Below are 56,817 nucleotides of genomic sequence, written 5' to 3'. Positions count from 1 at the left end.
CCTAGGGAGGTGAGGTGTGAACGAGGGTTTACTAGGAATGTACTGAGCGGTACTGCCCACGTCACCCGGCAGCCGGTGTGATCGCGCGCACGTTGCGTAACCACCCCTGAGAGCGCTGCACTGGACCCATGCTGACGCGAATCGACCACATCGGGATCGCCTGTTTCGACCTCGACAGGACCGTCGAGTTCTACCGTGCCACCTACGGATTCGAGGTGTTCCACACCGAGGTCAACGAGGAACAGGGGGTGCGCGAGGCCATGCTCAAGATCAACGAGACGTCGGACGGCGGGGCCTCCTACCTCCAGCTCCTGGAGCCGACCCGCGAGGACTCGGCGGTCGGCAAGTGGCTGGCCAAGAACGGCGAGGGCGTCCACCACATCGCCTTCGGCACCGAGGACGTCACCGCCGACTCCGAGGCCATCCGCGGCAAGGGCGTACGGGTCCTCTACGACCAGCCGCGCACCGGTTCGATGGGCTCGTCGATCACCTTCCTGCACCCCAAGGACTGCCACGGCGTGCTCACCGAACTCGTCACTTCCGCACCGGAGGGCACCACCGCCCACTGAGCCCACACAGTGGAGGCCGGACCTCCGGATACTCGGCCCGGTACAGTGGGCGGTTCCGGGCCGGGGTCGGGTCGGGGCCTGGGACCCACGCCCCTGTTTTGATCTGACACCATTCACCGGGGGCCCGTCCGCTGTTACTCGCGGTCGGACGGCGCTCGTACGGGCAGTGTTCGCGACCAGGGGACGGATGGGACCGCGCAGTGCGGGGCTACGAACGCCAGGAGAGCCAGAGCCACCGGCCTGACGACCACCTCTCGCGGTTCGAGGCCGAGATGGAGCGGCTGAAGACCGAGCGGGAGAAGGCCGTTCAGCACGCCGAGGATCTCGGCTACCAGGTCGAAGTGCTGCGCGCCAAGCTCCACGAGGCGCGCCGCAATCTCGCGACCCGTCCCGCCTACGACGCGGCGAACGTCGGCTACCAGGCCGAACAGCTGCTCCGCAACGCCCAGCTGCAGGCCGAGCAGTTGCGTACGGACGCCGAGCGCGAGCTGCGCGACGCCCGCGCCCAGACCCAGCGCATCCTCCAGGAGCACGCCGAGCACCAGGCGCGCCTCCAGGCCGAGCTGCACGCCGAGGCCGTCAACCGCCGCCAGCGCCTGGACCAGGAGCTGGCCGAGCGCCGGGCCACCGTCGAGTCGCACGTCAACGAGAACGTGGCGTGGGCAGAACAACTGCGCGCCCGCACCGAGTCGCAGGCCCGCCGGCTCATGGAGGAGTCCCGCGCCGAGGCCGAGCAGGCGCTCGCGGCGGCCCGCGCGGAGGCCACCCGTATCGCGGAGGAGGCCCGTCAACGGCTCGGCGCCGAGGCCGAGTCGGCCCGCGCCGAGGCCGAGGCCACGCTGCTGCGCGCCCGCAAGGACGCCGAGCGGCTCCTGAACGCGGCCTCCACGCAGGCCCAGGAGGCCACCTCCCACGCCGAGCAGCTGCGCACGACCACCACCGCCGAGTCCGACCAGGCGCGCCAGCAGGCGGCCGAGCTGAGCCGCGCCGCCGAGCAGCGGATGCAGGAGGCGGAGGCCGCGCTGCGCGAGGCGCGCGCCGAGGCCGAACGGACCGTCACCGAGGCCAAGGAGGCCGCGGCCAAGCAGCTTTCGAGCGCCGAGTCCGCCAACGAGCAGCGCACCAGGACCGCGAAGACCGAGATCGCGCGTCTCGTGGCGGAGGCCACCAAGGAGTCCGAGGCCCTCAAGGCCGAGGCCGAGCAGGCTCTTGAGGACGCGAAGGCGGAGGCCGAGCGGCTGCGCACGGAGGCCGCCGAGTCGGCGCGCACCAGCGCCGCCGAGGACACCGCGGCCCAGCTCGCAAAAGCCGCGCGCACCGCGGAGGAGGTCCTCACCAAGGCGTCCGAGAACGCCCAGGAGACCACCCGCAAGGCGTCCGAGGAGGCCGAGCGCATCCGGCGCGAGGCGGAGGCCGAGGCGGAGCGGCTGCGCGGCGAGGCGGCCGAGCAGGCCGACGAGCTCAAGGGCGCGGCCAAGGACGACACCAAGGAGTACCGGGCCAAGACGGTCGAGCTCCAGGAGGAGGCTCGCCGGCTGCGCGGCGAGGCCGAGCAGCTGCGCGCCGAGGCGGTCGCCGAGGGCGAGCGGATCCGGGGCGAGGCGCGCCGCGAGGCCGTCCAGCAGATCGAGGAGGCGGCCAAGACCGCCGAGGAGCTCCTCGCCAAGGCGAAGGCGGACGCGGACGAGCTGCGCACGACCGCGGGCAACGAGTCCGAGCGCGTACGCAACGAAGCCGTCGAGCGGGCCAATACGCTGCGCAAGCAGGCCGAGGAGACCCTGGAGCGCACCCGCGCCGAGGCCGAGCGGATGCGCGCGGAGGCCGAGGAGCAGGCCGAGCAGACCACGACGGACGCCGAGCGGGCGGCAGTTGAGCTGCGCGAGGAGACCGAGCGGGCGATAGCGGCCCGTCAGGCCGAGGCCGCCGAGGAACTGGCCCGGCTGCACACCGAGGCCGAGCAGCGCCACGCCGCCGCCGAGCAGGCCCTCACCGACGCCCGCGCCGAGGGCGAGCGGATCCGGCGCGAGGCCGCCGAGGAGACCGAGCGGATCCGCACCGAGGCCGCCGAGCGCATCCGTACGCTCCAGGCGCAGGCCGAGCAGGAGGCCGAGCGGCTGCGCACCGAGGCCGCTTCCGATGCGTCGACCGCCCGTTCCGAGGCGGAGAACGCGGCGGCCCGGCTGCGCGCCGAGGCGTCCGCGGAGGCCGAGCGGCTCAAGTCCGAGGCGCAGGAGAGTGCCGACCGGATGCGCGCGGAGGCCGCGGCCGCCGCCGAGCGGGTCGGCGCCGAGGCCGCCGAGGCGCTCGCCGCGGCCCAGGAAGAGGCCACCCGGCGCCGCCGCGAGGCAGAGGAAACGCTCAACTCGGCCCGTTCCGAAGCCGATTCGGAGCGCGCCCAGGCCCGTGAGCAGAGCGAGGAGCTCCTCGCCTCGGCCCGCAAGCGGGTCGAGGAGGCGCAGGCCGAGGCGCAGCGGCTCGGCGAGGAGGCCGACCGGCGCGCCACCGAGCTGGTGTCGGCGGCCGAGCAGACCGCCAAGGACGTACGGGATTCGGTGTCCGGGCTCCGCGAGGAGGCCGAGCAGGAGATCGCGGGTCTGCGCAGCGCGGCCGAGCACGCGGCGCAGCGCACGACGACCGAGGCGCAGGAGGAGGCGGACCGGGTCCGCGCCGACGCGCACGCCGAGCGGGAGCGGGCGAGCGAGGACGCGGGCCGGGTCCGCGCCCGTGCCCAGGAGGAGTCCGAGGCCGCCAAGGCGCTGGCCGAGCGGACCGTCGCGGACGCCATGGCCGAGGCGGAGAAGGCCCGTTCGGACGCCTCCGAGTACGCGCAGCGCATGCGCACCGAGGCCTCCGACGCGCTCGCCTCGTCCGAGCAGGACGCGGCCCGCACCCGGGCCGAGGCCCGCGAGGACGCCAACCGGATCCGCTCCGACGCCGCGAGCCAGGCCGACCGCCTGGTCACCGAGGCGACGGCGGAGGCCGAGCGGCTCGCCGCCGAGTCGACCGCCGAGGCGGAGCGGCTCACCACCGAGGCCCAGCAGGTACGGGTCGAGGGCCAGGCCGAGGCCGACGCGCTGCGCGCCGAGGCCCGCGAGGAGGCCGACCGGGTCACCTCCGCGGCCCTGGCCGAGGCCGAGCAGGTCACCACGGCCGCGCGCGAGCAGGCCGAGCGGGTCACCAGCAAGGCCGAGGCGGATGCCGAGCGCACCACCAACGAGGCCAACGCGTATGCCGAGTTGGTCACCACCGAGGCGCGCGCGGATGCGGGTTCCACGCTGGGCGCGGCCAACGCCGAGGCCGAGCAGACCGTGAACGAGGCCCGTGCCGAGGCCGACCGGATCCTCGACGAGGCACGCCGGGCCGCCGACAAGCGGCGTACGGACGCGGCCGCCCAGGCCGACCAGCTCATCGCGGAAGCGAGCAGCGAGGCCGAGCGGCTGCGTGCCGAGGCCGCCGACACGGTGGGCTCCGCCCAGCAGGCCGCCGAGCGGATCCGGGCCGAGGCCGAGAAGAACAAGGCCCGCGCCGAACAGGCCGCGGAGAAGACGCGTACCGAGGCCCGCGAGGAGGCGGACCGGCTGCTCGACGAGGCCCGCACCGCGGCCGCCAAGCGGCGCGCGGACGCGGCCGAGCAGGCCGACCAGCTCATCAACAAGGCCCAGGAGGAGGCGCTGCGCGCCGCCACCGAGGCCGAGGAGCAGGCCGACACGATGGTCGGCGCGGCCCGCAAGGAGGCCGAGCGGATCGTCGCGGAGTCGACGGTCGAGGGCAACTCCCTGGTGGAGAAGGCCCGTACGGACGCCGACGAGCTGCTCGCCGGTGCGCGCGCGGACGCCACCGCCATAAGGGAACGCACCGAGGAGGTGCGCTCGCGTACCGAGGCGGAGATCGAGGAGCTGCACGAGCGGGCCCGCCGCGAGAGCGCCGAGCAGATGAAGTCGGCGGGCGAGCGCGTCGACAAGCTGGTGAAGGCCGCCACCGAGCAGGCCGCCGAGGCCGAGGCCAAGTCCAAGGCGCTGGTCTCGGACGCCAACTCCGAGGCGGGCAAGGTCCGTATCGCCGCCGTGAAGAAGGCGGAGGCGCTGCTCAAGGAGGCCGAGACCAAGAAGGCCGAGCTGATCCGCGAGGCCACCGCGCTGCGCGACGAGGCGGCCGCCGAGGCGCGCCGCACGGTCGAGGAGGGCAAGCGCGAACTCGACGTCCTGGTGCGGCGGCGTCAGGACATCAACGCCGAGATCTCCCGCGTCCAGGACGTACTTGAGGCATTGGAGTCATTCGAGGCGCCGACCGCCGGCGGCAAGTCGGCCTCCGGCGGCGGTTCCTCCGCAGGTGTCAAGGCGGGTGCCGCGGCTGGGTCAACTCGTTCGAGTGGCAAGTCTTCCGACGGCTAGCCACTCAAAAGACTGGACATTCTCCAGATCAAACGGGCATCCGCTCGATGACACGCCGCTTGGGCCCCTAGGATTCCCCCTATCACCTCACCGGTCTCATTCGACAGGAACCCCATGAGCGACACTTCCTCCCCCTTCGGCTTCGAGCTCGTGCGGCGTGGTTACGACCGCGGTCAGGTGGATGACCGCATTACCAAGCTCGTCGCCGACCGTGACAGTGCTCTGGCACGGATCACTTCTCTGGAAAAGCGCATCGAGGAGCTCCACCTCGAAACGCAGAACGCCCAGGCTCAGGTGAACGACGCGGAGCCGTCGTACGCGGGTCTGGGTGCGCGTGTCGAAAAGATCCTGCGGCTCGCCGAGGAAGAGGCGAAGGATCTGCGCGAGGAGGCCCGCCGGGCCGCCGAACAGCACCGGGAACTCGCCGAGTCGGCCGCTCAGCAGGTGCGCAACGACGCCGAATCGTTCGCCTCCGAGCGCAAGGCGAAGGCCGAGGACGAGGGCGTACGGATCGTCGAGAAGGCGAAGGGTGACGCCTCTCAGCTCCGTTCCGAGGCGCAGAAGGACGCGCAGTCCAAGCGCGAGGAGGCGGACGCGCTCTTCGAGGAGACCCGCGCCAAGGCCGCCCAGGCCGCCGCGGACTTCGAGACGAACCTCGCCAAGCGCCGCGAGCAGTCCGAGCGTGACCTGGCGTCGCGTCAGGCCAAGGCCGAGAAGCGCCTCGCGGAGATCGAGCACCGCGCGGAGCAGCTCCGCCTGGAGGCCGAGAAGCTGCGTACGGACGCGGAGCGCCGGGCGCGCCAGACGGTGGAGACCGCCCAGCGCCAGGCCGAGGACATCGTGGCCGACGCCAACGCCAAGGCGGACCGCATCCGTTCGGAATCCGAGCGGGAGCTGGCGGCGCTCACCAACCGCCGCGACTCGATCAACGCGCAGCTGACCAACGTCCGCGAGATGCTGGCGACGCTGACCGGTGCGGCCGTGGCCGCCGCCGGTTCCCCGGTCGACGACGAGCCCGTCTCGCGCGGCGTCCCGGCGCAGCAGGGCCGCTAGTCCCCCCAGCCCGTCCCCCGTGGGCTGCGGTCGAAGGTCCTGAAGCCCCCTGTCACTCCAGTGGCAGGGGGCTTTGTCCGCATTTAGCGTGGTCGCATGATCGAGCTAGAGGGCCTCACCAAGCGCTACGGCAGCAAGGTCGCCGTCGATCACCTGTCCTTCCAGGTCAGACCCGGTGTGGTGACCGGCTTCCTGGGACCCAACGGGGCCGGCAAGTCGACGACCATGCGCATGCTGCTCGATCTGGACAACCCGACCAGTGGGACCGTACGCATCGACGGCAAGCACTACCGCGAGCTGGCCGAGCCGCTGAAGTACATCGGGGCGCTGCTCGACGCCAAGGCGATGCACGGCGGCCGCACCGCGTACAACAACCTGCTGTGTCTGGCCGAGTCCAACCGGATTCCGGCCGCGCGGGTCTCGGAGGTGCTCGACACGGTCGGGCTCTCCGCGGTGGCGAAGAAGAAGACGAAGGGCTTCTCGCTGGGCATGGGGCAGCGCCTTGGAATCGCTTCCGCGCTGCTCGGCGACCCCGAGATCCTGATGTTCGACGAACCCGTCAATGGTCTGGACCCCGAGGGAATTCACTGGATCCGCAATCTCATGAAGCAGCTCGCGGGCGAAGGGCGAACGATCTTCGTTTCGTCTCACCTGATGAGCGAAATGGCGCTCACCGCGGATCACTTGATCGTTATCGGGCAGGGCCGACTGCTCGCCGATACATCGATGGCCGATTTCATCCGGGAGAACTCCCGGAGTTTCGTCAGGCTGCGTTCCCCGCAGTGGGAACGCCTCCTCGACGCCCTTCAGCGGGCCCACATCCCCTACCTTGAGACCCGCGACGGCGCCATCGAAGTCGACAACGGCAAGATCGAGGCGCTCGGCGAACTGGCCGCCCAGCACCGAATAGTGCTGCACGAACTGTCGGGCCAGCAGGCCTCCCTCGAAGAGGCGTTCATGCAGATGACAGCGGGTTCGGTGGAATACCACGCACACGGCGCCACCACCCCCGGCGGGCCTCCCCCGCCGCCCGGCCGGGGCTCCTGGCAGCAGGCGCCGAACTGGGGCGCACACGGCCAGGGCCGGGGGGTGTGAGCCATGGCGTCGGTACCCGCGGTCCTCAAGTCCGAGTGGACCAAGATCCGTACGGTCTCCTCCACGACCTGGACGCTGGCCTGCGCCCTGATCGTCACGGTCGCGATCAGCGCGGCCCTGTGCGCCCTGATGAAGTCGCAGTTCGACGACCTCAAGCCGGCCGAGAAGCTGACCTTCGACCCGACGTTCATCAGCTTCTCCGGGATGATCCTCGGTCAGCTGGCGATGGTCGTCTTCGGCGTCCTGGTCGTCGGCACGGAGTACAGCTCGGGCATGATCCGCTCCTCGCTGGCGGCGGTGCCGCGGCGGGGCATGTTCCTGTTCGCCAAGCTGACCGTGGCGACGCTGCTCGCCCTCGTCGTGGGCATGGCGACCAGCTTTCTGTCGTTCTTCCTCGGCCAGGCGCTGCTCGGCCCGCACAGGACCACGATCGGCGAGCCCAACGTGCTGCGGGCGGTCGTCGGCGCCGGGCTCTACATGGCGCTGATCGCGCTGTTCTCGATGGGCGTCGCCACGATGCTGCGCAGCTCGATGCTGTCGCTGGGCATCCTGATGCCGTTCTTCTTCCTGATCTCGCAGATCCTGTCGGCCGTGCCGGGCGCCAAGAACGTGGCCCGCTACTTCCCCGACCGGGCCGGCTCGCAGATCATGCAGGTGGTCCCGGACGCCATGAACAGCGATCCGGCGCCGTACGGGCCCTGGGGCGGCCTGGGCATCATGGTCCTGTGGGTGATCGCGGCGCTGGCGGGCGGCTGTCTCGTCCTGCGGACACGGGACGCCTGAACCGCGCGGTACGGACATGACGACTTAGCCGGAACCGTCAAGGCCTGGATAAGCTCCTCACTCATACGGGGGCATGCCGGCCGTACGCCGGACACCGCCCCGACGACCCAAACCGTCGATGGGGCTGGAGAATGATCGAGGCAGTCGGCCTGACGAAGCGCTACGGCGCCAAGACGGCCGTGCACAACCTTTCCTTTCAGGTGCGACCTGGCGCGGTCACCGGGTTCCTGGGGCCCAACGGCTCCGGCAAGTCCACGACCATGCGCATGATCCTCGGCCTCGACCAGCCGACCGCCGGCCATGTGACCATCGGCGGCCACCCCTTCCGCAGCCTGCCCAACGCCCCGCGCCAGGTCGGCGCGCTGCTCGACGCCAAGGCCGTGCACGGGGGCCGCAGCGCCCGCAACCACCTGCTCTCGCTCGCCCAGCTGTCCGGCATCCCGGCCCGCCGGGTCGACGAGGTGCTCGGCGTGGTCGGCCTCCAGGAGGTGGCCAAGCGGCGCTCCAAGGGGTTCTCGCTCGGCATGGGCCAGCGGCTGGGCATCGCCGCGGCGCTGCTCGGCGACCCGCAGGTGCTGCTCTTCGACGAGCCGGTCAACGGGCTCGACCCCGAGGGCATCCTGTGGGTGCGCAACCTGATGAAGCAGCTCGCCGCCGAGGGCCGCACCGTGTTCGTGTCCTCGCACCTGATGAGCGAGATGGCGCTGACCGCCGACCACCTCATAGTGATCGGCCGCGGCCAGCTGCTCGCGGACATGCGGATCACCGACTTCATCTCGCACAACTCCGCGGACTTCGCCCGGGTGCGGACGCCCGCCACGGACCCCGCCCAGCGCGAGAAGCTGACCTCGGCGCTGACCGAGGCGGGCGGCCAGGTGCTGCCCGAACCGGACGGCGCGCTGCGCGTGACCGGCCTCGCCCTGCCCCGCATCAGCGACGTCGCCCACGAGGCGGACGTACGGCTGTGGGAGCTGTCCCCGCACCAGGCCTCTCTTGAGGAGGCGTACATGCGCATGACACAGGGTGCGGTCGACTACCGCTCGACGGCCGACCAGAAGGCGGGCCTGCAGCCCGCCATGCCGCCCGGGTACGCGCCGCCGCCGGTCATCCCCGAGGTGCCGCAGCAGGGCTGGTACGCCCCGCCGCCGCCCGGCCAGAACCCGTACGCGGCGGCGCCCCAGCAGGTCCCGGTCCAGCAGCAGCCGGCCCAGGCCCAGCAGCCGCAGCCGCCCGCCGCTCCCCCGGTTCCACAGGCCCCGGCCGCGCCTGCCGCCCCGATCAAGCCCGAGGACGCCCGATGACCACCCCCTACCAGCAGCAGCCGCACCCGCAGCAGGCACCGGGCGGGCCGCTCGGCACGTACACCTCACCGATCGCCGTGCGGCGGGCCACCTTCGCCGACGCGCTCGCCTCCGAGTGGACCAAGATCCGGTCGGTGCGTTCCACCATGTGGACACTGGGCGTGCTGATCGTGCTCCTCCTCGGCCTCGGTCTGCTCGCCGGCATCGTCGTGCGGTCCAGCGACGCGCACATGGGCGACAACTCGGTCCTGCTGCTCGGCTTCTACGGAGTGCTGCTCGGCACGATCTGCGTGATCACCCTCGGCGTGCTGACCATCGCGTCCGAGTACGGCACCGGCATGATCCGCACGACCCTGACGGCCTGCCCCAGCCGGGGCCGGATCCTCGCCGCCAAGTCGGTCGTCTTCTTCCTGCTCGCCTTCGTGATCGTGACGGCCATGACGACGCTGGTCGCGGCCATCCAGAGCGCCCTGCTGCCGGACGCGGCGACGCCGAGCGGCGGCGAGTGGCTGCGCGCCACCGTCGGTGTCGGCCTCTACGTCGCGATGCTCGGGCTGCTGTCCCTCGCGGTGGGCGCGCTCATCCGGCACTCCGCGGGCTCGATCACGATCATGATCGGCCTGGTGCTGCTCCCGCTGGTGCTCGCCCTGTTCATGTTCACCCCGTCGCTGGAGGGCGTGCGGAACTTCCTCCTGGAGTACTCGATCCCGAGCCAGCTCAGCGCCTTCTACGGAGCATCGATCTCGGACTCCGGGCCGAGCGGCTGGGACCCGCTGTGGATCATCACGGGGGTCACCGCGGTCGCCCTCGGCGGCGCGTTCCTGTCGCTCAACTCCCGCGACGTATAAGGGCGTTCGGCACCCCGCCCGAGGGCCTTCAGTACCTCGGCGCGTTCCTGGACCGCTGCACCCGCGTGGTGCGGCGGTCCTTCGCGTTCCAGCAGGCCTTGTGCCAGTGGCGGCGCTCGTCGACGCCCGCGTACTCGGGCCAGGCCACCAGGTGCGGGGCGCCCGAGGGGATCTCCTGGTCACAGCCGGGGCAGCGGTACCGCTTGCCTGCGGCACTGGCCCCCGCCACATGCCGGACCGACCACTCCTCGCCCTGCCAGGACTCGGTGCCCTGGAGCCCGAAGCGGTCGCCGCCCTCCGTCCGGTTCTCGGACGCGGTCGGCTTCTCGCCGCCCTTGGGGCGGTTGCGGCGCGGGGACACGTGAACACCTCACGGGGCGGGTCGGACGGTTCTCCCCAGCCTAGGCCCACGCACGACGGGTACCCGCTCGGGCAGGGCGTGCCAGAGTCACCCGTTAGAGGGACTCTTAGCGGACAATCGCAAGAAGTTGGCGCCTGGCCGTGCCTTTGGCACTTGTCAGACGTTCTTGCCAGTAAGAGGGGGAGAGCCGCGTCGGCCGCAAGGAGGCAGAAGGCGATGCGTGTGGGCACTTTTGTACTGGCAGCCCAGTTCCCGGGCCAGGGGCAGGGAGAAACGCTCCATCGTGCGGTCAGGTCCGCCGAGGTGGCCGAGGAATCCGGGCTCGACTCGGTGTGGCTGGCCGAACACCACTTCGTACCGTACGGCGTCTGCCCGTCGGCCGTGACGCTGGCGGCGTTACTGCTCGGGCGTACGCAGCGGATCAGGGTCGGCACCGCGGTCACCGTGCTGCCGACCGCACACCCCGTGGCGGTCGGCGAACAGGCCGCGCTGCTGCACCTCACCTCCGGCGGGCGGTTCTCGCTCGGCGTGGGGCGCGGCGGGCCCTGGGTCGACCTGGAGGTGTTCGGCTCGGGCCTCAAGGCGTACGAGCAGGGCTTCCCGGAATCGCTCGACCTGCTCCTGCACTGGCTGCGCGAGCCCCGCGTGGCCGGCGAGGGGGAACGATTCGCCTTCCGGGAGGTCCCGGTCGTGCCGCGGCCCGACGAGATCCTGGACGGCGGTCCCGACGACGCCTGCCCCGAGGTGATCGTGGCCTGTACGTCGCCGAGGAGCGTGAAGCTGGCCGCGGACCGCGGGCTGCCGATGCTGCTCGGGATGCACTGCGGCGACGAGGAGAAGGCCGAGATGGTCGCGCTGTGGCGCCGGGAGGCGACAGCGGCGGGCCACCCGCCGGAGAAGATCGCGGCCGCGGGCCACGTGTCGGCCGGCGTCGCCCAGATCGCCGACCGGCGGGCCGGAGCCGCCGAGACCCTGCTGAAGTCGATGCCGGGCTGGCTGAAGCAGGGGCTTGACGCCCATGTGACGGTCGACGGCCGTGAGCGCGCGATGCGCGACCCCGTGGCGTACACCGAACTCCTCTGCGGACTGCACCCGGTGGGCACCCCCCGCCTGGCCGCGGACCGGCTGGCCGCCACGTCCGAGCGCACGGGCATCACCCGCTTCGCCCTGCTGGTGGAGGGCTCGGGCGACCTGGCCGCGACGGAGGAGAACGTACGGCGCCTTGGCGCGGAGGTGCTGCCGCTGCTGAGCTAGCGTATGAGGGCCACCAGCGTATGAGGGCCACCGTGGCCCAAGTGGCCACCGCCCCGCGTCAGTTGCACCTCCCGCGACGCGGAGCGGCAGCGAAGACGTCAGCAGTCCCGAAGCTCCGGAGACTGGTTGAGCAGTTGACCCCTGATCGAGGTGAAGCGGGCGAGCCGCTCATCGGATGAGGGGTCCAGAGGGAACACCGCGACACGGTGGCAGTTCTGGAACGCCAGACGGACACCGAAGTGCCGCTGGAGCGCACCGCGTATGGCGTCACTCGCCAGGGCACGCAGCAGCTGGCCGCGGGCCTGCTCGTCCGGCGGAGGCGTCTGGTTGTCGGCGAACGCTCCGCCGTCGACCTTCAGCTGGGCCACCAGAGAGCTGATCATCTCCCACGCGTAGGGCAGGGAGGTCCGGACGCAGTCGACGAAGGCGGCTTCGTCGACCTCGCCTCGCTCGGCCTGTTCGAGTAGGGCCGGTGAGACGTCGAGCGACATGGTTTCTCCTCTCGCGACCCCGGGGAGCGGGGCCTTACGGGCAGGGAAAGGAAGCATGACGGCCGTTTCTCCCGACAACACAGCGTGCGCGGCCGACAACCTCCCGCTTCCACGGTAGGCGCGATGTCCGGCCCATGGCAGGTACTTGGCACATAACCGGCCAATAACGAACAGTGCACTCCTGGGCGAATCGCGTTCGGCGGGGGGATTCGAGTAGCGTTGCCGACCATGCGTCTCGTCATCGCCCGCTGCTCCGTCGACTACGCGGGCCGGCTCACCGCCCACCTGCCCTCCGCCCCCCGTCTCATCCTGGTGAAGGCGGACGGCAGCGTCTCCATCCACGCTGACGACCGGGCCTACAAGCCCCTCAACTGGATGTCTCCGCCGTGCACCCTCAAGGAGGGCTCGGGGGACGACGAGGGCGTCTGGACCGTCATCAACAAGGCGGGCGAGAAGCTCATCATCACGATGGAGGAGGTCATCCATGACTCCTCCCACGAACTCGGCGTGGACCCTGGCCTGATCAAGGACGGCGTGGAAGCGCACCTCCAGGAGCTGCTCGCGGACCGGATCGAGACACTCGGTGAGGGATACACCCTGATTCGCCGCGAATACCCCACGGCCATCGGCCCGGTGGACATCCTGTGTCGCGACGGTGACGGCAAGACCGTCGCGATCGAGATCAAGCGCCGCGGCGAGATCGACGGCGTGGAGCAGCTGACCCGCTATCTGGAGCTGCTCAACCGCGACCCGCACCTCGCCCCGGTCCAGGGCGTCTTCGCGGCCCAGGAGATCAAGCCCCAGGCCCGCGTGCTCGCCACCGACCGCGGCATCGGCTGCGTGGTGCTCGACTACGACGCCCTGCGCGGCATCGAGGACGACAAGCTCCGGCTGTTCTGATCCGGCGATCCGGTAGTTCCGCCACGTACGAGAAGGGGCCCGCAGAGTGCTGCGGGCCCCTTCTTCGTGTCGTACGTCTCGTACGTTGCTACGGGCTCTCACGCGGGCCGGGTGTCGGCCGGGGCGCTCTTGGTGGGACCGGTTGACGTCGTCGGCGGCTTGGAGCTGGCCGGCGCGCTCGACGTCGGGGGCTTGGAGGCCGTGCTCGGAGGCGGCGGCTTGGTGGAGGGTGGCGGGCTGCTGCCCCCGCTGCTCGGCGGCGGCGGAGTGATCGACCCCGAAGACGTGGGCGTCGGCGACGTGCTGGGCTTGCTCGGCGACGAGCTGGGTGTCGGCGAGTGCGACGGCTTGCCCGAGGTTGTGGGCTTGCCCGGCGTCGACGACTTGGACGGGCCGGTCGACGGGTTGCTCGGTGTGCTCGGGCTGCCGCTGGTGCCCGGGACCGGCTGCCCGGAGGCGCCGGGCTTGCTGCTGGCGCCGGGCTTGCTGGGGCTCGCGGGGCCGCCGCCCTTGTGGCCGCCCGGCTTGGCGCTGCTGTCCGGGTTGTTGGGGTCGGCGTTCAGGCCGCCGCTGCCGTCGTCCTCGTTGGCCGACTGCTGCTGCTTGACGTGATCACCCTGGCCGTCGTCGTTGTTGCTGGAGGTCGCGCCCAGCGTGACGACCGTGCCGAGCACCGCGGCGAGCAGCGCGCCGGCGCCGGCCGCGACGAGGTTGCGCCTGGCGCCGCCGAACAGCGTGCGCCGCGCCTTCGGCATGGCGGCGCCGACGGGAGTGTCCCGCCGGGTGATCAACGTGGCGCCGGGGTCCGGGAGTTGGGCGGTCACCGCCGCGACCGGGGAAACGGCCGCGGAAGGCGTCTTGGGCTCCTCGTGACGGGGCGCGGGCGCCTCTGCGGGGGTGCGTCCGCCGGGCAGCGGCAGCCCGCCGGAGCGGTCCTCGACCAGGGCGAGCGCCCGGCGGCCGGCGACGGTGCCGCGCTTGTCGGCGAGCGCGCCGCGCAGCCCGATGGAGGCCTCCAGCTCGGCGCGGGCCCGGTCCAGGCCGCCGTTGCAGAGCGCGAGGACGCCCAACTCGTGGTGGAAGTACGCCTCTTCGGCCACCTCGCCGGTCAGCCGGGCCGCCTCGGACCCGACCCGGAGCGTCCGCTCCCAGGCGCCCCAGTGCAGTCCCGCGGCGAAGGCGGGCGCGGCGGTGCGGGCCAGTTTGACCGCGGTGGCGGCGTGTTCGCTCTGGTCGCCGGGTACGAGCGCGCTCATCGAGGCGAGGACCGCGTCCGCTTCGGTGGCGGCCCGTTCGGGGGTGACCGAGGGGTGCCCGGTCCACCAGGTGTAGTGCTGGGCCGCGGCGTGGGCCCGCTCGGCCGCGTCGGCGGCGTACCCGGTGCTCTCCAGCTGGGTGAGGACGCCCGCCGCGAGCCGGTAGCGGGAGCCGACCGGCGACAGGAGTCCGCTGTCGAGGAGTTCGCCGAGGGCGGCGTCCGCGTGGGTGTCGCCGACCAGGGCCGGCAGGTGTGCCTGGTGCGGCACCTCGCCACCGAGTGCGACCGCGAATCGCAGGGTGTCCCGGGCGGCCTCGCTCAGCCGGGACGCGAGCAGCGCCGCGGGGGCCGCGCCCTCGCCGAGCGTGGGCAGCGGTATCTCGCGGCCCTCGCCCGAGAACACCGAGGCCTCTGCGGGCTCGTCCAGCGGAAAGCCGTACGGGTCGAGGGAGTTGGGCTCGCCTCTCAGGTGGTCGCGCTGGCGCAGCAGGGCGCCGGCCTGGACGAAGCGCAGCGGCAGGCCCTCGGACTCGAACCAGAGGTCGCCCGCCCAGTTGGCCTCCTCGTCGGTCAGCGCCCGGTCGACGGCCCGCTCAAGCAGTTCGAGCGAGGCGCTGCGGCCGAGGCCGGACAGGAAGACCTCTTCGACGTGCGAGTCGGACTGCGGCGCGGGTACGTCGGGGGTCGCGGCCAGGACATAGGCGCACTCGGGCGTGGCCATGAGCAGTTCTTCGAGGGTGGCCCCGCCGAATTCGAGGTCGTCGAGCACGACGACGGCGCCGATCTCGTGGACCCGCTCCAGGAGCGCGGCCTTGTCGAGGCGGTGCAGGGGCGCGTGGAACACCGTGGCGTACAGCTCGTGGAGCAGCTCGGTCGGGGTGCGGCGGTGGCCCGAGAGGCGTACGACGCCGTCGGGGGCGAGCTCGGCGCAGTCGGCGGCGACGGCGTCGAGCAGGGCGCTGCGCCCGGAGCCCGCGGGCCCGGTGAGCCGCACGGAGCGGCCGCGGCCGAGCAGGCGGACGAGCCTGCCGCGCTCCTCCTGCCGTTCGAGGAGGGCGGGGGTCGGTGTCATCAGGCCGGGTGGCAGCGGCGGCCGGGCGGCCCTCTCTCCCTCGGCCCGCTCGGCGGCGCTGCGCCGGACCGCGCGGCCCGGTATCGCGCCCGGCGGGCAGTTCTCGATCTCGCTGCCGTCGACCGGATTGACCGTCAGCAGGAAGTCGCCCGAGACGAGCTGGACGGTGCGGGCGAGTCCTGCCGCGCGCGGTCCGAACTCGGGAGTACCGGGCTCCCTGTCGCGCGGCGGGCGCTGCGGTCCGGCGCCCGGTTCCGCGTGTGCGCCCGCAACGCCGACCGTGTCGTCGGCATGGTTGAACTCTTCCGGTCCCCGGTTCATCGGGTCCATGGTGAAAGCCCCCCAGATGCGTGGTGCGTAAGGAATGCCCCTCCCGGCCCTTACGCACTTCGCTCTTCGCTGTCGCTTCTGGTCCGGTGCCCGCCGTGTGGGTTCGTCGATCGGCGGGAAGCCGAACCCTAGACCTCCGGACAGTATCTACGAACAGGCGGGGTGCCGCCCCGCCCAAGACGTCACAGTCTCGTGAGGATTGGGCGCGGAGTCCGTTTCCCGCACTCCTGTCACGACAACTCCCGACCCTCTACACGCGGGGCAGGGCCTCGGCGGCGATGCCGCCCTCGATCGCGAGGATGCGGTGCAGTCGGGTGGCGACCAGGAGGCGCTGCATCTGGGGCGGTACGCCGCGCAGCACGAGGCGCCGGCCGCACCGCCCGGCCCGGCGGTGGGCCCCCATGATCACGCCGAGTCCGGTCGCGTCCCACGAATCCAGTTCGGTGAGGTCGAGCACGAGGTCTCCGGCCCCGTCGTCGACCGCCGAGTGCAGGGCCGTACGGGCGTCCGCCGCGCTGCGGACGTCGAGGCGGCCCCCGACGACCAGCTCGACGTGGTCGCCCCTGATGTGCATATGCGCTCCCGAGAGTGCTCTGGCTTTCCGACAACCGACTCAACAACTGACTGCCCCACGGGCGCAGAAGTTGCCGCCCGTGAGCGAACCGATACCTAATTCACCCCTTGGAGTGAGGCCCCGGGCTGTCGGCGGTTCAGTGCTTGTAGAAGCCCTGCCCGCTCTTGCGACCGATGTCACCCGCGTCCACCATCCGGCGCATCAGCTCCGGCGGGGCGAACTTCTCGTCCTGGGACTCCGTGTAGATGTTGCTGGTGGCGTGCAGCAGGATGTCGACGCCTGTGAGGTCGGCGGTGGCGAGCGGGCCCATCGCGTGGCCGAAGCCCAGCTTGCAGGCGAGGTCGATGTCCTCGGCGGTGGCCACGCCCGACTCGTACAGCTTGGCCGCCTCGACGACGAGCGCCGAGATGAGGCGGGTGGTCACGAAGCCGGCCACGTCGCGGTTGACGACGATGCAGGTCTTGCCGACCGACTCGGCGAACTCCCGTGCGGCGGCCAGGGTTTCGTCGCTGGTCTTGTAGCCGCGCACCAGCTCGCAGAGCTGCATCATCGGGACGGGCGAGAAGAAGTGGACGCCGACGACCCGCTCGGGGTGCTCGGTCGCCGCCGCGATCTTGGTGATCGGGATGGCGGAGGTGTTGGAGGCGAGCACGGTGTCCGCGCGCACGATCTTGTCGAGCGTGCGGAAGATCTCGTGCTTGACCTCCAGCTTCTCGAAGACGGCCTCGACGACGATGTCGGCGTCGGCGGCCGCGTCCAGGTCGGTGGTCGTGGTGATGCGGGCGAGCGCGGCCTCGGCGTCCTCGGCGGCCAGCTTGCCCTTGCTCACGAACCGGTCGTACGAGGCCTTGATGCCGTCGGTGCCCCGGGTGAGGGCCTCGTCGGTGACGTCGCGCAGGACGACGTCCCAGCCCGCCTGGGCCGAGACCTGCGCGATACCGGACCCCATGAGTCCGGCTCCGATGACGGCGAGCTTCCTGGCCACGACACTTCCCTCCAACAGGTTTCCACCCAAGCCTTCTTGGCGGAGGCTATCGGCCGGGCGGCCTTCTGGGAGCGCTTAGAGATGCGCGTCACGTCTCAGATGACGGACATCACACCGGACGGCGTGAGGTGGGTCTCAGCGGGCGCCCCGTACGGCGTAGTTGAGCACCTTGTCCCCCAGGAGCCCCTCCATCTCGTCGATCAGGACGAGCACCTCGCGGGAGACCGCCTTGGGGTCGCGTCCGGCCATCATCTCGCGGCCGATGGCGGCCATCGCCGTCTGGTGGACCCAGTTGATCTGACCCGCGACCAGTGAGGGCAGCGCCTCCCCGGGCGGCGCGCCGACCTCCTCACGCAGGGTCGCGTCCAGGTTGTCCAGGACCTCCTGGCCCACCGCCCACAGCCGGGCCTTGAGCGCGGGCGAGTCGTGGATGACGGCCATGAACCGGCTGTAGCCCTCCATCAGACCGACCCGGGGCGAGACCGATTCGACTTCGGCGCGCAGTTCGCGCAGGACCGCCTCGGCGGCCGACTCCCCGTCGTCGCGACCGCGCACCCAGCGCGAGAGCCGATCGACGATGCCCCGGCTGCGGTCGAGGAACAGGTCCTCCTTGGCGGGGAAGTAGTTGTAGACGGTGTTCACGGAGACGTCGGCCACCTCGGCGATCTCGGCGATCGTCACCGCCTCGAAGCCGCGCTCCATGAAGAGCCCGGTGGCCAGGTCCGAGATCCGCTGCCTGGTCTCGCGCTTCTTCCGCTCCCTGAGTCCTTCTGCCATGGCCCCAGCGTAGGCGATGCTCTGCACTCTCTTAAATTTTGGAGCCATTGCAAAATTTAAGTGCCTCTGTTTTTCTTGACGCATGGCAATCATCAGTACGGCCGGGCTCGCCCGGACCTTCCAGAGCAAGGCCGGCCCGGTCGAGGCGGTGCGCGGCATCGACCTGACGGTGCGGGCCGGCGAGATCCTCGGCTTCCTCGGCCCCAACGGCGCGGGCAAGACCACCACGCTGCGGATGCTCACCACGCTGCTCCCGCCGACCGGCGGCGCCGCGACCGTGGCGGGCCACGACCTGCTCCGTGACCCCGCGGCCGTGCGTCAGTCCTGCGGTTACGTGGCCCAGTCCGGCGGCGTCGACCCGAACATCTCCGTACGCGAGGAACTGGTCACCCAGGGCCGCCTCTACCGGCTCACCAAGTCCCAAGCCGCCCTGCGCGCAAGAAAGTTGGCGGCGGACCTCGGCCTCGACGAGCTCCTTGAACGCAAGACCGCGACACTCTCCGGCGGCCAGCGGCGGCGGCTCGACATCGCGATGGGCCTGATGCACCGGCCTCAGGTCCTCTTCCTGGACGAGCCGACCACCGGCCTCGACCCGGGCAGCCGCGCCGATCTGTGGGACCTGGTCCGAAGGATCCGCGCCGACCACGGCACCACGGTCTTCCTCACCACCCACTACCTGGACGAGGCCGACGCGCTGGCCGACCGGCTCGTGATCGTCGACAAGGGCGTGATCGTGGCCGAGGGCACCCCCACCGACCTCAAGACCCGATACGCGGGCGGCCCCGACGCCTCGCTCCAGGACGCCTTCCTCGCCATCACCGGGCGCAGCGCCGCGCCGCAGGAATCCACCCCCGTAGCCGTCTAGGACTCCCCATGACCGCCTCACCGCTACTCTCCGACACCGCGCTGATCTTCGGCAGGTACGCCCGCCAGACCCTGCGCTCGAAGTTCCAGATCCTCTTCGGCGTGCTGATGCCGCTGCTCTACCTGCTCTTCTTCGGACCGCTTCTGACCCGCCTGCCACTGGGCTCGGGCGGCAGTTCCTGGCAGGTCCTCGTCCCGGGGCTGCTGCTCCAACTCGGTCTGTTCGGCGCCTCGTTCGCGGGTTTCTCGATCATCATCGAGAACGGCTGGGGCGTCGTGGAGCGCATGCGCGTCACCCCCGTCTCACGCCTGGCCCTGCTGCTCGGCCGGGTCCTGCGGGATTCCGCGCTGTTCGTCTTCCAGGCGGTGCTTCTCGTGCTCGCCGCCCTGGCGATGGGCCTGCGCGCGCCGCTCGCCGGCATCCTCATCGGCTTCGCCTTCGTGGCGCTGCTCACGCTGTCCCTGGCCTCGCTGTCGTACGCGCTGGCCATGAAGGTGCGCACCCCGCAGGGGTTCGGCCCGGCGATCAACTCCATCGCCATGCCGTCGATGCTGCTGTCCGGCCTGATGCTGCCGATGGCGCTCGCGCCCACCTGGCTGAACGTGCTGTCCCACTTCATGCCGTTCCGCTACCTGGTGGACGCGGTGCGCGCCGCGTACCTCGGCTCGTACGCCACCACGGCCATGCTGTACGGGGTCCTGGTGGCGGTCGGTTTCGCGGTGCTCGCCGTGACGGTGGGCACACGCGTCTTCCGGACGGCCGGAGCGTAACTACTCTGGCCGCATGGTCAATCTGACGCGCATCTACACCCGCACCGGCGACCAGGGCACGACCGCCCTCGGCGACATGAGCCGGACCGCCAAGACCGATCTGCGGATCTCGGCGTACGCCGACGCCAATGAGGCCAATGCCGTGATCGGCACGGCCATCGCGCTCGGGCAGCTTCCCGAGGAGGTCGTGAAGGTGCTCGTCCGGGTCCAGAACGACCTGTTCGACGTGGGCGCGGATCTCGCCACGCCGGTCGTCGAGAACCCGCAGTACCCACCGCTGCGGGTCGAGCAGTCCTACGTCGACAAGCTGGAGGCGGACTGCGACCGCTTCCTGGAGGACTTGGAGAAGCTGCGCAGCTTCATCCTTCCGGGCGGCACCCCCGGCGCGGCGCTGCTGCACCAGGCGTGCACGGTGGTGCGCCGCGCGGAGCGCTCGACGTGGGCGGCGTTGGAGGTGCACGGCGACGTCATGAACACCCTCACGGCGACCTACCTGAACCGCCTCTCCGACCTCCTGTTCATCCTGGCCCGCACGGCGAACAAGGAGGTGGGGGATGTGCTGTGGGTCCCGGGGGGTGAGAGGTAACTCGGGGTGGCTCCCGGGGGCCTTTTGCGCAGTTCCCCGCGCCCCTGAACCCGCTCTCGGCTGCGGACCGTGCGTGGTGCTCGCGCAGTTCCCCGCGCCCCCAGCAGTACTGGTGCTGGCCGGCATCGGGGCATTTCAGCCCGTCATGGGGGTCCCCCCTGGCCCTTAAGGCCTTGGGGGAGATTGAGGACGAGCGCCCTTCAGGCGCGAACGGGGTCCGGGGCGGAGCCCCAGGGGGTCGGGTTAGCGGTCTGCCTCGGTGTCCGCGTCCGCCGCCGCGGCGGACGACTCCGCGTCGCTCACCTTCTTCTCCATCTGCTGCTCCGTGCCGGAAGAGGACCCGGACTCGGAGTGCGAGTGGGCGCAGCCCGTGGCGAGCGCGGCCGTCAGGGCCGCGGCCGCCATGGCGAGCGGCAGGCCCCGGCGCCGCATCACTTGGTCCCGTTGTTGTTGGACGCGCACCAGGACGCCACGTCCTTGAGGTCCTTCTGACGCTGCTGAAGGGTCGTCACCAAGCCCTTGCGGTAGGTGAGTTTGTGGTCGAGGTAGGTGGCGATCGCGGTGTGGCCCTCCTTCTTCGCGTTGTCCACCCGCTGCTGGAGCCGGGCCACGGAACCCAGCGTGTCGGCTCCCCCGCCCAGCCGGTTCAGGGCGCGCTCGATGCGCTTCTCGGTCTTGGGCTCGCGCTTGCAGATGCCCTTGGCTCCGTCGCCCGTGGGGGCCTTCGCCGTGGCGGCCTGCGAGGGCGTGGAGTCCGCGAAGGCGCTGGGCGCGGTGACGGTCAGTACGGCCGTCGCGGCGAGGGCCGCCGCCGCGACCCGGCGGCGGTTGAAGATGGCGTTGCGCATGACTGCTGCCTCCCTGATGGACAGGTTTCCGGTACGCCCCGGAGGCTAGGAAGGCTCTTTGTGGGAACTCTGTGATCGCTCGGCGGTGACCGTCAACCAGTCCCGCCGGGCGGGGAGTTCGCCCTCCCGGGGCGGGCCCCCCGCGGGCAGCCCGACCGTGCACCGGGTGCCCGTGCCGCCCGGCCCCTCGCCGAGTTCCACGGAGCCGCCGTGCAGCGCCGCCTGCTGGGCGACCAGGGTCAGGCCGAGCCCGGAGCCGGTGCTGGCGGGCCCCCGGTGGAAGCGGCGGAACACTTCCTGGCGGTCGGCGGGGGCGATGCCCGGGCCCCGGTCGTCGACGGTGACCAGCACCCGGCCGCCCTCGATCCCGACGGCGACCGCGATCTCGGCCCGGCCCTGAGCATCCCTTCCGTGCGCCAGCGCGTTGCCGAGGAGGTTGTCGAGCAGGATCCGGATGCCCGGCTCCCAGCCGTGCACGGGAGCGGGCCCCGCGGTCAGCGTGATCACGGCGTCCGGGGCGCGCCGGCGGGCCTCGGCGACGGCGGCGTCGGCGACCTCCGCCACGTCGAGCACCCGGAACGCGTCGGCCTCGACCAGATCGCCGCGCCCCAGTTCGCGCAGCGCCACCAGCATGCCGAGCAGCCGCGCGTGCTCGCGGCGCAGATCCTCGATGACCTCGGCGCGGTCGGCGTCGGGGAGTCGAGGGTGGGCCAGGACGTCGAGGTTGGTGCCCATGCTCATCAGCGGGTTGCGCATCTCGTGCGATGCGGCCGCGGAGAAGGAGCGCGCTGTGTCGAGGGCCTGCGCGGTGCGTGCGGCCTGCTCGTCGTAGCGGGCCAGGACGGTCTGGAGGGTGGCGGCCAGGTCGTCGACCTCGGCGACGCGGGTGGGCCGGTGTTCCAGGCGTACCGAGGTCGTGCGGGGGTCGAGCCCTGCGGCCGCCTTGCGCAGCCGGCGCAGCGGGCGGGTCGCGCCGCTCGCGATGGCCCAGGCGAGCAGGGCGGACAGCGGGGCCGCGAGCAGCGCGGTGGTGACGACGCGGTTGCGGACCAGGGCGAGCTGGGCACGGCTCGCGGTATCCGGCGCGAACACCCACAGGGTGCCGGAGACCTGCGCCCCCTTGACCGGCATCGCGTACGCCCGCCAGCTGCGGCCCCCACCGCGGATCGTCACCGGGTTCTTCCCCGCCGCGGGCAGCTCGACCGACGCGTCGGGCTGGGGGCCGCCGCTGAACGTGCCGTCGGGCCCGATGAGCCGTACGCCGACGTCCAACGCGGCGTTGAACAGCCTGCGTTGACGGTTCTCCTCGGCGGTCGGCTGATTGTTGGCGGCGGCCCGCAGCAGGGTGCGGGCGTCCTGGGCGATCGCGGTGGCCCGGGTCCGCAGGTGGCTGTCCTCCTCGCGGTGCAGATCGCGGGCGACCAGGGTGGTCAGCAGCCAGCCGCAGGTGAGGACCAGGAGCGGGACGGTGACGCCGACGGCGAGCGCGATCCGGGTGGAGAGCTTCACGGCTGCTCCCGCAGGACGAAGCCGACGCCCCGCACGGTGTGGACGAGCCGGGGCGCGCCGTCCGCCTCCAGCTTGCGGCGCAGATAGCTGACGAAGGTGTCCACGGCGTCGGTGCGTACGTCGAAGTCGTACCCCCAGACGCGTTCGAGCAGCTGGTCGCGGCTGAGGACGACGCCGGCGTTGCGGGCCAGGACTTCGAGGAGTTCGTACTCGCGCCGGGTGAGGTCGAGGCGGCGGCCGTCGCGCTCCGCGGTGCGGGCCGCCGGGTCGATGACGAGGCCGCACGCGCGGACCACGTCGTGCGGGGCGGGCGGGCGGCGGCGCAGCAGGGCGTGCAGGCGCAGCACCAGCTCCTGCAGCGCGAACGGTTTGACCAGGTAGTCGTCGCCGCCCGCCTGGAGCCCGGCGATCCGGTCGGCGGTCTCGTCGAGCGCCGACAGCATCAGGACGGGCAGGTCGTGCCCCGCCTCCCGCAGCGTCCGGCACACCTCGATGCCGCTCATGCCGGGCATGGACACATCCAGGACGAGCACATCGGGCGGGCTCTGCTCGATCGCGGCGAGCGCGGCCCGGCCGCCGTCGGCGGTGCGGACCCGGAAGCCGTTCAGCCTGAGCCCACGGTCGAGCGAGCGGCGCACCGCGTCGTCGTCGTCGACGACCAGGACGTCCCCGGGACGGCTCGGCCCGCTCATCCGCGCTCCCTCACTTCATCCGGCTACCGCCGGGTCAGGGTACGGTCCCCGCCTGTGTGCGGCCCGGACCTGTCCGACGCGGGCTTCAGGAGCCGGTCGAACACCGAGGGCTTCGCCTTCCCCTCGACGGCCTTCTTCGGGAACAGCGTGTAGCTCAGCGCGATGATCACGTTGATGCCGATCACCCACAGCATCTTCTGCTGCCACATCCGCAGCGAGTCGGCGCTGCCGTCCCCGCCGACGTACCAGATCGCGGCCTGGAGCAGGGCGATCGCGAGGAGGGAGGCAGCGGTGAAGCGGCCCGCCATCTTCCACTCGTACGCGATCCTCGCGATGCCGCCCTTGGGTGCCTTGGCGGGCCTCGGGCCGTCCGCGAAGCGGTAGGCGACCCAGGCGTCGGCGCGGGTCACCATGTAGTGGCCCATTCCGGCCGAGAAGCCGATGTAGACGGCGGCGAGGCCGTGCTTCCAGTCCGGCTGCGCGCCGTTCTTCAGGTCGACGGCGGTCACCACGAGCAGCACCACCTCCAGGAGCGGCTCGCACAGAAGCACCGCCACGCTCGCCCTCCGCATCCTGGCGAGGTAGCGCAGGGCGAGACCCGCGGCCAGCAGAACCCAGAAGCCGACTTCACAGGCGATGATCAGCGTGACGATCACGGCGGTCTCCTCTCGTACTCCTCAAGGCTCGCCCGCGTCCGGCGCCCCTTCGTCGTCACCAGTGACGAAAGGGAACTGCATCCTTCGATGTAGCGGCACATCGCCCGGTACGGGGAGGCCCGCGGCCCGGCGACCGTGTTGGATGGGACCGTGAAACCCTTCTCCCGTCCGCACCACGACGACGTCCTCGTCGCCGGGGCCGGACTGCTCGGCGGGCTCGTCCTGTGGGCTGTCGGCCTGCACACCCAGGGCGGCCGCCCGCTGACCGACGCCTGGGTGCTGGTGCCGCTGACCCTGATGGCGGGCCTCGAACTGCTGCGCCGCACCGCGCCACAGACCGCCCTGGTCACCGGCACCTGCGTGCTGGTCGCGGACCAGTTCACGCCGGGCAGCCTGGCGACGGTCGTGATGTTCACCGACCTCGTGTACGCGGCCGTCGTGTACGGCACCCCGGCCGCCGCCCGCCGCATCCCGGTCACCACCGGGCTGATCACGGTGGGCATGACGATCGGGTTCTACGCCTGGTTCCGCCAGCCGGAGGCGCTGCTCATCGGCGTGGTCACCGGCCTGGTCTCGTTCGCGCCCGCGACCACCGGGGTCCTCGTACGCAATCACCGCGAGGCCGCCGAGAGCGCCCGGCTGCGGGCCGAACAGACCGCGCTGCTCGCCGAGTTGGACCGCAGCCAGGCCGTGGCCGCCGAGCGCGCCCGGATGGCCCGCGAGCTGCACGACATGGTGGCCAACCACCTCTCGGCGATCGCCATCCACTCCACGGCCGCGCTCTCCCTCGACGATCCTGCAACAACCCGGCAGGCGCTTTCGGTGATCCGCGAGAACAGCGTGGACGGGCTCGCCGAGATGCGCCGGCTCATCGGGCTCCTCCGCGACACCAGCGGCCACGACGAGCCCACCGCCGCGCCCACCCTGGCCGGGCTCGACGCGCTCATCGCCCAGGCGCGCACCAACGGCGCCGACAGCGGGCTCTACTTCGCGCTCGACGACCGGCGCGCGCAGGACGGCCCGCTGCCCGCGCCGGTGGAACTGGCCGCCTACCGGATCGTCCAGGAGTCCCTGACCAACGCGCTCAAGCACGCGGCGCCCGGCACCGTCGAGGTGGCGCTGGCCCACGCGGACGGGCTGCTCACGGTGTGCGTCACCAGCCTGTACGGCGACCGGCCGGGCCCGCGCGCACCGGGTTCCGGGGCTGGGCTCATAGGGATGCGCGAGCGGACCGAACTGCTCGACGGGACCTTCACCGCGGGCCCCGAGTCGGCGCCGGACGGCACCAAGATCTGGCAAGTGCGGGCCCAACTGCCCGCCGATGAAAGGGAGTTGAGCGCATGACGATCCGGGTACTGGTCGCCGAGGACCAGTCGGCGGTACGGGCCGGGCTCGTCCTGATCCTCTCCAGCGCCCCCGACATCGAGGTGGTCGGCGAGGCGGCGGACGGCGAGCGCGCGGTTGAGCTCGCCCGCGAACTGCGGCCCGACCTCGTCCTGATGGACGTTCAGATGCCGAAGCTGGACGGGGTCTCGGCGACCGGCGTCGTCACCGGCGAGCAGCTCGCCGACGTCCTGGTCCTGACCACCTTCGACCTGGACGAGTACGTCTTCGGGGCGCTGCGCGCGGGGGCTTCGGGCTTCCTGCTCAAGAACACGGACGCGAAGGACCTGATCGAGGCGGTGCGGACGGTGGCGCGCGGCGAGGGGCTGATCGCCCCGGCCGTGACCCGCCGCCTCATCGCGGAGTTCGCCTCGACCCCGCGCCAGGTCGCCCCGCGCCGCCCGGCCGCGCTCGACACCCTGACCCGGCGCGAGGGCGAGGTCCTCTCGTGTCTGGGCCGGGGCCTGTCCAACGCGGAGATCGCGGTACGCCTCGACATGGCGGAGGCGACGGTGAAGACACACGTCAGCAGACTCCTGGGCAAGCTGAAGCTGCGCAGCAGGGTTCAAGCGGCCGTACTGGCCCAGGAGTTGGACATCTAGGGACTGATGTGCCGTCGGAGGTCTGGACCTCTTGACGGTTGGTACAGACCTTTCTACGCTCACCGCACACTGCTGGTGGGCGCGCCATCCCTGAGGCAAGCCCACCGGACGGAGCAGGGTCCCACCCCCACCACCGTCGCACCATTCGGGAGCAGCCTTGAGAACCGCACGTCACCTCCGTACGCGCTTCAGATCAAGAGCCGCAGCGGCCCTGACCGCACTCGCCCTCCCCCTGGCCGCCCTCGTGGGCCTCGCCTCCCCCGCCGAAGCCGCCACCTCGGCGACAGCCACGTACGCCAAGTCCTCGGACTGGGGCACGGGATTCGGGGCCGGCTGGACCATCAAGAACACCGGCACCACCACCCTCAGCTCCTGGACCGTGGAATGGGACTACCCCTCGGGTACGTCCGTGACCTCGGCCTGGGACGCGGACGTCACCAACTCCGGCACCCACTGGACCGCCAAGAACAAGTCCTACAACGGCACCCTCGCGCCCGGCGCCAGCGTGAGCTTCGGCTTCAACGGTGCGGGCTCGGGCTCGCCCTCGGGCTGCAAGCTCAACGGCGGCTCCTGCGACGGGGGTTCGACCCCGGGCGACAACCCGCCGTCCGCGCCCGGCACCCCGACCGCGAGCAACGTCACCAACACCGGCGTCTCGCTGTCCTGGTCGGCCGCGACCGACGACAAGGGCGTCAAGAACTACGACGTCTACCGGGGCTCGACCAAGATCGCGACCGTCACCGGCACGACGTACACCGACACGGGTCTGACGGCCGGGACCACCTACACCTACAGCGTGACCGCCCGCGACACCGCCGACCAGACGGGCCCCTCCTCGGGCTCGGTCACCGTGACGACCACCGGGGGCGGAGGCAACCCGGACCCGGGATCCACGGTCAAGCTCGGCTACTTCACCGACTGGGGCATCTACCAGCGCAACTACCAGGTGAAGAACATCGTGACCTCGGGTTCGGCGAGCAAGCTGACCCACATCAACTACGCGTTCGGCAACGTGACCAACGGCCAGTGCGCCATCGGTGACGCCTACGCCGACTACCAGAAGACGTACGACGCCTCCTCCAGCGTGGACGGCACCGCCGACACCTGGGACCAGCCGGTCGCGGGCAACATCAACCAGCTCCGCGAGCTGAAGAAGAAGTACCCGAACATCAAGGTCCTCTGGTCCTTCGGCGGCTGGACCTGGTCCGGCGGCTTCGGGCAGGCGGCGGCCAACCCGACCGCCTTCGCGAACTCCTGCTACAACCTGGTCAAGGACCCGCGCTGGGCGGACGTGTTCGACGGCATCGACATCGACTGGGAGTACCCGAACGCCTGCGGCCTGTCCTGCGACACCAGCGGTCCGGCGGCCCTGAAGAACCTCCTCGCCGCGCTGCGCGCCAAGTTCGGCGGCTCGGCACTGGTCACGGCCGCCGTCACCGCCGACGGCTCGACCGGCGGCAAGATGGACGCGGCCGACTACGGGGGCGCGGCGAGTTACGTCGACTGGTACAACGTGATGACGTACGACTTCTTCGGCGCGTGGGACGCGAAGGGCCCCACAGCCCCGCACTCCCCGCTCACCTCGTACAACGGCATCCCGATCGCGGGCTTCAACACGGACGCGGCGATCCAGAAGTACAAGTCGAAGGGCGTCCCGTCGAACAAGCTCAACCTGGGCATCGGCTTCTACGGCCGAGGCTGGACGGGCGTCACACAGGACGCCCCCGGCGGCACGGCGACGGGCCCGGCCCCCGGCACATACGAGCAGGGCATCGAGGACTACAAGGTCCTCAAGAGCGCCTGCCCGGTGACGGGCACGATCGCGGGCACGGCGTACGCCCACTGCGGGTCCAACTGGTGGAGCTACGACACCCCGTCGACGATCGCCGGGAAGATGACGTACGCGAAGAACCAGGGGCTCAGGGGGGCGTTCTTCTGGGAGTTCAGCGGGGATACGTCGAATGCTGAGCTGCTCTCGGCCATGTCCGCGGGCCTGAACTGATCCGGACCCCCGGAAGGCGGGCCCGTCCCCTGCCTTCTGGGGGCTCCGCCCCCCCCCAGACCCCCGGAGGCCACGCGGCGGAGCCGCAGAGTGTCACAGCGGGGAGGGGAAAGACCGGCTACGCCACGTTCACCCGTTGGCCCGGCGGCGCCGCCTCCAGCCACGCCAGGAACCCCGTCAGCGCATCCTCGCTCATGGCGAGCTCAAGCCGCGTACCCCGATGCGTACAACCCAGAATGATCGCGTCGGAGAGCAGGGCGAGTTCCTCCTCGCCCTCGGGCAGCCGCCGGGCCACCACATCGATGGCCGACCGCTCAAGAACGCGGCGCGGCCGGGGCGCGTAGGAGAAGACGCGGAACCACTCGATCCGGTCGCCGTTGTAGCGGGCCACCCCGTACACCCAGCCCTTGCCGCTGGTGTCCGGCGTCTCCGGAAGACCCCAGCGCAGACTGCAGTCGAACGTGCCGCCCGAGCGCTGGATCAGCCGCCGGCGCAGACCGAAGACGAAGAGTCCCACCAGTACCAGCGCGACGACCAGACCACACACAAGCAGAGCGAGAGTCATCTACACCGACCTCCTCGCTCAACCAGTAATCCAGCAACGGAAAAATCTGCCTGCATCGCCTCAGCCGCGACCGGCTCCGGAAAATTCCGGACCGAGCCGCGGCTGAGGGAAATCTCCGGCGGGGGTGCTAGCGCACCGCCACCGCACGCAGTCGTACATCGGCGCGCCGCTCGGCGGCGGCGTCCGACTCCGACTTCGCGCTCTCCAGCGCACGCTCGGCGCGCTGGACATCGATCTCGTCCGCCAGCTCGGCGATCTCCGCGAGCAGCGACAGCTTGTTGTCGGCGAAGGAGATGAATCCACCGTGCACCGCCGCGACGACGGTGCTGCCCTCGCTCGTACGGATCATCACCGGGCCCGACTCCAGCACACCAAGGAGCGGCTGGTGACCGGGCATGACGCCGATGTCGCCGGACGTGGTGCGCGCGACGACCAGGGTGGCCTCGCCGGACCAGACACTGCGGTCCGCGGCGACGAGCTCGACGTGCAGCTCAGTAGCCATGGTTGGCTCCTCGGGTCACCACCCGGCGGTTCGGCCGGGTGTTGGGACAATTCTAGTCAGTTCTCAGTACGCGATACGCGGAGGGGCGGGACGCACCCGCCCCTCCACGCGGTCGGGCGCGTCAGGAGACGCCCAGCTCCTTGGCGTTGGCCTTGAGGTCTTCCAGGCCACCGCACATGAAGAACGCCTGCTCGGGGAAGTGGTCGTACTCGCCGTCGCAGATCTGGTTGAACGCCGTGATCGACTCGTCCAGCGGGACGTCCGAACCGTCGACGCCGGTGAACTGCTTGGCGACGTGCGTGTTCTGCGACAGGAAGCGCTCCACGCGGCGGGCGCGGTGCACGACCAGCTTGTCCTCTTCGCCGAGCTCGTCGATGCCGAGGATGGCGATGATGTCCTGGAGGTCCTTGTACTTCTGCAGGATCGTCTTGACGCGCATGGCGGCGTCGTAGTGCTCCTGCGCGATGTAGCGCGGGTCCAGGATCCGGGACGTGGAGTCCAGCGGGTCCACGGCCGGGTAGATGCCCTTCTCGGAGATCGGACGGGAGAGAACCGTCGTCGCGTCCAGGTGGGCGAAGGTGGTGGCCGGGGCCGGGTCGGTCAGGTCGTCCGCGGGGACGTAGATCGCCTGCATCGAGGTGATCGAGTGACCACGGGTCGAGGTGATGCGCTCCTGGAGGAGACCCATCTCGTCGGCCAGGTTCGGCTGGTAACCCACCGCGGAGGGCATGCGGCCGAGCAGGGTCGACACCTCGGAACCCGCCTGGGTGTACCGGAAGATGTTGTCGATGAAGAAGAGGACGTCCTGCTTCTGGACGTCACGGAAGTACTCCGCCATCGTCAGACCGGCCAGGGCGACCCGAAGACGCGTGCCCGGCGGCTCGTCCATCTGACCGAAGACCAGGGCGGTCTTGTCGATGACGCCCGAGTCCTGCATTTCCTCGATGAGGTCGTTGCCCTCACGGGTGCGCTCGCCGACACCGGCGAACACCGACACACCGTCGTGGTTGTTGGCCACGCGGTAGATCATTTCCTGGATGAGGACGGTCTTGCCGACACCGGCACCACCGAACAGGCCGATCTTTCCACCCTTGACGTACGGGGTGAGAAGGTCGATGACCTTGACGCCGGTCTCGAACATCTCGGTCTTGGACTCAAGCTGGTCGAAGTTGGGCGCCTTGCGGTGGATCGGCCAGCGCTCGCCGATGTTGGCGTTCTCCTCGGGCTTGTTCAGCACCTCACCGAGGGTGTTGAACACCTTGCCCTTGGTGAAGTCGCCGACCGGCACCGTGATGCCGTCGCCCGTGTCGGTCACCGGGGCCTGGCGGACCAGACCGTCGGTGGGCTGCATCGAGATCGCGCGGACGATGCCGTCACCCAGGTGCTGGGCGACTTCGAGCGTCAGCGTCTTGAGCTTGCCGTCCTCGGCCGGGTCGGCCACCTGGACGTGCAGCGCGTTGTAGATTTCCGGCATCGCGTCGACGGGGAACTCCACGTCGACGACCGGGCCGATGACCCGGGCGACGCGGCCCGTGGCAACGGCCGTCTCAACAGTGGTCGTCATTACTTGTCACTCCCCGCGGTCGCGTCGGCCAGCGCACTGGAGCCACCGACGATCTCGCTGATTTCCTGGGTGATTTCGGCCTGGCGGGCCGCGTTGGCAAGCCGGGAGAGGCTCTTGATGAGCTCCCCGGCGTTGTCGGTGGCCGACTTCATCGCGCGGCGGCGGGCGGCGTGCTCGGAAGCAGCCGACTGCAGCAGCGCGTTGTAGATGCGGCTTTCGACGTAGCGCGGCAGCAGGGCGTCGAGGACGTCCTCCGCCGACGGCTCGAAGTCGAAGAGCGGAAGGATCTGGTCCTTCGCGCCCCCCGTGCCGGACGTCTCAGTCTCCTGAGCCGTGTCCAGCGACAGCGGCAGCATCCGGTTGTCGACCGGCGTCTGCGTCATCATCGACACGAACTCCGTGAAGACGATGTGCAGTTCGTCCGCACCGCCCTCGGCCGTCTCCGTCTGGATGGCCTCGATCAGCGGTGCGGCCACCTGCTTGGCGTCCGCGTACGTGGGGCTGTCGGTGAAGCCCGTCCACGAATCCGAGACCTTGCGCTCACGGAAGCCGTAGTAGGCGACACCCTTGCGGCCGACGATGTACGTGTCGACCTCCTTGCCCTCGCCGCGCAGCCGCTCCGTCAGCCGCTCCGCCGCCTTGATGGCGTTGGAGGAGTAGCCGCCGGCCAGACCGCGGTCGCTCGTGATGAGCAGAACCGCGGCGCGGGCCGGGGCCTCGGCCTCGGTGGTGAGCGGGTGCTTGGTGGTGGAGCCGGTCGCCACCGCGGTCACCGCACGGGTGAGCTCGGTCGCGTACGGCGTGGAGGCCGCCACCTGGCGCTGCGCCTTGACGATGCGCGAGGCGGCGATCATTTCCATCGCCTTGGTGATCTTCTTGGTCGCGGTGACGGATCGGATGCGACGCTTGTAGACCCGGAGCTGGGCTCCCATGAGTCAGGTCCCTTCCGTCGTCGTCACTTGCTGGTGCTGACCGGCGTGTCGTCGCCGAGGAGCTTGCCGTCCGAGGTCTCGAACTGACGCTTGAAGCCGGCGATGGCGTCGCCCACCGACTGCAGGGTGTCGTCCGACATCTTCGCGCCCTCGGCGATCGAGGTGAGGAGCTCCTTGCGCTCGCGGCGCAGGTACTCCAGCAGCTCGGCCTCGAAGCGGCGGATGTCCTCGACCGGGACGTCGTCCATCTTGCCGGTGGTGCCGGCCCAGATGGAGACGACCTGCTCCTCGACCGGGAACGGCGAGTACTGCGGCTGCTTCAGCAGCTCGACCATGCGCTTGCCGCGCTCAAGGGAGGCCTTGGAAGCGGCGTCCAGGTCGGAACCGAAGGCGGCGAACGCCTCCAGCTCGCGGTACTGGGCGAGGTCGACACGCAGTCGGCCGGACACCTGGCGCATCGCCTTGTGCTGCGCGGAACCACCGACTCGGGAGACGGAGATACCGACGTTCAGCGCGGGGCGCTGACCGGCGTTGAACAGGTCCGACTCCAGGAAGCACTGGCCGTCGGTGATGGAGATGACGTTGGTCGGGATGAACGCCGACACGTCGTTCGCCTTGGTCTCGACGATCGGCAGACCCGTCATCGAGCCGGCGCCCATCTCGTCCGACAGCTTCGCGCAGCGCTCAAGCAGACGCGAGTGCAGGTAGAAGACGTCACCCGGGTAGGCCTCGCGGCCCGGCGGACGGCGCAGCAGCAGGGACACGGCGCGGTAGGCGTCGGCCTGCTTCGACAGGTCGTCGAAGATGATGAGGACGTGCTTGCCGTCGTACATCCAGTGCTGGCCGATGGCCGAACCGGTGTACGGGGCAAGGTACTTGAAGCCGGCCGGGTCGGACGCGGGCGCGGCGACGATCGTCGTGTACTCCAGCGCGCCGGCCTCTTCCAGGGCGCCACGCACGGAGGCGATGGTCGAGCCCTTCTGGCCGATGGCGACGTAGATGCAGCGGACCTGCTTCTTCGGGTCGCCCGAACGCCAGTTGTCGCGCTGGTTGATGATCGTGTCGACGGCCAGAGCGGTCTTGCCGGTCTGACGGTCACCAATGATCAGCTGACGCTGGCCACGGCCGATCGGCACCATCGCGTCGACGGCCTTGTAACCGGTCGCCATCGGCTCGTGCACCGACTTACGGACCATGACGCCCGGAGCCTGCAGCTCCAGGGCGCGGCGGCCGTCGGTCTCGATCTCGCCGAGGCCGTCGATCGGGTTGCCGAGCGGGTCGACGACGCGGCCGAGGTAGCCCTCGCCTACGCCGACCGAGAGCACCTCACCGGTGCGCTGCACCGGCTGGCCCTCTTCGATTCCGCTGAACTCGCCGAGGACGATCGCACCGATCTCGCGCTCCTCAAGGTTGAGGGCGAGACCAAGGGTTCCGTCCTCGAACCGCAGCAGCTCGTTCGCCATGGCCGAGGGAAGACCCTCGACCTTCGCGATGCCGTCACCGGCAACGCTGACCGTACCGACCTCCTCGCGCGAGGCCGCGTCCGGCTGGTACGACTGGACAAAGGTCTCCAGCGCGTCCCGGATCTCCTCCGGCCGGATCGTGAGCTCCGCCATCTGGGTTCCCTGCTCTCCTTGTTGGGCCCGAAGTTTCTAAGGGGGTCTGGGGGCCGACCCCCAGGAATCTTCTGCAATTTCTGCACGGCCCAACCGGGCCGCTGGTGTTGCTAATTCAGTTGCTGTGCCGACCGCGAGGTCAGCGCGCCAGCCGTCGGTTCGCCTCTTCGAGGCGCTCCGCGATGGTGCCCTCGATGACCTCGTCGCCGACGCGCACCGAGATCCCGCCGAGGACCTCGGGGTCCACGTCGAGGTTCAGGTGCATCTGGCGGCCGTAGATCTTCGCCAGAGCCGCACCGAGGCGCTGCTTCTGGACGTCGGTCAGCGGAACCGCCGAGGTGACGACGGCGACCATCCGGTCCCGGCGATGTGCGGCGAGCTTGGAGAGGGACTCCAGTCCCGCTTCCAGGCTACGTCCACGCGGCCGGGTCACAAGACGGCCGACCAGACGCTCGGTGACCGGGTTCGCCCTGCCGCCGAGCAGGCTGCGCAGCAGCTCGCTCTTGGCCGCGACCGTGGCGGTGCGGCTGGTGAGCGCGGAGCGCAGCTCGGTGCTGGAGGTGACGATGCGGCCGAACCGGAACAGCTCGTCCTCGACGTCGTCCAGCGCGCCCGACTGCTGCGCGGCGGTGAGGTCGGCGGTGGCCGCCAGTTCTTCCAGCGAGTCCACCAGGTCACGGGACTGCGACCAGCGGGAGCGGACCATGCCGCCCACCAGGTCGGCGGTCTCGCCGCCCACCTGGCCGCCGAGCAGACGCCCGGCCAGCTCGGCCCTGGCCTCGCCGGCCTGCGCCGGGTCGGTCAGGACCCGACGCAGCGAGACCTCGCGGTCGAGCAGCGTGGTGACGGCGGCCAGCTCGTCGCCGAGCTTCGCCGCGTCGACGGACGTGTTGTCCATCAGCGCGTCGAGACGCTCGCGTGCGGCGGCCAGTGCCTCGCGGCTCGCGCCGTTCATCGGACGGCCTCGGCCTTCTCTTCGAGCTCGCCGAGGAAACGGTCGATGGTGCGGCTCTGGCGGGCGTGGTCCTCAAGGGACTCGCCGACCAGCTTGCCGGCCAGGTCGGTCGCCAGCTTGCCCACGTCCTGACGGAGCGAGTGCGCGGCGGCCTTGCGGTCGGCCTCGATCTGGGCGTGGCCGGCAGCGATGATCTCCTCACGCTGCCGCTGGCCTTCCGCCCTCATCTCCTGGATGAGCGCGGTGCCCTGCTCGGTCGCCTCCTGGCGCAGGCGCGCAGCCTCGTGGCGGGCCTCGGCGAGCTGCGCCTTGTACTGCTCAAGGACGCTCTGGGCCTCGGTCTGAGCGGCCTCGGCCTTCTCCATCCCGCCTTCGATGGCCTCGCGACGCTCGTCCAGAACCTTGTTGATGTTCGGGAGGAGCTTCTTGGCGAGGAAGCCGAAGACGATGACGAAGGCGATGAGGCCGATGACGAGCTCAGGCCACGGCGGAACGAGGGGGTTTTCCTTGCCCTCGGCCGCCAGCTGAACCATGGTGAGGTTCACATCAGTGCCTTTCGTCGGTCGGTCTGGTCGTGGTTCGTCTTAGTAGACGAACGGCATGACGAGGCCGATCAGGGCCAGCGCCTCACAGAACGCGAAACCGAGGATCTGGTTGGCGCGGATCAGGCCGGCCGCTTCGGGCTGACGGGCGAGAGCCTGCGTGCCGTTACCGAAGATGATGCCGACGCCGACGCCGGGGCCGATCGCGGCGAGGCCGTACCCGATGGAGCTGAGCGAGCCGGTGACGCCATCGGAGGCAGCGAGGATCTGGGACATGCCAGTTCTTCCTTCTCTTTCACGGACCGGTGGGGGTTGGCCACCGGACGACTGGGGGTATGGAGGGGAGCGGTCAGTGGTGCTCGGCGAGCGCGCCCTGGATGAAGACGCAGGCCAGCAGCACGAACACGTACGCCTGGACGGCCTGGATGAAGAGCTCGAACGCGGTCATCACGACGACCATCACGAAGGAGACGCCGGAGTACGCGATGCCGATGCCGTTGAGCATGTACCAGCTGGCGATCGTGAACAGCAGCAGCAGGGTGTGACCGGCGAACATGTTCGCGAAAAGTCGCACCGCGTGAGTGAAGGGGCGGACCAGCACGTTCGAGAAGAACTCGATGACCATGACCAGCGGCAGCACGCCACCCAGCGACTTGTCGTAGCCGGTCAGGTTCTTGAAACCGCCGACGAAGCCGTGGCGCTTGAACGTGAGCGTCATCCAGATCACGTAGACGATCAGCGCGAGGACCGCCGGGTACGCGATGATCGACGTCACCGGGAACTGGGCGACCGGGACGATCGACCAGAGGTTCATCATCCAGACGAAGAAGAAGATCGAGACCATGAGGGGGACCCACTTCTCGCCCTCCTTCTTGCCGATCGTCTCGTAGACGATGCCGCGGCGTACGAAGTCGTAGCCGGCCTCGGCGACCATCTGGAACTTGCCGGGAACGAGCTTCGGCTTGCGGAAGGCCGCCCAGAAGAAGCCGACGATGATCAGCGAGCCCAGCAGGGCCAGCAGCATCGGCTTGTTGAAGTACAGGCCGTTGGTGTCGCCCCAGAGCGGCTCGAAGAGGAACGAGTGCAGGCCGGGACCCTCGAAGCCACAGCCGTTCGACTGGAAGATGTGGCAGCTCGGATCGAAGGCGAGCACCTGCGTCGGGTCAGCACTCACCGCGGGCTCCTTCAGCGTGGCGCATAGGTACGGCAACCTCGATGTGTCGGCGCGGCGCGCAGCCGCGGTTCGGCACTGGACTGGTGTTACGGATGATGGGGCGGCGGTCGGGCATCAAGCCTCGCGATTGAGCAGGCGTCAGCTCAGATGCCCGCGCCCGCAGTGCCGCAGTTGGCACCGGACGATAGCAGGGTCCTGAACTCGCGTTTATTCCGGCCCTACCGTTCACGTCGACGGCCCCGTCTTTTCGGGCTTGTTGCCCTCAGCGGTATCCGGTTCGACGTAAAGGATCTTGGCCTTCATGTGCGCACGCGCCTGCGCGCCGATCCAGACGAGGGTCAGCGCGACGAGGGTTGCGGCAAAGCATTTGGGGTTGAACAGCGTCGTGTTCTTGAAGACCGCGACAAAGATGAAGAGCAGGAGCAACTGCGCGGTGTACAGCATCAGTCCCATGGCCTGGAACAGATGCGGAAGCGATTTGGCAGTGCGTTCCAGGACGACGAGTCCGATGCCCATGAAGAGGATCACGACCAGCGTCGCGACGATGGCACCCACCGCTCCCTTGCCGCCCGCGACCACACCGCTGATCACGGCGGCAACAGCGCCCGCGGCAGCGGTGGGTAGGGCGGTCTGGAGAAGAGTGCGTGCGTCGTTGGACGGCATGGCGGCAGCTCCGCTTGCTGGTGGGGGCAAAGTGGTGTCGTCATGGACGAGCGTAGGCCCGGGCCGAGTTGGTCCCTCGGGCCAACGGACCGTCGCACTACGGTCCTTCGGCTCTGGCGCCGGGTCTCGTGAACCGTATCACAAACTATTTGATGAGGTCTTTACCATGGAAGTGTGCTGCCCATCACACTTGAGAGTGACGCTGCGCGTTTGTGCGCAACGGGCGGCGAGATGTCTGGTATTGGGCGTCGACGCGGCAATTCGTCAGCGCGACGCACCGGTCTTCCGTCGGTCGGGGAAACGCGAACGGGGGCCGATCGCGGTCGCCCCGTTGACGCCGGAGACCCCGGCGGCCACAGGAGTGCGCTCGCCGCGCACCTCGTCGTCGTCCTCGGAAGCGAGCGAGTGCACCGTCTCGGGCTCGCCCCGCGCGTGCCGGTAGCGCGGCGGCACGAACCGCTCGGCCCACTGAGGGGTGCGCGGCGCGAACCGCGGCAGCAGCAACAGGACGAGCCCGACCGCGCTCAGCGCGACGATCACGAGCATGATCCACATCGACGCCGAGTTCACCGAGTAGGCGACCGCGCCGAACGCGATGAGCGCCGACCAGAAGTACATGATCAGCACCGCCCGGCTGTGCGAGTGGCCGATCTCCAGGAGCCGATGGTGCAGGTGGCCGCGGTCCGCGGCGAACGGCGACTGCCCGTTCCAGGTCCTGCGGACGATGGCGAGTACGAGGTCGGCCATCGGGATCGCGATGATCGACAGCGGCATGAGCAGCGGGATGAAGACCGGCAGCATCGCGTGCGTGGCATCGCGGGTGCCGCCGAAGTTGAGCTTCATCGCGTCGGGGTCGACCTGCCCCGTGATGGAGATCGCGCCGGCCGCGAGCACCAGGCCGATCAGCATCGAGCCCGAGTCGCCCATGAAGATCCTGGCCGGATGCATGTTGTGCGGCAGGAAGCCCAGGCACATGCCCATGAGGACGGCGGCGAACAGGGTGGCGGGGGCGGCCGCCTCGATTCCGTACCCGTACCAGATCCGGTAGCCGTACATGAAGAACGCCGCCGACGCGAGGCACACCATGCCGGCGGCCAGGCCGTCGAGGCCGTCCACGAAGTTCACCGCGTTGATGGTGATCACAACGAGCGCGACCGTGAGCAGAGTGCCCTGCCAGGACGTCAGCGAGACCGAGCCGATGCCGGGGATGGGCAGCCAGAGGATGGTCAGACCCTGCATGACCATGACGCCCGCGGCGATCATCTGGCCGCCGAGCTTGATCAGGGCGTCGATCTCGAACTTGTCGTCCAGGACGCCGATCAGCCAGATCAGCGCGGCGCCGGACAGCAGCGCCCGGGGTTCGTTGGACTGGAAGACGCCGTTGAGGCCGTCGAGGTGGTCGGCCACGAGCAGACCCGCGCACAGGCCGCCGAACATGGCGATGCCGCCGAGCCTCGGCGTCGGCTCCCGGTGCACGTCACGCGCGCGAATCTCCGGCATCGCACCGACGGCGATGGCGAACTTCCGCACCGGCCCGGTGAGCAGGTAGGTCACCGCGGCCGTGACGCAGAGCGTCAGCAGGTATTCACGCACGGGCTGCCCCAGAGGTATCGCTGGCCATCTCAGCCCCACACCCTAGCTTCGCGCGCATGTGGTTGAGGACATTCGTATCCGGCACATGGTTGCAGGTATCCCGCCGCAGCGAGGATAAGCCCGTATTTTTCCCGTATGCGAACCCGGTGAGCAGGCCCCGGATCGCTGAAAGTGGATCTTCTTGAGGAGAGGCGGATCCTTTTTGAGCCTTCTTGAGGATGGGGATCGGGCCTTCTCAAGGAGGAGGGAATCTTTCCGCCAGTTCCCTTGCCTCCGCCCGCACCTTGGGATCCTCTCGCATCGCCATCGCGAACAGCACCGCGATTCTGGCCATCTCCGCCTCCCCCATGCCCTGGGTGGTGACGGCGGCGGTGCCGAGCCGGATGCCGCGGGCGTCCACATGCGGCAGGGCGCAGCTGTCCAGGACGAGCCCGGCGCCCGCGAGCCGGCCGCGCGCGGTGCGCCCGTCGATGCCGAACGGCGCCGGGTCGGCGAGCAGGAGGTGGGTGTCGGTGCCGCCGGTGACCACCCCGAACCCCTCGGCGAGCAGCCCCTCGGCCAGCGTGCGCGCGTTGGCGACCACCTGGTGGGCGTACGCGGTGAAGGCGGGGGTGGACGCCTCGCCGAAGGCGATGGCCTTGGCGGCGATCGTGTGCATCTGGGCGCCGCCCTGCGTGAAGGGGAAGACGGCGCGGTCGATGCGGGCGGCGAGGTCACTGCCGCAGAGGATCAGCCCGCCGCGCGGCCCGCGCAGCACCTTGTGGGTGGTGGCGCACACGACGTCGGCGTACGGGACCGGGCTCGGCGCCGCTCCCCCGGCGACCAGGCCGATGGGGTGGGCGGCGTCCGCGATGAGGTAGGCGCCCACGTCGTCGGCGATCTCGCGGAAGGCCTGGTAGTCCGGGTGGCGGGGGTACGCGATCGAGCCGCACACGATCGCCTTGGGCCGGTGCTCGACCGCCAGGTCCCACACCTCGCCGTAGTCGATGAGGCCGGTGTCCGGCTCGACGCCGTACCCGACGAAGTCGAACCAGCGCCCGGAGAAGTTGGCGGGCGAGCCGTGCGTGAGGTGTCCGCCGAAGGGGAGCCCCATCGCCAGAACGGTGTCTCCCGGCTTCAGGAGCGCCGCGTAGGCCGCCAGTACCGCCGAAGTCCCCGAATGCGTCTGTACGTTGGCGTGGGCGGCCCCGAACAGGGCTTTGGCGCGGTCGACGGCGATGCGCTCGGCGACGTCGACGACTTCGCAGCCGCCGTGGTGGCGGGCGCCGGGGTAGCCCTCGGCGTACTTGTTGCCCAGTTGGGAGCCCAGAGCCGCGCGCACGGCCGGCGAGGTGAAGTTCTCGGCGGCGATCAACTGCAGCGAGGCGGCCTGCCGCTCGGCCTCGCCGAGCAGCACGTCGGCCATTTCGGGGTCCTGCCGCCTTACGGCTTCGAACCCCGCGAGTTCGGTGCGGCTGTCTACGGAGGTGACCGGCATGTCCCCAGGGTAGATCTGGGCCGCCGAGCGCGCCCGGTGTGACGGGGAGCCGTACTCCCCCGGATGTCAGTGGTGGGTCGGCACACCCGTCAGCGCCGTGACCACCGGGTCCAGGGCCTGGTTGATCTCGTCGCCGATGGAGCGGAAGAACGTGATCGGGGCGCCGTAGGGGTCGTTGACCTCGTCGGCCTCGGCGCTCGGGGCGAGCAGCCAGCCGCGCAGCGCGGCCGCGGCCCGCACCAGGGCCCTGGCCCGCTCCACCATGCCCTCCTGGAGCGGATCGGGCAGCGTGGCCGGGTCTATGGCCCGTACGAGACGGGTGAACTCCTTCAGGGTGAAGGTGCGCAGGCCCGCCGAGTGGCCCATCGAGATGACCTGGGCGCGGTGGTCGCGGGTGGCGGTGAGCACCAGGTCGGCGGTGATGACGTGCTCGTCGAGGAGCTCGCGCCCGGTGAAGCCGGTGGCGTCCGCGCCGAAGTCGGCGAGGACGGCGGCGGCGTTGGCCTCCATCGGGGCGCCCTCGTGCCCCCAGGTGCCGGCGCTCTCCACGATGAGGCCGCCCGTGAACGGGTCCCCGAGCCGATCGCTCAGGGCATGGCGGGTCAGCCGCTCGGTGATCGGCGAGCGGCAGACGTTGCCGGTGCTGACGTGGAGGATGCGGAACGAGTTCCCCGCGGGGTGAACCGTGCCTATGCCACGCCCCTCAGGGGCGGTCAATTGGCCACCTCAAGATCGGGTACCACCTTGCGCAGCTCGTCCGCGTCGAGGGCGCCCGCGCGCAGCAGGACCGGGACCTTGCCGGTCACGTCCACGATCGAGGACGGGACGATGCCCGGGGTCGGGCCGCCGTCCAGGTACACCGAGACGGAGTCGCCGAGCATGCCCTGGGCCGCGTCGCAGTCCTCCGGCGCGGGGTGGCCGGTCAGGTTGGCGGAGGACACGGCCATCGGGCCGACCTCGGTGAGCAGTTCGATGGCGACCGGGTGCAGCGGCATCCGGATCGCGACGGTGCCCCGGGTGTCGCCGAGGTCCCACTGGAGCGACGGCTGGTGGCGCGCGACCAGGGTGAGGGCGCCCGGCCAGAACGCGTCGACGAGCTCCCAGGCCTGCTCGGTGAAGTCGGTGACCAGGCCGTGCAGGGTGTTCGGCGAGCCGATGAGCACAGGGGTGGGCATGTTGCGGCCGCGGCCCTTGGCGTCGAGCAGGTCCGTGACGGCCTGCGAGCTGAACGCGTCGGCGCCGATCCCGTACACGGTGTCGGTCGGCAGCACCACGAGCTCGCCGCGGCGGACGGCGGACGCGGCTTCGCGCAGACCGGTCGTGCGGTCCGTCGCGTCGTTGCAGTCGTATCGCCGAGCCATTAGCGGGCCTCCTCGTACACGTACACGGTCTGGGTGTTGCGGCTGGTCACGGTGTGGCCTTGCGGGCCGTGGCGAAGCGCGGGCGGTTGTTGAGGTCGGGGTGGTCGGCCGCGTCCGCCCACCCGGCCTCCTCGTTGAAGATCCACGGCACTTGGCCGCCCTGGGTGTCGGCGTGCTCGATGACGACGAGCCCGCCGGGCCGCAGGAGGCGGTGCGCGGTGCGTTCGATGCCCCGGATGGTGTCGAGACCGTCCTCACCGGAGAACAGCGCGAGCTCGGGGTCGTGGTCGCGCGCCTCGGGGGCGACGTACTCCCACTCGGTGAGCGGGATGTACGGCGGGTTGGAGATGACCAGGTCGACCTGGCCGTCCAACTCGGGCAGCGCGGTGAGCGCGTCGCCCTGGTGGAGAACGACGCGGGACCCCTCGACGTTCTTCCGCGTCCACTCCAGGGCGTCCTCGGACAGCTCGACGGCGTGCACGCGCGAGCGCGGCACCTCCTGCGCCATGGCGAGCGCGATGGCGCCCGATCCGGTGCACAGGTCGACGATGAGCGGCTCGACGACGTCCATCGCGCGCACGGCGTCTATGGCCCAGCCGACCACGGACTCGGTCTCCGGCCGGGGCACGAACACCCCTGGTCCCACTTGGAGTTCGAGGTAGCGGAAGAAGGCGCGGCCGGTGATGTGCTGGAGCGGCTCGCGGGCCTCGCGGCGGGCGATCGCCTCCCAGTAGCGCGCGTCGAAGTCCGCGTCCTTGACGTTGTGCAGCTCTCCCCGCTTGACGCCGTGGATGTGCGCGGCGAGCTCCTCCGCGTCGAAGCGCGGGGAGGGCACGCCGGCGTCGGCCAGCCGCTGGGTGGCCTGGGCCACCTCGGCAAGCAGCACGCTTCGGGGGCCTGGGGGTCGCCCCCCAGAGTTTTGCTGCACGCTGGTCCTCCGGCAGTCGTACGGGGGTGGGATTACTGGGCGGCCGCGAGCTTGGCGGCGGAGTCCGCGTCGACGCAGGCCTGGATCATCGCGTCCAGGTCGCCGTCGAGGACCTGGTCCAAGTTGTACGCCTTGAAGCCGACCCGGTGGTCCGAAATGCGGTTCTCCGGGAAGTTGTACGTCCGGATCTTCTCGGAGCGGTCGACGGTGCGCACCTGGCTGCGGCGGGCGTCGGCGGCCTCCTGCTCGGCGGCCTCCTGGGCGGCGGCGAGCAGCCGGGAGCGCAGGATGCGCATGGCCTGCTCCTTGTTCTGGAGCTGGCTCTTCTCGTTCTGACAGGAGGCGACGACACCGGTCGGGACGTGCGTGATACGTACGGCGGAGTCGGTCGTGTTGACGGACTGGCCGCCGGGGCCCGAGGAGCGGTACACGTCGATGCGGAGGTCGTTCATGTTGATCTCGACGTCGACCTCCTCGGCCTCGGGCGTGACGAGCACGCCGGCGGCCGAGGTGTGGATGCGGCCCTGCGACTCGGTGGCCGGCACGCGTTGCACGCGGTGCACGCCGCCCTCGTACTTCAGCCGCGCCCAGACGCCCTGGCCGGGCTCGGTCGCGCCGTTGCCGCCCTTGGTCTTCACGGCGACCTGGACGTCCTTGTAGCCGCCGAGCTCGGACTCGGTGGAGTCGATGATCTCGGTCTTCCAGCCGACCCGCTCGGCGTAGCGCAGGTACATGCGCAGGAGGTCACCGGCGAACAGGGCCGACTCGTCGCCGCCCGCACCCGCCTTGATCTCCAGGAGTACGTCCTTGTCGTCGCTCGGGTCGCGCGGGACCAGGAGCAGGCGGAGCTTCTCGGTGAGCTCCTCGCGCTGCGCGGTCAGGTCCTTGACCTCGGCGGCGAAGTCGGGGTCGTCGGCCGCGAGTTCGCGGGCCGTCTCGATGTCCTCACCCGTCTGCTTCCAGGCGCGGTAGGTCCCGACGATCGGCGTCAGCTCGGCGTAGCGCTTGTTCAGCTTGCGCGCGTTGGCCTGATCGGCGTGGACCGAAGGGTCGGCGAGCTTCGTCTCAAGATCGGCGTGCTCGCCGATCAGGTCCTCGACCGCTTCGAACATCGGTGGCTCCTGGGTTTCAAACGGAGAAGTAGGGCTGGACGGCAAAGCGCCGGTCGCGGCGCCCCCGGAACGGAGGCGCCGCGGACCGGCGCTGTTGGCTCGCTACTTCGCGGCGGAGCCGGCAGCCTTGCCGAAGCGGGCCTCGAAGCGGGCCACACGGCCGCCGGTGTCCATGATCTTCTGCTTGCCCGTGTAGAACGGGTGGCACTCGGAGCAGATTTCGGCGCGGATGGAGCCGCCGCCGATCGTGCTACGGGTGGTGAAAGCCGCGCCACAGGTGCAGCTGACCTGGGTCTCGACGTACTCGGGGTGGATGTCGCGTTTCAAGGTGTCTCCTAGGTTCGGGAGGGCTCCGGGTCGCAGGCGCGGATTGCGCGTACGTGAACCGGGGCCGACGTACCAGTCTGCCAGGACTGGCCGCATCTCCCAAAACCGGGGTGGATGCACATCTATTCCCGGAGCGTCCGAAGGCCGCCGATGGTGCTACTGACCGGCGACGTAGCCGCCCGCGGTGCCCTTGTCGCCCGCCGAGCCGGCGGTCGCGGACGCCGGGATCGGCTGGTCCTTGGCGAGGGCGTCCCAGACCTCCTGGGACTCCTTGGCGAGCGGGCTGACGCGGTTGGGGTCGGCCTTGTCGTACTGCACCGGCAGCGTGATCATCTTGACGTTGGACGCGTCCAGGCCCTTGAGCCCGTTGGCGAAGCCGATCAGCGAGTTGATCGAGCTGAGGTCCGAGTCGGTGGTGATCGCCTTGGTGGCGGCGTCGGCGAGCCCGTACAGCTTGGTCGGGTTACTGAAGACGCCGACGCTCTTGACCTGGCTGATCAGCGCCTTGATGAAGGCCTGCTGGAGCTGGATGCGGCCGAGGTCGCTGCCGTCGCCGACCACGCCGTGCCGGGTGCGCACGAGGCCGAGCGCCTGCTCGCCGTTGAGGGTGTGCTTGCCGGCCGGGAGGTCGAGGTGGCTCTTGTCGTCCTTGATCGGCTTGTTGGTGGTGACGGGCACCCCGCCGAGCTGGTCGATGAGCTTCTTGAAGCCGGTGAAGTCGACCTCGATGTAGTGGTCCATGCGGATGCCGGACATCTGCTCGACGGTCTTAACCGCACAGGCCGGGCCGCCGACCTCGTACGCCGTGTTGAACATCTGGCGCCTGGCGCCCGGGGCGGTCTTGCCGCCGGGGGCGGTGCAGGAAGGGCGGGTAACCAGGGTGTCGCGCGGGATGGAGACGACGCTCGCGGTCTTGTGGCCCTGGTAGACGTGGATGATCATCGCGGTGTCGGACCGGGCGCCGCCCTCGTCCTCGCCGTACTCCTTGTTGGCGCCGGCCCGCGAGTCCGAGCCGAGGACCAGGATGTCCATCGAGCCGTTGTCGACGTTCTGCGGGCGGTCGGTGCCGAGCTGGGCGTTGATGTCGACGCCCTTGAGGTTGCCGTTGAGCTTGAAGTACACGTAGCCGAGTCCCCCGCCGCCGACGAGGACGACGCCTGCCGCGCTCCACGCGGCGATTCTCGCGGCGCGACGGCGCGTGCTGGGCTGCTTGCGGCGCTTGCCCGCCCCGCGTATTCGGCTGCTGCGTGTGCCCTGCTCGCCCATGGTCTCCTCAGTTCTCGGTGCTCCTCCGGTTACCCCCTGCCCAGGTGTACAGGCACGGTTTGTCGACACTCGTCAGACGCCGAAGCACCAAGCAGGGTTGCACAGGGTTCTAAGAAGGCCGTAAGAGCGCATCGGGCCCGGACCGCAAGCCGGTCTCGGGCCCACCGCTCTCACCTGCACGTTCGCGGCGGCCCCGGGCTGTGTCCGGAGCCGCCGCGAACGTGATGCGTGTGTCGAACGCCTCAGCCGATGAGGCTGTAGCCGCCCCAGCCGCCGCCGACCTGGTAGCGGTCGCCGAAGGCGCCGCGCCCGTTGCCCGGGTAGAGCCAGAGCACCCCCGCGCCGTCGCGCGCGAAGAGGTCCGCCCTGCCGTCCCCGTCCACGTCGCCGGTGGCGGCGTACCCCGGGAAGGTCCAGCCCGCGGAGCCCGCGAGGGAGCGGTTGCCGAAGGCGCCTCGGCCGGTGCCCGGGTAGAGCCACAGCTTGCCGGAGGTGTCCTGGGCCAGCAGGTCGGCCTTGCCGTCACCGCTGTAGTCACCCTTGCCCACCAGGACCAGCGGACCCCAGCCGCCGCCGAGGGCCGAACGGTTGCCGAAGGCTCCGTCGCCCTTGCCGGGGTAGAGCCACAGCTGCCCGCTGGTGTCGACCGCGAGCAGGTCGGTCAGGGCGTCGCCGTTGAGGTCGCCCGGCAGCGCGATGGACTTCATCGCACCCCAGCCGCCGCCCAGGTCCTGATGGGCATAGGCGTTGGTGGCCGCGGCGTAGTGGTACCAGTCGAGGTGCCCGCCTGTCGTGCGCAGCACGAAGTCCTGGCGCTGGTCGCGGTCGAGGTCGGCCTGGCGGACCACGTCGTAGCCGCGCCAGTCGCCGAGCGAGTACCGGTTGCCGATGGTGATGCCCTGCGAGTAGTACGCGAAGCCCTCACCGGTGGCGTCGTTCCGCGCGAACAGGTCGGCGCGTCCGTCGAAGTTCAGGTCGGTGTCGTCGGTCCGGGGAGCGACGAGCCCGGCGAAGGTGCTGAGCTTCGAGTAGACGCTGTACGAGCCCGCCGCCACGCAGTCCGCGCGGCCCCAGGACACCACGCCCACGATGCGGTTGCCCACGACCAGCGGGCCGCCCGAGTCGCCGTTGCAGGGCGAGACCGTGCCCGCGTCGGCGCCGCTCGCCGGGTTCCCCGCGCACGTCATCTGGCCCGCGACGAAGGAGTTCTCGGGTGCCTGGTTGTAGTACGCGGCGCAAGTGGCGTCGGCCTGGACCGGGATGGTCGCCTTGAGCAGCGACATCGAGACGTCCTGGTTGGTGGAGCTGATGCGGCCCCAGCCGTACACCGTGGCCGGGGTGCCCGGCTGGTAGGCGACGCTCTCGTCGGCCGAGGCCGGCTGGAGCGTCTGGTACGGCAGCGGCGCGGCCAGGGTCAGCACGGCCACGTCCCCGGTGAGGGCGCCCGCGTCGAACGCCGGGTTCGACCACTGGCGCGCCACGTTGACCAACTGGCCGCCGTGCAGGTCGCCGTTCAGCGGGTATTCGGTGGTGCCGCCGAGGATGACGCCGTTCTTCGTCCAGTCCCGGCCCGCCACGCAGTGGGCGGCGGTGAGGACCTTGCCGGGGGCGACGAGGGTGCCGCCGCAGAAGATGCCCTGGCTGGTGACCGGGTCGTTGTAGAAGAGCTGGACCATCCAGGGCGCCTCGCCGACCGCGGCGGGCGTACCGCCGATGATCTTCGGGTCCTGGCCGCCCGGCGCCTTCGAGCCGCTGGGCGCGGGACTCTGGGTGGCGGGGGTGAAATTGCTGGTCGCGCTCTTGAGCCGGGCCTTCAGTTCCGCTTGGGAGGCCGGGGCCGGTGGCGCCTGGACGCTCTGCCTGCCCGGCATCGGTGGAGCCTGGGATGCCTGGGCCGGCGCTGCCCCGAGGGCCAGCGATCCCAGTGCGAATACGGCGGTCGCCGCAGGGAGGGCATTGCGCACCCTCCGCCTGCCAGATGTCATTCGATCTCCCCATGGGTTGACCCGTAAATGCGCAGGGGAATGCGGGCGCCAAAAAACGAAAAAGCCCTGCCCGGCGGTAGCCCAGGGCAGAGCTCGGCGGCTCAGTGGCGTATCAGTAATACGTTCCCCCCACTTACGGCCCGCTGATAGTACTGCGCAAAAAACGCCCCCGTCACCGAAATGACGGGGGCGCTCTCAAGTGGCCCTGGTGGAGCCGGAGTTGCTAGTCGTTGCCGTTGCCCGGACCCGGGGTCGTCTTCTGGATCTGGAGCAGGAACTCGGCGTTCGACTTCGTCTGCTTCATCTTGTCGAGGAGCAGTTCGATGGCCTGCTGCTGGTCGAGCGCGTGCAGCACCCGGCGCAGCTTCCAGACGACCGCGAGCTCGTCGCTGCCGAGCAGGATCTCTTCCTTGCGGGTGCCGGACGCGTCCACGTCCACCGCCGGGAAGATGCGCTTGTCGGCGAGCTTGCGATCGAGCTTGAGCTCCATGTTGCCGGTGCCCTTGAACTCCTCGAAGATCACCTCGTCCATGCGCGAGCCGGTCTCCACGAGCGCGGTGGCGAGGATGGTCAGCGAGCCGCCGTCCTCGATGTTGCGCGCGGCACCGAAGAAGCGCTTCGGCGGGTAGAGCGCGGTCGAGTCGACACCACCGGACAGGATGCGGCCGGAGGCCGGGGCCGCCAGGTTGTACGCACGGCCCAGACGGGTGATCGAGTCGAGCAGCACGACCACGTCGTGACCGAGCTCGACGAGACGCTTGGCGCGCTCGATGGCCAGCTCGGCGACGGTGGTGTGGTCCTCGGCGGGACGGTCGAAGGTCGAGGAGATGACCTCGCCCTTCACCGACCGCTGCATGTCGGTGACCTCTTCCGGACGCTCGTCGACCAGGACGACCATCAGGTGGCACTCGGGGTTGTTGTGGGTGATCGCGTTGGCGATCGCCTGCATGATCATGGTCTTGCCGGTCTTCGGCGGGGCCACGATCAGGCCTCGCTGGCCCTTGCCGATCGGCGACACGAGGTCGATGATCCGCGTGGTCAGCACGCCCGGGTCGGTCTCCAGACGGAGCCGGTCCTGGGGGTAGAGCGGGGTCAGCTTGTTGAACTCCGGGCGGCCGCGGCCCGAGTCGGCCGCCATGCCGTTGGAGGAGTCGAGGCGCACCAGCGCGTTGAACTTCTCGCGGCGCTCGCCGTCCTTGGGCTGGCGGACGGCTCCGGTGACGTGGTCACCCTTGCGCAGACCGTTCTTGCGGACCTGGGCGAGCGATACGTACACGTCGTTCGGGCCCGGCAGGTAGCCGGAGGTCCGGATGAACGCGTAGTTGTCGAGGATGTCCAGGATGCCCGCGACGGGGATCAGGACGTCGTCGTCGGCGACCTGCGGCTCGGCGCCGAACTCCTCGCGGCCACCGCGGCGGCCACGGCGGTCGCGGTAGCGTCCGCGCCGACCACGGCGGCTGCCGTCGTCGTCGAAGTCGTCCTGCGGGCCGTTGTTCTGCTGCTGGCCCTGCTGCTGGCCGCCCTGGCGCTGCTGGCGCTGGCCGCCCTGCTGGTCCTCGCCCTTGCCGCCGCGCTCACCGCGCTGACGGTCGCCCCGCTCACCACGGTCGCCCCGCTCACCGCGCTGGCGGTCCCGGCGGTCACCGCGGTCGCCCCGCTCGCCGCGGTCACGGCGCTCGCGGCGGCCCTCGGCGGTGTCGACCGCCTCGGCGGCCTTCGCCTCGGGCTGGGCCGCGGCCTCGGGGGTCTTCACCTCGGCCTTGGCCTCCGTCTTGGTGACGGTCTCGACAGCGGCCGAGGCGGACTCGGGGCTGCCGGAGGGCGCGGTCGCGCGGCGACGGCGCCGCTCGCCGACGGGCTGGTCGTCGCCGGAGGCGCCTCCCTGGTCGGAGACCTTGGGGGACGGCTGGCCGGGGATGTCGATCTGCTGCTGCGCGGGCTGCTTGTCGGCTGCGGGCGCGGCGGCCTCGTCGCCCGTACGGGCCTTGGAGGTGGCACGGCGCTTCGGCTTGGACTCGGCGTCCGCAGAAGACGCAGCACTCTTGGCCGGAGCCGCGGAACCGCCTCCGGCCTGCGCCTCCTTGATGACCTCGATCAGCTGGCTCTTGCGCATGCGCGCGGTGCCCCTGATGCCGAGGCCGGACGCGACCTGCTGCAGCTCGGCCAGGACCATGCCGTCGAGGCCGGTGCCGGAGCGGCGGCGCCGTGAGGTGGTGCCAGAGGCAGCACCTGCGGCGGGCGCGGCGTTGTCGACAGAGCTGTCGGCACTCACGCCCATCAGATCGGTGGTGTCGCTCACGAAGGGTCCTTCCCTGGAGCGGACGTCGGCCTGTCTGGCTCGGCGACCGGTTGTGCTGTCCGGCTGCGGCCTGTGATCTTGTCGACCACGGATCGTGCCGGGGCGGTGGTCCGCCGCGTACGGCGGAGAGATAAACGTGCGTGGGTTCCGGCCCGAGGTCCCCCTACTCGGCCCCTGCTGGGAAAAAGCGTGGGGTGTCGTGCCGGTTCCGGAGCGTGCTCGAAACTGCTCAGGCAGGCTGCACAGGCAGTTGGGGAGGCTCTCGGAAGAATGGCGGTCCCTGAAGGGGACACGAAGCACCGCGCCACGAAGACGACCGATGCAGACTTGAGGTTAACACTACCGGATCCAACAAACATTCCCCCTCTCGTTCACCGGCAAGCCGTGCTCCCTGCGCCCGGACCTACGATCCGAGCGGCAGGACGCTCGCGCCCGCGGCGTCGAGACTGAGCCGGTTGGCGGCCCACCCCTCCCCCGCCAGGCGTGCGACCTTGTCGGCCGCACCGTCCTCGACCAGCGCGAGCACCGTGGGCCCCGCGCCGGAGATGACTGCGGGAACGCCGTCCGCACGCAGCCGGTTGACCAGTGCCACGCTCTCCGGCATCGCCGGTGCGCGGTACTCCTGGTGGAGCCGGTCCTCGGTGGCCGCCAGCAGCAGCTCGGGGCGCCTGGTCAGGGCCTCCACGAGCAGGGCCGCCCGGCCGGCGTTGGCCGCGGCGTCGACGTGCGGAACGGTGCGCGGAAGCAGGCCCCGGGCCGTCTCCGTCAGGACCGCCTTACCCGGCACGAAGACCACCGGAACGATGGAATCCGCCGGGTCCATCCTGATCGCGCGGGCCGCGCCGCCGTCCATCCAGGACAGCGTGAAACCGCCGAGCAGACAGGCGGCCACGTTGTCGGGGTGCCCCTCGATCTCGGTCGCGAGCTCCAGCAGGGCCGCGTCGTCGAGGCGGGCGTCACCGCCTATGGTCACGGCGCGCGCGGCGACGATGCCGGCGCAGATGGCGGCGGAGGAGGAGCCGAGGCCGCGGCCGTGCGGGATGCGGTTGGCGCAGACGACCTCCAGGCCGCGCGGCTGCCCGCCGAGCAGGTCGAAGGCCGTACGCAGCGAACGTACGAGCAGGTGGCTCTCGTCGCGGGGCAGCGTCTCGGCGCCCTCGCCCGCGATGTCGATGCCCAGGCCGGAGTCGGCGACGCGGACGACCACGTCGTCGTACAGCCCCAGTGACAGGCCCAGGGAGTCGAAGCCGGGGCCGAGGTTGGCACTGGTGGCGGGGACGCGCACCCGTACGGCGGCGGCGCGGAATGCGGGACCGGCCATCGCTCTGATGACTCCTTGTGAGGCTGCTGCTGATATCTGCTGCGAGATTTTCGAAGACGTACGGAACACCCGAGGGCCACGTGGGCAACTGCACCACGGCATATGCGGCGGGGCGGGTTGAGTACAGCCTATCGAAGGAAGGTTCTGTGGCGACATAGGGCGCACAGGAGGCGCACGATGCGTGTCGCGAGCCCCCTGTGCCCCTACGTGCGGGCTTGTCCGGCTTTACGTACGCGTCCTGGCGATGCAGGACGCGTACGTCACAGCGATGCGTAAGGGAACTACGCCAGACCGAGGCGTTCGGCCGCGGCCGCCGCGTCGACGGGGACCGTGACGGGCTGCGGGGCGCCCGCGACGGCCCAGTCGGGGTCCTTGAGGCCGTTTCCGGTCACCGTGCACACGATCTTCTGGCCCGGGTCGACGAGACCGCGCTCGGCGGCCTTGAGCAGCCCGGCCACCGAAGCGGCCGAGGCGGGCTCGACGAAGACGCCCTCCTGCGAGGCGAGCAGCCGGTACGCGCGCAGAATCTCACGGTCCGTCACTTCGTCGATGAATCCGCCGGATTCGTCCCGCGCGGCCAGTGCGAACTGCCACGAGGCCGGGTTGCCGATGCGGATCGCGGTGGCGATCGTCGAGGGGTCCTTGACGACCTCACCGCGCACGATCGGCGCCGAACCCGACGCCTGGAAGCCCCACATGCGCGGGGTGTGCGTCGAGATGCCGTCGGCGGCGTACTCCTTGTAGCCCTTCCAGTACGCCGTGATGTTGCCGGCGTTGCCCACGGGCAGGACGTGGATGTCGGGGGCGTCGCCGAGCATGTCCACGATCTCGAACGCGGCTGTCTTCTGGCCCTCGATGCGCACCGGGTTGACCGAATTGACCAGCGCCACCGGGTAGTTGTCGGACAGCGAGCGGGCCAGCGTGAGGCAGTCGTCGAAGTTGCCGTCGACCTGGAGGATCTTGGCGCCGTGGATGAGGGCCTGGCCCATCTTGCCGAGCGCGATCTTGCCCTGCGGCACGAGCACCGCGCACACCATGCCGGCGCGCACCGCGTAGGCGGCGGCCGAGGCCGAGGTGTTGCCGGTGGAGGCGCAGATGACGGCCTTGGCGCCCTCCTCCTTCGCCCGCGTGATCGCCATCGTCATGCCGCGGTCCTTGAAGGACCCGGTCGGGTTCGCGCCCTCGACCTTGAGGTGCACCTCGCAGCCCGTGCGCTCGGAGAGCACCTGCGCGGGCACGAGGGGCGTGCCGCCCTCGCGGAGGGTGACGACCGGCGTCGTAGCGGAGACGGGGAGCCGGTCCCGGTACTCCTCGATGATTCCGCGCCACTGGTGGGTCATTGCTGGTTACTCCCCTTCAACACGCATGATGCTGGCGACACCACGCACGGTGTCGAGCTTGCGCAGGGCGTCCACGGTCCCGGTGAGGGCCGCGTCGGCCGCGCGGTGGGTGACGACGACGAGGGACGCCTCGCCGTCCTTGCCGGACTGCCGCACGGTGTCGATGGACACCCCGTGCTCGGCGAAGACCGTCGCGACCTGGGCGAGCACGCCTGGCTTGTCGGCCACGTCGAGGCTGATGTGGTAGCGGGTCACGACATCGCCCATGGGGCTCACGGGCAACTGCGTGTACGCCGACTCACCGGGCCCGGTGGAGGCACTGAGCTTGTTGCGGCAGACCGCGACCAGATCGCCCAGGACCGCGGACGCGGTCGGAGCGCCGCCCGCTCCGGGCCCGTAGAACATGAGCTGTCCGGCGGCCTCGGCCTCGACGAACACCGCGTTGTACGCGCCGCGCACGGACGCCAGCGGATGGTCGAGCGGGATCATCGCCGGGTGGACGCGGGCGGTCACGGAGCCCCCGTCGGCGGCCCGCTCGCAGATCGCGAGCAGCTTGATGGTGCAGCCCATCTGGCGCGCCGAGGCGAAGTCGGCGGCGGTGACCTCGGTCATGCCCTCGCGGTACACGTCGTCGAGGCGGACCCGGGTGTGGAAGGCGATCCCGGCGAGGATGGCGGCCTTGGCGGCGGCGTCGAAGCCCTCGACGTCGGCGGTCGGGTCGGCCTCGGCGTAGCCGAGCGCGGTGGCCTCGTCGAGGGCCTCCTGGTAGCCGGCGCCCGTCGAGTCCATCTTGTCGAGGATGAAGTTGGTCGTGCCGTTGACGATGCCGAGCACGCGGTTGACCTTGTCGCCGGCCAGCGACTCGCGCAGCGGGCGGATCAGCGGGATCGCGCCGGCCACGGCGGCCTCGTAGTACAGGTCCCGGCCGTGCTCGACGGCCGCCGCGTGCAGGGCCGCGCCGTCCTGGGCGAGCAGCGCCTTGTTCGCGGAGACGACAGAGGCGCCGTGCTCGAAGGCGGTGGTGATGAGCGCCCGGGCGGGCTCGATGCCGCCGATGACCTCGACGACGACGTCGATGTCGCCGCGTTTGACGAGGGCGGTGGCGTCGGTGGTGACCAGGGCGGGGTCGATGCCCTCGCGCACCTTCGAGGGCCGGCGGACGGCGACTCCGGCGAGCTCCACGGGAGCGCCGATGCGCGCCGTGAGGTCGTCGGCGTGCGTCGTCATGATGCGCGCCACCTCTGAGCCGACCACTCCACAGCCCAGCAGCGCCACCTTCAGCGGACGCGTACGCATCATCCGACCTCGTTTCCTCTTCAAACCTGGAATGCGAACCAGTCTCACTCACCGGACCGGAGTTTCTGCCCCCGGTCCGGATCCTGAGACAACTATTTCATTTACCCGACGTCGAGACGCAGGAGATCTTCCTCCGTCTCACGCCGGACGATCACCCGCGCCGATCCGTCGCGCACGGCGACGACGGGCGGGCGCAGCGCGTGGTTGTAATTGCTGGCCATGGAGCGGCAGTACGCCCCGGTGGCCGGCACGGCAATCAGATCACCCGGCGCGAGATCCGCGGGCAGGAATGCGTCACGGACCACGATGTCACCGCTCTCGCAGTGCTTTCCGACCACCCTGACCAGCATCGGCTCGGCGTCCGAGGTCCGCGAGACGAGCGAGACCGAGTACTCGGCGTCGTACAGCGCGGTCCGGATGTTGTCGGACATGCCGCCGTCCACGCTCACGTACGTCCGCAGCCCTTCGAGCGGCTTGATCGTGCCGACCTCGTACAGCGTGAAGGCGGTCGGCCCGACGATCGCGCGGCCCGGCTCGACCGAGATGCGGGGGGCGCGAAGGCCGGCGGCGTCGCACTCGCGCGTGACGATCTCGGTCAGCGCCTTGGCGATCTCGTGCGGCTCGCTGGGGTCGTCGTCGGAGGTGTACGCGATGCCGAGCCCGCCGCCGAGGTCGATCTCGGGCAGCTCGACGCCGTGCTCGTCGCGGACCTCGGCGAGGAGCTGGACGACGCGTCGCGCGGACACCTCGAAACCGGCCATGTCGAAGATCTGCGACCCGATGTGCGAGTGAATTCCGACCAGTTCGATCCCGTCGAGCCTGAGCGCGCGCCGCACGGCCTCGGCGGCCTGGCCGTCGGCCAGCGCGATGCCGAACTTCTGGTCCTCGTGCGCGGTGGCGATGAACTCGTGGGTGTGCGCCTCGACGCCGACGGTCACGCGGATGAAGGCCTTCTGCACCTTCCCGAGCTCCTGGGCGATGTGCGCGACGCGCACGATCTCCTGGAAGGAGTCGAGCACGATCCGCCCGACCCCGGCCTCGACGGCCCGCCGGATCTCGGCCTCGCTCTTGTTGTTGCCGTGGAAGGCGATGCGCTCGGCGGGCATCCCCGCGTCGAGGGCGGTGGCGAGCTCGGTGCCGGAGCACACGTCGAGGTTGAGCCCCTCCTCGTGCAGCCAGCGCACGACGGCCCGCGACAGGAACGCCTTGCCGGCGTAGAACACGTCGGCGTCCCGGCCGAAGGCGTCGGCCCAGGCCCGGCACCGCTCGCGGAAGTCCTCCTCGTCGAGGAAGTAGGCGGGCGTGCCGAACTCCTCGGCGAGCCGCGACACTTCGAGCCCGCCGACGGTGAGCTCGCCGCTCTCGGCACGGGTGACGGTGCTCGACCAGACCTTCGGGTCAAGGGAGTTGAGGTCGGCGGGGGGCGCGGAGTAGTGCCCTTCGGTCAGCACGTCGGCGTGACGGGGACCGGCGGGGTGCGCGGATCGGCTCATGTTCTGTACGTCTCTTCTCTTACACGTCTGCGGTCATGTGCGCGCCTGACGGGCCATGTCTGCGGGCCATGTCTGCGCATGTCACAGAAACTCGGGGGCATCGACGCCGAGCAGGGACAGGCCGCCGGCCAGCACCGTCCCGGCGGCCTCGGCGAGGGCGAGCCGGTTGCGGTGGGCGGCCGAGGGTTTCTCGTCACCGAGCGGCAGTACGCGGTGCTGGAACCGGAGCAGTTCGTCGGCCACGGCTTCGAGCTGCCGCGCAAGCCGGTCCGGGGCGTGGTGCCGGGCAGCACTTTCGAGCACCCCGGGGTGATCGGAGAGCAGCCTGAGCAGAACCTCCCCACCTGGAACGGCCCCGACCTCACCCCGAAACCCCAGCTCAAGGGCATTGCGCGTGAGCGCGCGGCTCCTCGCGTACGCGTACCGCACCCGAAAAAGCGAATTGCCCTCCCGCTGAGCGAGCAGCTCTTCGACCTCGGTACGCGGCCGATCGTGCCGGGCGGCCCGGAGCATGGCCCAGCGGGCGGCATCGACACCGACGAGCTCGGCGAGCCGGGGCTCGGGACAGGCGACGAGGGGAAGAACCTGCCCCCCGTGCTCGACGACGCGGGCGAGAGCCCCCTGAGACCGAAGCAGCCGCACGACGACCTCGGTGACGACCCGGGCCCGCGCCTCGGAAACCTCGGCGAAGTCGTGGCTCTGCCCGAGAAGAGCGTCCCCGTATCCATACGGAGTCGTCGCGTCGAGCACCTGCCGTACGACGCCGGCCTTGCCGCCACGATCGAGGGTGATGTTGAGGAACCCGGGCCCGCTGATCTCGACGAGGGCGATCCCGGGCTGGTCGGCGATCCGCTGCCGCAGTACTTCGGCGACTCGGCGGGGCGGCAGTCCGGCCGCGGCGGCGAGCTTGAGGGCGATCCCGCTGGCGTAGTCGCCGCCGCCCCCGGGCCGGGGCCGCTCGACCTTGACGACGTCGGGCACCGCGTCACCCGCCACGCTCAGGGCGCCCTCGTCGACCGCGCTGCGCACGACGCGCACGACGGTACGGGAGAGCTCTGCGGGGGTCACGGGACCAGCGTATGGGAGAAGGGGGGTCCCTCCGCGAACCGGTTTCGCCATACGGGCAGGGCGGGCGCGCGGGGCCGGCGGAGCGGGGGTCAGCCCCGGGTGCTGCCGGCCCGCCCGGGCTCCCTGCTGCCGTCGGCAGACGGCGGAGCCTCCCGGTGCAGCAACTGCCGTACCACACGGACCAGTTCGGCGGGCTCGAAGGGCTTCGCGAGGAAGGCGTCGACCCCGGCGGCGAGCCCGGTCTCCACCTCGTACTGGGTGCAGGCACTGATGATCGCGACGGGCAGCCCGCTCGTACGGGGATCCGAGCGCAGCCGTGCGGCCGTACGGAGCCCGTCGAGCCGGGGCATCACGACGTCGAGGGTGATCACGTCGGGGCTGACCCGGTGAACGACTTCCAGGCACTCGGCACCATCGGCCGCGGTCACGACCTCGAAGCCCTCCAGCTCAAGGTTGACCCTGATCAGCTGCCGGATGACCTTGTTGTCGTCGACAACAAGAACCCGGCCGGACGCGCCTGACACACCTTGAGGTTAGGTCCGACGACGCCGCCGCGTCCGGGTTTTCCCCACTTCCACCCCGCCCGGGGGACGCGGGCCACCGGAGGACCCGAAATACCTGTTCACAGCCACCCCGGGAGAGCTGGTAGGGTTCTACCCGTCGCCGCCGAACGCGGCGGACGCCCCCGTAGCTCAGGGGATAGAGCAACGGCCTCCGGAGCCGTGTGCGCAGGTTCGAATCCTGCCGGGGGCACAGAAGCCGGACAGTGTGGTCAAACCGCTGATCGGCCGAAGTGCCAGACTTCAAGAGCCGGACCCAGTCTCACTGGGTCCGGCTCTTTGTCGTTGTCGCCCGCCTCTGTGGGGGGCCTGTGTGTGCGGGGGCCGGGGTCTTGGCGTCGGACTACCGGGGTGCCGGGAACCCTCTGCGGTGGCGAGGGCCGCTCATGCGCCAAGTGGCCCTGTAGAACGGCCTGCTGGCCCTTCCCGCCGCCCTTCTCCAGGCCTAGGGGCGGGGGCCGGGCGAGATGCAGGCGGGGCGCAGGCGAGGCGCACGAGCCTCGTGCAGGCTCCGGGTTGGCAGGGCCCTCTCTGTGCCGCCCGTGGTAGCACCCGTACGTATACGTGTCCCCCGCGCTTCTGCATGTTTCTATATCCCGCTCGCGCGTCCATAACGCGAGAAAGCCCCGCACCGTGACCGTAATCCCTTACGGTCGGGTGCGGGGCTTTCCCCACAATTTGTTCGGCGGCGTCCTACTCTCCCACAGGGTCCCCCCTGCAGTACCATCGGCGCTGAAAGGCTTAGCTTCCGGGTTCGGAATGTAACCGGGCGTTTCCCTAACGCTATGACCACCGAAACACTATGAAGTTGGAACTCAACCGGCACACGGGAGTTCGCTGCTTCAGAACAAACACAGTGGACGCGAGCAACTGAGGACAAGCCCTCGGCCTATTAGTACCAGTCAGCTCCACCCGTTACCGGG

Annotated in this window: 52 protein-coding genes, 1 tRNA gene and 1 rRNA gene; 16 read left to right on the top strand and 38 right to left on the bottom strand. The window is 70.5% G+C overall.

All coding sequences use genetic code 11. The annotated features are described in order from the left end of the window. The first annotated feature begins 128 nt into the window (after window positions 1-128). From mce to ACWC2B_RS33260, 7 genes are all read left to right on the top strand, one after another. A complete protein-coding gene (gene mce, locus ACWC2B_RS33290) occupies window positions 129-569 on the top strand; it encodes a methylmalonyl-CoA epimerase (RefSeq protein ID WP_450723234.1) in 441 nt (146 codons plus the stop codon). Window positions 570-769: 200 nt separating this feature from the next. Next, a complete protein-coding gene (gene scy / locus ACWC2B_RS33285) occupies window positions 770-4,960 on the top strand; it encodes a polarized growth protein Scy (RefSeq protein ID WP_450723232.1) in 4,191 nt (1,396 codons plus the stop codon). A 114-nt stretch (window positions 4,961-5,074) separates the two neighbouring features. Continuing rightward, a complete protein-coding gene (locus ACWC2B_RS33280) occupies window positions 5,075-6,013 on the top strand; it encodes a cellulose-binding protein (protein WP_450723230.1) in 939 nt (312 codons plus the stop codon). 96 nt (window positions 6,014-6,109) lie between these two features. Beyond that, window positions 6,110-7,108, top strand: a complete 999-nt coding sequence (locus tag ACWC2B_RS33275; RefSeq protein ID WP_450723228.1) for an ABC transporter ATP-binding protein — start codon at window positions 6,110-6,112, stop codon at window positions 7,106-7,108. A gap of 3 nt (window positions 7,109-7,111) precedes the next feature. Then, a complete protein-coding gene (locus ACWC2B_RS33270) occupies window positions 7,112-7,891 on the top strand; it encodes an ABC transporter permease (protein ID WP_450723226.1) in 780 nt (259 codons plus the stop codon). Between the two features lie 131 nt (window positions 7,892-8,022). Further along, on the top strand, window positions 8,023-9,192 hold the full coding sequence (locus tag ACWC2B_RS33265) for an ABC transporter ATP-binding protein (RefSeq protein WP_450723224.1): 1,170 nt from the start codon (window positions 8,023-8,025) through the stop codon (window positions 9,190-9,192). Beyond that, entirely contained in the window at window positions 9,189-10,040 is an 852-nt protein-coding gene (locus tag ACWC2B_RS33260; protein WP_450723222.1) for an ABC transporter permease, read from the top strand. The genes ACWC2B_RS33265 and ACWC2B_RS33260 overlap by 4 nt, the downstream gene beginning before the upstream one ends. Window positions 10,041-10,068: 28 nt before the next feature. Here the strand turns inward: ACWC2B_RS33260 and ACWC2B_RS33255 are convergent, their stop codons facing one another. Then, a complete protein-coding gene (locus ACWC2B_RS33255; RefSeq protein ID WP_450723220.1) occupies window positions 10,069-10,401 on the bottom strand; it encodes an ATP/GTP-binding protein in 333 nt (110 codons plus the stop codon). A 216-nt stretch (window positions 10,402-10,617) separates the two neighbouring features. Between ACWC2B_RS33255 and ACWC2B_RS33250 the strand changes: the two genes are divergently transcribed. Then, window positions 10,618-11,655, top strand: a complete 1,038-nt coding sequence (locus ACWC2B_RS33250; protein WP_450723218.1) for an LLM class flavin-dependent oxidoreductase — start codon at window positions 10,618-10,620, stop codon at window positions 11,653-11,655. A 98-nt stretch (window positions 11,656-11,753) separates the two neighbouring features. Here ACWC2B_RS33250 and ACWC2B_RS33245 read toward each other — a convergent pair whose 3' ends face one another. Next, entirely contained in the window at window positions 11,754-12,146 is a 393-nt protein-coding gene (locus tag ACWC2B_RS33245; RefSeq protein ID WP_100577461.1) for an SCO5389 family protein, read from the bottom strand. 228 nt (window positions 12,147-12,374) lie between these two features. On the opposite strand from ACWC2B_RS33245, the gene nucS reads away from it, so the two are divergent. After that, a complete protein-coding gene (nucS, locus tag ACWC2B_RS33240) occupies window positions 12,375-13,046 on the top strand; it encodes an endonuclease NucS (RefSeq protein WP_189963708.1) in 672 nt (223 codons plus the stop codon). Between the two features lie 98 nt (window positions 13,047-13,144). Here nucS and ACWC2B_RS33235 read toward each other — a convergent pair whose 3' ends face one another. The 4 genes from ACWC2B_RS33235 to ACWC2B_RS33220 form a co-directional block, all read right to left on the bottom strand. Then, window positions 13,145-15,706 (bottom strand): ATP-binding protein, encoded by a 2,562-nt coding sequence (locus ACWC2B_RS33235; RefSeq protein WP_450723215.1) that lies wholly within the window; start codon window positions 15,704-15,706, stop codon window positions 13,145-13,147. 250 nt (window positions 15,707-15,956) lie between these two features. Beyond that, window positions 15,957-16,280 (bottom strand): STAS domain-containing protein, encoded by a 324-nt coding sequence (locus ACWC2B_RS33230; RefSeq protein WP_114038189.1) that lies wholly within the window; start codon window positions 16,278-16,280, stop codon window positions 15,957-15,959. A 136-nt stretch (window positions 16,281-16,416) separates the two neighbouring features. Next, complete coding sequence (locus ACWC2B_RS33225) at window positions 16,417-17,265, bottom strand: 3-hydroxyacyl-CoA dehydrogenase family protein (RefSeq protein WP_450723213.1); 849 nt, start codon at window positions 17,263-17,265, stop codon at window positions 16,417-16,419. Between the two features lie 135 nt (window positions 17,266-17,400). Further along, complete coding sequence (locus ACWC2B_RS33220) at window positions 17,401-18,042, bottom strand: TetR/AcrR family transcriptional regulator (protein WP_450723211.1); 642 nt, start codon at window positions 18,040-18,042, stop codon at window positions 17,401-17,403. Between the two features lie 82 nt (window positions 18,043-18,124). Here ACWC2B_RS33220 and ACWC2B_RS33215 point away from each other — a divergent pair, with 82 nt between their 5' ends. The 3 genes from ACWC2B_RS33215 to ACWC2B_RS33205 are packed head-to-tail and all read left to right on the top strand — an operon-like array spanning window position 18,125 to window position 20,263. Further along, window positions 18,125-18,907, top strand: coding sequence for an ABC transporter ATP-binding protein (locus tag ACWC2B_RS33215; protein ID WP_450723209.1), 783 nt, complete (start codon window positions 18,125-18,127; stop codon window positions 18,905-18,907). A gap of 8 nt (window positions 18,908-18,915) precedes the next feature. Further along, a complete protein-coding gene (locus tag ACWC2B_RS33210; RefSeq protein ID WP_450723207.1) occupies window positions 18,916-19,677 on the top strand; it encodes an ABC transporter permease in 762 nt (253 codons plus the stop codon). 13 nt (window positions 19,678-19,690) lie between these two features. Further along, a complete protein-coding gene (locus ACWC2B_RS33205; RefSeq protein ID WP_450723205.1) occupies window positions 19,691-20,263 on the top strand; it encodes a cob(I)yrinic acid a,c-diamide adenosyltransferase in 573 nt (190 codons plus the stop codon). Between the two features lie 243 nt (window positions 20,264-20,506). Here ACWC2B_RS33205 and ACWC2B_RS33200 read toward each other — a convergent pair whose 3' ends face one another. Genes ACWC2B_RS33200 through ACWC2B_RS33180 form a run of 5 tightly spaced genes read right to left on the bottom strand, consistent with a single transcriptional unit; the run spans window position 20,507 to window position 23,968 of the window. Next, window positions 20,507-20,695: a hypothetical protein gene (locus tag ACWC2B_RS33200; RefSeq protein ID WP_450723203.1), complete on the bottom strand. Its 189-nt coding sequence runs from the start codon at window positions 20,693-20,695 to the stop codon at window positions 20,507-20,509. Then, window positions 20,695-21,111 (bottom strand): hypothetical protein, encoded by a 417-nt coding sequence (locus tag ACWC2B_RS33195; RefSeq protein ID WP_450723201.1) that lies wholly within the window; start codon window positions 21,109-21,111, stop codon window positions 20,695-20,697. Before ACWC2B_RS33195 ends, ACWC2B_RS33200 begins: the two co-directional genes overlap by 1 nt. 45 nt (window positions 21,112-21,156) lie before the next feature. Next, window positions 21,157-22,620, bottom strand: coding sequence for a sensor histidine kinase (locus ACWC2B_RS33190; RefSeq protein ID WP_450723199.1), 1,464 nt, complete (start codon window positions 22,618-22,620; stop codon window positions 21,157-21,159). After that, window positions 22,617-23,312 (bottom strand): response regulator transcription factor, encoded by a 696-nt coding sequence (locus ACWC2B_RS33185; RefSeq protein WP_450723197.1) that lies wholly within the window; start codon window positions 23,310-23,312, stop codon window positions 22,617-22,619. Before ACWC2B_RS33185 ends, ACWC2B_RS33190 begins: the two co-directional genes overlap by 4 nt. Window positions 23,313-23,335: 23 nt before the next feature. After that, complete coding sequence (locus tag ACWC2B_RS33180; RefSeq protein WP_450723195.1) at window positions 23,336-23,968, bottom strand: hypothetical protein; 633 nt, start codon at window positions 23,966-23,968, stop codon at window positions 23,336-23,338. Between the two features lie 150 nt (window positions 23,969-24,118). On the opposite strand from ACWC2B_RS33180, the gene ACWC2B_RS33175 reads away from it, so the two are divergent. The 3 genes from ACWC2B_RS33175 (at window position 24,119) to ACWC2B_RS33165 (ending at window position 27,955) form a co-directional block, all read left to right on the top strand. After that, window positions 24,119-25,312: a sensor histidine kinase gene (locus tag ACWC2B_RS33175; RefSeq protein ID WP_450723193.1), complete on the top strand. Its 1,194-nt coding sequence runs from the start codon at window positions 24,119-24,121 to the stop codon at window positions 25,310-25,312. Further along, window positions 25,309-25,953: a response regulator gene (locus ACWC2B_RS33170; protein WP_450723191.1), complete on the top strand. Its 645-nt coding sequence runs from the start codon at window positions 25,309-25,311 to the stop codon at window positions 25,951-25,953. Before ACWC2B_RS33175 ends, ACWC2B_RS33170 begins: the two co-directional genes overlap by 4 nt. 157 nt (window positions 25,954-26,110) lie before the next feature. Next, window positions 26,111-27,955 (top strand): glycosyl hydrolase family 18 protein, encoded by a 1,845-nt coding sequence (locus tag ACWC2B_RS33165; protein ID WP_450723189.1) that lies wholly within the window; start codon window positions 26,111-26,113, stop codon window positions 27,953-27,955. A 118-nt stretch (window positions 27,956-28,073) separates the two neighbouring features. Here the strand turns inward: ACWC2B_RS33165 and ACWC2B_RS33160 are convergent, their stop codons facing one another. The 26 genes from ACWC2B_RS33160 to ACWC2B_RS33035 form a co-directional block, all read right to left on the bottom strand. Continuing rightward, window positions 28,074-28,520 (bottom strand): DUF2550 domain-containing protein, encoded by a 447-nt coding sequence (locus tag ACWC2B_RS33160; protein ID WP_053726997.1) that lies wholly within the window; start codon window positions 28,518-28,520, stop codon window positions 28,074-28,076. Window positions 28,521-28,647: 127 nt separating this feature from the next. Further along, window positions 28,648-29,022, bottom strand: a complete 375-nt coding sequence (locus tag ACWC2B_RS33155) for a F0F1 ATP synthase subunit epsilon (RefSeq protein WP_100577446.1) — start codon at window positions 29,020-29,022, stop codon at window positions 28,648-28,650. A 121-nt stretch (window positions 29,023-29,143) separates the two neighbouring features. Beyond that, window positions 29,144-30,586: a F0F1 ATP synthase subunit beta gene (atpD, locus tag ACWC2B_RS33150; RefSeq protein ID WP_386155168.1), complete on the bottom strand. Its 1,443-nt coding sequence runs from the start codon at window positions 30,584-30,586 to the stop codon at window positions 29,144-29,146. Further along, the gene (locus ACWC2B_RS33145) at window positions 30,586-31,518 is read right to left on the bottom strand and encodes a F0F1 ATP synthase subunit gamma (protein WP_450723186.1); all 933 of its coding nucleotides are present in this window, start codon (window positions 31,516-31,518) and stop codon (window positions 30,586-30,588) included. The genes atpD and ACWC2B_RS33145 overlap by 1 nt, the downstream gene beginning before the upstream one ends. 23 nt (window positions 31,519-31,541) lie before the next feature. After that, window positions 31,542-33,134, bottom strand: a complete 1,593-nt coding sequence (atpA, locus tag ACWC2B_RS33140) for a F0F1 ATP synthase subunit alpha (RefSeq protein WP_450723184.1) — start codon at window positions 33,132-33,134, stop codon at window positions 31,542-31,544. 139 nt (window positions 33,135-33,273) lie between these two features. Next, a complete protein-coding gene (locus ACWC2B_RS33135; protein WP_450723182.1) occupies window positions 33,274-34,089 on the bottom strand; it encodes a F0F1 ATP synthase subunit delta in 816 nt (271 codons plus the stop codon). Continuing rightward, window positions 34,086-34,622 (bottom strand): F0F1 ATP synthase subunit B, encoded by a 537-nt coding sequence (locus tag ACWC2B_RS33130; RefSeq protein ID WP_063802014.1) that lies wholly within the window; start codon window positions 34,620-34,622, stop codon window positions 34,086-34,088. Before ACWC2B_RS33130 ends, ACWC2B_RS33135 begins: the two co-directional genes overlap by 4 nt. A gap of 51 nt (window positions 34,623-34,673) precedes the next feature. Next, window positions 34,674-34,907, bottom strand: coding sequence for an ATP synthase F0 subunit C (atpE, locus tag ACWC2B_RS33125; RefSeq protein WP_053726990.1), 234 nt, complete (start codon window positions 34,905-34,907; stop codon window positions 34,674-34,676). Window positions 34,908-34,980: 73 nt separating this feature from the next. Next, window positions 34,981-35,805 (bottom strand): F0F1 ATP synthase subunit A, encoded by an 825-nt coding sequence (gene atpB, locus ACWC2B_RS33120; RefSeq protein ID WP_450723179.1) that lies wholly within the window; start codon window positions 35,803-35,805, stop codon window positions 34,981-34,983. A 225-nt stretch (window positions 35,806-36,030) separates the two neighbouring features. Continuing rightward, complete coding sequence (locus tag ACWC2B_RS33115) at window positions 36,031-36,468, bottom strand: hypothetical protein (protein WP_398879228.1); 438 nt, start codon at window positions 36,466-36,468, stop codon at window positions 36,031-36,033. Window positions 36,469-36,732: 264 nt separating this feature from the next. Next, complete coding sequence (locus ACWC2B_RS33110; protein ID WP_450723253.1) at window positions 36,733-38,073, bottom strand: MraY family glycosyltransferase; 1,341 nt, start codon at window positions 38,071-38,073, stop codon at window positions 36,733-36,735. 223 nt (window positions 38,074-38,296) lie between these two features. Continuing rightward, window positions 38,297-39,538 carry a serine hydroxymethyltransferase gene (locus ACWC2B_RS33105; protein ID WP_450723177.1) on the bottom strand — a complete coding sequence of 414 codons (1,242 nt, stop codon included), beginning with the start codon at window positions 39,536-39,538 and terminating at the stop codon, window positions 38,297-38,299. A 66-nt stretch (window positions 39,539-39,604) separates the two neighbouring features. After that, on the bottom strand, window positions 39,605-40,255 hold the full coding sequence (locus tag ACWC2B_RS33100; RefSeq protein WP_189963670.1) for an arsenate reductase/protein-tyrosine-phosphatase family protein: 651 nt from the start codon (window positions 40,253-40,255) through the stop codon (window positions 39,605-39,607). Further along, a complete protein-coding gene (locus ACWC2B_RS33095) occupies window positions 40,252-40,899 on the bottom strand; it encodes an L-threonylcarbamoyladenylate synthase (protein ID WP_386155165.1) in 648 nt (215 codons plus the stop codon). Before ACWC2B_RS33095 ends, ACWC2B_RS33100 begins: the two co-directional genes overlap by 4 nt. A gap of 46 nt (window positions 40,900-40,945) precedes the next feature. Continuing rightward, a complete protein-coding gene (gene prmC, locus ACWC2B_RS33090; RefSeq protein WP_450723174.1) occupies window positions 40,946-41,827 on the bottom strand; it encodes a peptide chain release factor N(5)-glutamine methyltransferase in 882 nt (293 codons plus the stop codon). 32 nt (window positions 41,828-41,859) lie between these two features. After that, complete coding sequence (gene prfA, locus ACWC2B_RS33085; protein WP_053726982.1) at window positions 41,860-42,939, bottom strand: peptide chain release factor 1; 1,080 nt, start codon at window positions 42,937-42,939, stop codon at window positions 41,860-41,862. A gap of 102 nt (window positions 42,940-43,041) precedes the next feature. Then, window positions 43,042-43,266, bottom strand: a complete 225-nt coding sequence (gene rpmE, locus ACWC2B_RS33080; RefSeq protein ID WP_189963666.1) for a 50S ribosomal protein L31 — start codon at window positions 43,264-43,266, stop codon at window positions 43,042-43,044. 156 nt (window positions 43,267-43,422) lie between these two features. After that, window positions 43,423-44,532, bottom strand: coding sequence for an LCP family protein (locus ACWC2B_RS33075; protein WP_450723171.1), 1,110 nt, complete (start codon window positions 44,530-44,532; stop codon window positions 43,423-43,425). A gap of 242 nt (window positions 44,533-44,774) precedes the next feature. Beyond that, on the bottom strand, window positions 44,775-46,403 hold the full coding sequence (locus ACWC2B_RS33070; RefSeq protein ID WP_450723169.1) for a trypsin-like serine protease: 1,629 nt from the start codon (window positions 46,401-46,403) through the stop codon (window positions 44,775-44,777). Window positions 46,404-46,740: 337 nt separating this feature from the next. Next, window positions 46,741-48,816: a transcription termination factor Rho gene (gene rho, locus ACWC2B_RS33065; RefSeq protein ID WP_450723167.1), complete on the bottom strand. Its 2,076-nt coding sequence runs from the start codon at window positions 48,814-48,816 to the stop codon at window positions 46,741-46,743. Between the two features lie 403 nt (window positions 48,817-49,219). Then, window positions 49,220-50,137 carry a homoserine kinase gene (gene thrB / locus ACWC2B_RS33060; RefSeq protein WP_450723165.1) on the bottom strand — a complete coding sequence of 306 codons (918 nt, stop codon included), beginning with the start codon at window positions 50,135-50,137 and terminating at the stop codon, window positions 49,220-49,222. A gap of 281 nt (window positions 50,138-50,418) precedes the next feature. Continuing rightward, window positions 50,419-51,477, bottom strand: a complete 1,059-nt coding sequence (thrC, locus tag ACWC2B_RS33055) for a threonine synthase (protein WP_450723163.1) — start codon at window positions 51,475-51,477, stop codon at window positions 50,419-50,421. 6 nt (window positions 51,478-51,483) lie between these two features. Continuing rightward, window positions 51,484-52,776: a homoserine dehydrogenase gene (locus tag ACWC2B_RS33050; RefSeq protein WP_450723161.1), complete on the bottom strand. Its 1,293-nt coding sequence runs from the start codon at window positions 52,774-52,776 to the stop codon at window positions 51,484-51,486. A gap of 98 nt (window positions 52,777-52,874) precedes the next feature. Next, window positions 52,875-54,266, bottom strand: a complete 1,392-nt coding sequence (lysA, locus tag ACWC2B_RS33045; protein ID WP_450723159.1) for a diaminopimelate decarboxylase — start codon at window positions 54,264-54,266, stop codon at window positions 52,875-52,877. Window positions 54,267-54,347: 81 nt separating this feature from the next. Continuing rightward, entirely contained in the window at window positions 54,348-55,334 is a 987-nt protein-coding gene (nrtL, locus tag ACWC2B_RS33040) for an ArgS-related anticodon-binding protein NrtL (RefSeq protein ID WP_450723157.1), read from the bottom strand. Window positions 55,335-55,423: 89 nt separating this feature from the next. Continuing rightward, the gene (locus ACWC2B_RS33035) at window positions 55,424-55,858 is read right to left on the bottom strand and encodes a response regulator (RefSeq protein WP_450723155.1); all 435 of its coding nucleotides are present in this window, start codon (window positions 55,856-55,858) and stop codon (window positions 55,424-55,426) included. Between the two features lie 157 nt (window positions 55,859-56,015). Between ACWC2B_RS33035 and ACWC2B_RS33030 the strand changes: the two genes are divergently transcribed. Then, window positions 56,016-56,087 (top strand) — tRNA-Arg (locus tag ACWC2B_RS33030). Between the two features lie 487 nt (window positions 56,088-56,574). Here the strand turns inward: ACWC2B_RS33030 and rrf are convergent. After that, window positions 56,575-56,691: ribosomal RNA gene (gene rrf / locus ACWC2B_RS33025) — 5S ribosomal RNA — on the bottom strand. Window positions 56,692-56,817 lie beyond the last annotated feature (126 nt).

It is taken from the genome of Streptomyces sp. NPDC001415 (assembly GCF_053597395.1).
This window is presented reverse-complemented; position numbering and strand designations above follow the sequence as displayed.

Coding starts and splice junctions, on each gene's coding strand:
- ACWC2B_RS33170 (WP_450723191.1), top strand. CDS start 25,309: ATGACGATCCGGGTACTGGTCGCCGAGGACCAGTCGGCGGTACGGGCC.
- ACWC2B_RS33050 (WP_450723161.1), bottom strand. CDS start 52,776: ATGATGCGTACGCGTCCGCTGAAGGTGGCGCTGCTGGGCTGTGGAGTG.
- prfA (WP_053726982.1), bottom strand. CDS start 42,939: ATGTTCGAAGCGGTCGAGGACCTGATCGGCGAGCACGCCGATCTTGAG.
- ACWC2B_RS33195 (WP_450723201.1), bottom strand. CDS start 21,111: ATGCGCAACGCCATCTTCAACCGCCGCCGGGTCGCGGCGGCGGCCCTC.
- ACWC2B_RS33200 (WP_450723203.1), bottom strand. CDS start 20,695: ATGCGGCGCCGGGGCCTGCCGCTCGCCATGGCGGCCGCGGCCCTGACG.
- ACWC2B_RS33205 (WP_450723205.1), top strand. CDS start 19,691: ATGGTCAATCTGACGCGCATCTACACCCGCACCGGCGACCAGGGCACG.
- ACWC2B_RS33105 (WP_450723177.1), bottom strand. CDS start 39,538: ATGCCGGTCACCTCCGTAGACAGCCGCACCGAACTCGCGGGGTTCGAA.
- nucS (WP_189963708.1), top strand. CDS start 12,375: ATGCGTCTCGTCATCGCCCGCTGCTCCGTCGACTACGCGGGCCGGCTC.
- ACWC2B_RS33095 (WP_386155165.1), bottom strand. CDS start 40,899: ATGGCTCGGCGATACGACTGCAACGACGCGACGGACCGCACGACCGGT.
- atpD (WP_386155168.1), bottom strand. CDS start 30,586: ATGACGACCACTGTTGAGACGGCCGTTGCCACGGGCCGCGTCGCCCGG.
- ACWC2B_RS33245 (WP_100577461.1), bottom strand. CDS start 12,146: ATGTCGCTCGACGTCTCACCGGCCCTACTCGAACAGGCCGAGCGAGGC.
- thrC (WP_450723163.1), bottom strand. CDS start 51,477: ATGACCCACCAGTGGCGCGGAATCATCGAGGAGTACCGGGACCGGCTC.
- ACWC2B_RS33275 (WP_450723228.1), top strand. CDS start 6,110: ATGATCGAGCTAGAGGGCCTCACCAAGCGCTACGGCAGCAAGGTCGCC.
- ACWC2B_RS33235 (WP_450723215.1), bottom strand. CDS start 15,706: ATGGACCCGATGAACCGGGGACCGGAAGAGTTCAACCATGCCGACGAC.
- ACWC2B_RS33260 (WP_450723222.1), top strand. CDS start 9,189: ATGACCACCCCCTACCAGCAGCAGCCGCACCCGCAGCAGGCACCGGGC.
- ACWC2B_RS33155 (WP_100577446.1), bottom strand. CDS start 29,022: ATGGCTACTGAGCTGCACGTCGAGCTCGTCGCCGCGGACCGCAGTGTC.
- ACWC2B_RS33115 (WP_398879228.1), bottom strand. CDS start 36,468: ATGCCGTCCAACGACGCACGCACTCTTCTCCAGACCGCCCTACCCACC.
- ACWC2B_RS33185 (WP_450723197.1), bottom strand. CDS start 23,312: ATGAGCGGGCCGAGCCGTCCCGGGGACGTCCTGGTCGTCGACGACGAC.
- ACWC2B_RS33280 (WP_450723230.1), top strand. CDS start 5,075: ATGAGCGACACTTCCTCCCCCTTCGGCTTCGAGCTCGTGCGGCGTGGT.
- ACWC2B_RS33075 (WP_450723171.1), bottom strand. CDS start 44,532: ATGGGCGAGCAGGGCACACGCAGCAGCCGAATACGCGGGGCGGGCAAG.
- atpA (WP_450723184.1), bottom strand. CDS start 33,134: ATGGCGGAGCTCACGATCCGGCCGGAGGAGATCCGGGACGCGCTGGAG.
- ACWC2B_RS33210 (WP_450723207.1), top strand. CDS start 18,916: ATGACCGCCTCACCGCTACTCTCCGACACCGCGCTGATCTTCGGCAGG.
- mce (WP_450723234.1), top strand. CDS start 129: ATGCTGACGCGAATCGACCACATCGGGATCGCCTGTTTCGACCTCGAC.
- ACWC2B_RS33070 (WP_450723169.1), bottom strand. CDS start 46,403: ATGCCGGGCAGGCAGAGCGTCCAGGCGCCACCGGCCCCGGCCTCCCAA.
- ACWC2B_RS33250 (WP_450723218.1), top strand. CDS start 10,618: ATGCGTGTGGGCACTTTTGTACTGGCAGCCCAGTTCCCGGGCCAGGGG.
- ACWC2B_RS33145 (WP_450723186.1), bottom strand. CDS start 31,518: ATGGGAGCCCAGCTCCGGGTCTACAAGCGTCGCATCCGATCCGTCACC.
- ACWC2B_RS33160 (WP_053726997.1), bottom strand. CDS start 28,520: ATGACTCTCGCTCTGCTTGTGTGTGGTCTGGTCGTCGCGCTGGTACTG.
- ACWC2B_RS33130 (WP_063802014.1), bottom strand. CDS start 34,622: ATGGTTCAGCTGGCGGCCGAGGGCAAGGAAAACCCCCTCGTTCCGCCG.
- ACWC2B_RS33265 (WP_450723224.1), top strand. CDS start 8,023: ATGATCGAGGCAGTCGGCCTGACGAAGCGCTACGGCGCCAAGACGGCC.
- atpE (WP_053726990.1), bottom strand. CDS start 34,907: ATGTCCCAGATCCTCGCTGCCTCCGATGGCGTCACCGGCTCGCTCAGC.
- ACWC2B_RS33215 (WP_450723209.1), top strand. CDS start 18,125: ATGGCAATCATCAGTACGGCCGGGCTCGCCCGGACCTTCCAGAGCAAG.
- ACWC2B_RS33220 (WP_450723211.1), bottom strand. CDS start 18,042: ATGGCAGAAGGACTCAGGGAGCGGAAGAAGCGCGAGACCAGGCAGCGG.
- ACWC2B_RS33230 (WP_114038189.1), bottom strand. CDS start 16,280: ATGCACATCAGGGGCGACCACGTCGAGCTGGTCGTCGGGGGCCGCCTC.
- thrB (WP_450723165.1), bottom strand. CDS start 50,137: ATGGCCGGTCCCGCATTCCGCGCCGCCGCCGTACGGGTGCGCGTCCCC.
- ACWC2B_RS33270 (WP_450723226.1), top strand. CDS start 7,112: ATGGCGTCGGTACCCGCGGTCCTCAAGTCCGAGTGGACCAAGATCCGT.
- lysA (WP_450723159.1), bottom strand. CDS start 54,266: ATGAGCCGATCCGCGCACCCCGCCGGTCCCCGTCACGCCGACGTGCTG.
- ACWC2B_RS33135 (WP_450723182.1), bottom strand. CDS start 34,089: ATGAACGGCGCGAGCCGCGAGGCACTGGCCGCCGCACGCGAGCGTCTC.